The sequence below is a fragment of the Klebsiella sp. EMBS2024 genome (assembly GCF_036233805.1).
Lineage (GTDB): Bacteria > Pseudomonadota > Gammaproteobacteria > Enterobacterales > Enterobacteriaceae > Klebsiella > Klebsiella pneumoniae.
Window position 1 is genome coordinate 2,349,043 of sequence record NZ_JAZARW010000001.1, and the last position, 42,579, is coordinate 2,391,621.

The following is a 42,579-nucleotide window of genomic DNA, read 5'->3' on the forward strand; positions in this document are numbered from 1 at the left end:
CCATCGCCAGGTAAAAGCGCGGCGCGCCCTGGCCGATATAGCTGGTGACAATCTTCGCCTCCGGCTGCCGCTGCAGCCAGTGCTCAATTTTCGCCGCCGCGGCGCTGGTCTGGCTAATCGACGACCCGTAAGGCAGCTGCACTTCAACCAGCACTTCCGGACGATCGGAGGTGGGGAAAAACTGCTTTTTCACCACGCTCATGCCCAGGATCGCCACGATAAACAGCGCCACCACCCCGGCGGCCACGCGCCATTTGTGAGCAATAACCCGGGTCAGCAGACGACGGAAGCGCTGATAGCGCGGGGTGTCATACAGCGCGGCGTGGCCGGCCGCCGCGGGCTTTCTGTCCGGCAACAGGTGCACCCCCAGCCAGGGGGTAAAAATCACCGCCACAATCCAGGAGGCAATCAGCGCGACACCGACGATCCAGAACACATTGCTGGCGTACTCCCCGGCGGTGGACTGCGCAAATCCATTGGGCATAAAGCCCACGGCCGTCACCAGGGTACCGGCCAGCATGGGCGCGGCGGTATGGCTCCAGGCATAGGCCGAGGCTTTGAGGCGGTCATACCCCTCTTCCATTTTGACCACCATCATTTCGATGGCAATGATGGCATCATCCACCAGCAGCCCCAGGGCGAGGATCAGCGAGCCGAGAGTGATGCGGTCGAAGTTTTTGCCGGTCGCCTCCATCACCACAAACACCACGGCGAGGGTTAAAGGCACCGCCGCCGCGACCACCACGCCCACGCGTCACCCCATGCTGACAAAGCACACCGCCATCACCACCAGCAGGGCGACAAAGAATTTGATCATGAACTCATCGACCGCGGCGCTGATATTCACCGACTGATCGGTCACCTTGGTCAACGACATGCCGAGCGGCAGGCTCTGATTGATGCTGGCCGTTTCGGCATCCAGCGCTTTTCCCAGCGCCAGACCATTCCAGCCCTCACGCATCACNACCCCCAGCAGCAGCGCCGGTTCGCCCTGATGGCGGATCAGGAAGGTGGCGGGATCTTCATATCCCCGCTCAACCGTGGCGACATCGGCCAGTTTCAGCGTTCTGCCCCCGGCAATAATCGGCGTGTCGCGGATCTGCTGCAGGCGGTCAAACGCCCCATCGAGGCGGATAAAGATCTGCCCGCCCCGGGTCTCGATAGCCCCGGCGGCGGTCAGTACATTCTGGCTGTTCAGCGCGGCAAAAATCGCCTCCGGCGAGAGACCCAGGGTGGCGAGACGGTCATGAGAAAACGAGAGATAAATGCGCTCCGCCTGTTCGCCGAGGATATTCACTTTTTTCACCCCGGGTACATGCAGCAGCTGCTGGCGCAGGGCTTCGGCGTCACGCACCAGCTGCCGCGGCGGCTCTCCCCGCGCCTTCAGGGCAAAGAGCGCAAAGGTGACGTCGGCGAATTCGTCATTCATCATCGGGCCGGAGACGCCGGCAGGCAGATTTTTCGCCTCATCGCCGAGCTTCTTGCGCGCCTGATAAAACTGCTCCGGCACCTCGGAAGGCGGGGTCTGATCCTGCAGCGACAGGGTTATCAACGCCATGCCCGGGCGGGTATAGGTCTCCGTGCGATCGTACCACTTTAGCTCCTGGAGCCGTTTTTCCAGCGGCTCGGCGACCTGATCCTGCATCTCCTGCGCGGTGGCGCCGGGCCAGACGGTAATGACCGTCATTTGCTTGACCGTAAAGGGCGGATCTTCCGCTCGCCCGAGTCCGAAGAACGCCACCAGCCCGGCGACGGAGATTAGGATAATCAAAAACAGGGTCACCGACCGCTCGCGGACGGCCAGCGCGGAGAGATTAAAACGCCCGGCGCTCATGGCTGGCTCCCGGCGGCATTATGCTCACGTCGTTCCGCCAGCCGCACCGCCTCGCCCTGGTGCAGAAGATGGGCGCCCAGGGCGACGATCGGCTCGCCGGACTTCAGCGGGCCGGTCACCTGCGCGGTTTCATCATTCAGGCCGAGCACGGTCACCGGTTGCCAGGAGACGGTGGCCGGACGAGAGGCAATGCGCCAGACGCCAGGGCCGTTACCCGGATCGTAGACCGACGCCAGGGGCACCTCCAGCACCTGGCCTGGCGCCTGGTCGTTGCCGATGCGCAGGGTCACGGTAGACCCCAGCGGGGCATTCGCCAGCGCGCCGTTCAGCACATAGCGCGCTTCAAAGGTGCGGGTGGTGGCGTCAGCCGCGTCCGAAAGCAGGCGCAGGGTCGCCGTGACCGGCTGAGATTCGCTGCCATAGCGTGTCGCCAGCGCCTCGCTGCCGACCGCCGGGCGCAGCGTCTCCGGCAGTTGCACCCGCGCCTCGCGCTGCCCCGCCCGCGCCAGGCGGATCACCACCTGCCCGGCGCTGACCACCTGCCCCGGCTCAGCGAGGGTTTCCACCACCACGCCGTCAGCATCCGCCAGCAGTCCGGCATAGCCGGTGGCGTTTTGCGCCACATTGGCCTGCGCCTGGGCCGCGCTGAGGTCGGCTCTCGCCGCCTCTGCTGCCGCGTTAATCTGGTCGAATTCCGCGGCAGAGATGACGCCGCTCGCCACCAGGCCGCGATAGCGGGCCAGATCGTTGGCCGCCTTTTTGGCTCGCGCCCGCGCGGCATCTACGGCCCGCTGTTGGGACTGCGCCTGCAAGGCTAGATCAGCCGGATCCAGGCGCAGCAGCAGCTGACCGCGCTTGACGCTCTGCCCGGTTTCCACCCGCCGTTCAAGCACTTTTCCCGCCACCCTGAAGCCGAGGTCGCTTTGGGTTCGGGCCACTACCACGCCGGTAAAGGCCCGCGAGCCAGCCTCCGCGCGCTCGACGGTCGCCACCCGGACCAGCGGCGGCCGGATGCGGGGGTCGTCATGATCGGCAGGTTCGCCGCAGCCCGCGAGGGCCAGCGGCAGGAGGCAGACGGCAAGATGGACGGCGTTGAGCCTGAGCATGGGTCACCTTAATGAAAAGACCGGATGGTGACCGCATTCTCAGACTAGTGACCAATAAAGTCAATAGTCACTAATCAGGGGGAGAGACTTCTCAGGATCAGGGAGGCAAGCAGCACCGCCGCGGTGGGCGCGGTGTCGAGATTGTATTGCAACTGCACCGGGTTGATGAAAGGACACATCACCATATAGACCGCCAGGGTCGCTTCATCCAGCGGGGTTTTGCGCTCGAACTCGCCCGCCTGGCGGCCTTCGACAAGGATTTGACCAATCAGCTGCTGCAGATGACCGGCATACTGTTCCGTTGAAGGCCATTTATCGCGCGCCGCGACGGCGGCGATGTCGTACAGTTTGCGATCCTCGAAAAACAGTTCACTGCCGGCCTCGGTCAGCGCCCGGAACAGGCGGCGCAGTTTCTCGCTGGCGGACGGCGCATCGGCGATGGCCGCGCTGACGGCCACCATGATCTTCTCCAGCCGGCTGGCGCAAATCGCCTCGCCAATCGCCTGCTTGGAGTCAAAGAATTTATAGATATAGGCTTTGGAAAAGCCTATCGCTTTGGCGAGATCGGTGACCGTCGTTTTCTCATAGCCATAGCGACTAAAGTGCGCCATGGCCGCGTCAAGAATCTGGTCCCGAACGCTGTGGTCATGGGGACCACGGCTTGCAGGGGTGGGGGTATTTTTCGTCATCCGTTTAGCTTAATGCGATCGCTATCGTTTGACAACGAGTGACGTTATTATGATTTGGTCACAATAACACCCCGCTCTGTGATCCTCTTGCCGCGTTACGCCTCACCCGCCTCTTGGTTTATCGCGCCGGCGGGCAGACAACCCAGGCCTTGCAGCGTCTGATACACCGCGCTGTCGAGCGGGGTATGCGGTTCCGCGCCTAAAAAATCAACCAGTTTATCGTTGCGCAGGCGTACCGGCAGACGCCAGAGATAGTGCATCTCGACCATTTCGCGCAGGGTGGCATTGAAGGGCGCCGCCAGCTTCACCAGCCACCAGGGAAAAGACTTCACTGCCGCTCGGCCGCCATAGCGGGCGACCACCCGCTGGATCGCCTGACTCATTTCGCTGCCGTCCGGGTCCCAGTGGCCCTGCATATGAAAGCGGGCGAACGGCTCAAGCTCATGCCTGCGGGCCAGCAGCGCGGCGATGGTGGCGGCCACGTCGGGCAGCCAGGCCCACTGATGCCCCACGCCGATCGCCCCCGGGTAGCTAATGATGCGGGGAAGCTGACCAGGCTTGACCAGCCCCTGCGAAAACCAGTTATTTCCGGCGCGTGGACCAAAAAAATCGCCCGCCCGAACAATCAACGCCCGGCCGCCGCGCTGCACGTAATCCTTCAGCGCCAGCTCCATCGCCACCCGGATGGCGCCTTTGCGGGTCACCGGCTGTTGTGCGGCCTCTTCAGCAATCAGCGGAAAGGCATCCGGTCCATAGTTGTAGACCGTGCCGGGCAGGACTACAAGCGCCCGCTGCCGTTCGGCGGCCTGCAGGGTGTTGTGCAGCATAGGCAGTACCTGTTGCCGCCAGTGCCGGTAGCCCGGCGGATTCACCGCATGGACGATGACGTCGCAACCGGCAGCCGCCGCCGCGACCTGGCCGCCATCCAGCGCGTCGCCGGCTATCCACTGTATGCCATCTTCGGGATCACGCATCTGGGCGCCGCGCTTCAGCGCCCGAACCTGCCAGTTGTCTGCCACCAGCCGGCGCGCCACTTCCCCGCCGATGCCCCCGCTTGCTCCCAGAATAAGTACCTTGCCGCTGCTGTTCATCCTCTTTCCCCGTTCGCTAATGGATGCTTGACAGCCTACCTGCGGCTCATATCAAATGAAATTGCATACCATCGTCGAACGGCTATACATATTTGTATGAATACCTCTATTCCCTGGGAGTGGTACCGAACCTTTCTCGCCGTCCTGCAGGAAGGCTCTTTATCGGGCGCATCGCGCACCCTGAACATCACTCAGCCGACGGCGGGGCGCCATATTGCCGGGCTGGAAACCGCCCTCGGCCAGGCCTTATTTACCCGCTCGCAAACCGGCCTGCTGGCGACCGACGCGGCGCTGGCGCTGCGGATGCACGCCGAGGCGATGGACAACACCGCCCGGGCGCTGGAACGCACGGCGGCCAACTTTAGTCGCGACAGAGCCGATCTGCGTGGCGTGGTGCGGGTGGCCGCCAGCGAGGTGGTCGGCGCGGAGGTGCTGCCGCCGCTGGTTGCCCGGCTCAGGCAAGCGTGCCCGAATATCGTCATCGAACTGATGCTCTCCAATCGATTTCAGGATCTGCTTCACCGGGAGGCGGATATCGCGGTGCGGATGGTCGCCCCGCAGCAGGAGCAGCTTATCGCCCGCCGTCTCGGCAGGATCGAGCTTGGGTTACATGCCACCGCCACCTACCTGACGCGCCAGGGCCTGCCCACGACCCTCGACGATCTGGCCAGCCACGCGCTGATTGGTTTCGATAGCGCCACCCCACTTGTTCGCCGGGCGCTGCAGGCTTACCCTCGTTTTCAGCGTGAGGCCTTCGCGATGCGGACCGATAGCGACCTCGCCCAGTTGAGCCTGATTCGCGCCGGAGCGGGGATCGGCATCTGCCAGGTGCCCCTTGCGGATGGCATTATTCCCCTGCAGCGAGTGCTGGCGGCCGACTTTTCTCTGTATCTTGATACCTGGCTGGTAATGCATGAGGATCTGCGCCACAGCCCTGCCTGTAAGCGGGTATTTGATTTTCTCGCCCAGGGGTTGCAGGCGTATATTCGTGGCCCACTGGCGAGCTGACCCACCCCATCGCGCGGGCATTTCATTGCCTGCGGAAATAGTCACTCATTGACACTGTAAATATGGCATTGTATAAAACCCCGCCCCAATAATGAGTTTCATTTGCATTACTCCCATTTGCTGGTCATCCACTCGCCTGTTTACAAGGATAGCGTTTAATGAAGAAGGTCCTTTGCGCGTTAGGCTTGATGTTCACCGCCGTCAGTTCCGCGCTGGCAACAACCTACCCCCTGACGATTGAAAACTGCGGCTATCAGGAGACCTTCACCCGGCCGCCGGAGCGCGTGGTCGCGCTGGGGCAAAATACGGTCGAAATTTTGCTGCTGCTCGGGCTGCAAAAGCAGGTGGTCGCCAGCGCCTTCTGGCCGACCAGCGTTTTACCGCAGCTGGCTGAGCAAAACGCGAAGATTAAAACCTTGACGGTGGAAATTCCGAGCCTGGAATCGGTGCTGGCGCAAAATCCTGATTTCGTTCCCGCCCAGTTGCCGCTGCTGCTGGGGCCGGAAAGCAAAGTCGCCAGGCGTGAAGATCTCGCCACCGTCGGCGTGAACAGCTACGTTTCACCGGGGATGTGCGCCACTAAAAAGGCCACCGGCGATATGTACGGCAGCCGGCAAAAGCTGTGGGATATGACCTGGCTGTATCAGGAGATTAGCGATTTCGCCCGCATTTTCAACGTCGAAGATCGTGGTCAGGCGCTAATTGCCGATTTCAAAAAACGTGAAGCCGACCTGCGCCAGGAGTTTGGTAAAAGCAAAAAAGATCTCTCCTTCGTCTTCTGGTTCTCCAGCGCCTCGCCTTCGGCCGATGCCTATGTCGGCGGTAAAAACAGCGCCTCCGGCTTTATCGCCAGCGTGCTGGGCGGTCATAATGCGATAACCTCCGAGACCGAGTGGCCCACGGTGAGCTGGGAGAGCATTATTGCCGCCAACCCGGATGTGATCGTGGTCGCCAGTCTGGACCGTAACCGCTGGGCGCTGGATAAGGCCGAGGAGAAGATCAAATTCCTCAAAAGCGATCCCGCCGTCAGCCAGCTGGAGGCGGTGAAAAAAGGCCATATCGTGGTCATGGACGGTCAGGCGATGAATCCAACCATTCGCACGCTTTACGGCGCGGAACAGGTGGGCGAGCAGCTGAGAAAAATGGGGCTGAACTGATGAGCGTCGCCGCGATTGAGACGCGCCGCAGCATACTGCTCACCGGCTGGTGTGTACTGGCAGCGATCGTGCTGGCGCTGGTGATCGCTGTGGGCGTCAGTGTTGGCGAGCTGGCCATCCCGCTGCAGAATGTCTTTTACGCTATCAGCAACAGAACCGGCTTAACCGCTGAGCCTCTCAACCGTATCTATGAGAGCGTAATCTGGGATTTCCGCCTCAGCCGCGCGCTGGTCGCCGCCTGCTGCGGCGCAGGCCTCGCTATCTGCGGCGTCGTGCTGCAAAGCCTGCTGAAGAATGCCCTCGCGGAACCCTACGTCCTCGGCGTCTCCGCCGGGGCCTCCACCGGCGCGGTATCGATCGTGGTGCTGGGCCTTGGCGCTGGCGCAATTTCCCTCTCGGCCGGGGCCTTTGCCGGGGCCTTCGCCGCCTTCGCCTTTGTCGCCTTGCTGACTAACGGTGCGCGCGGCGGTAATGAGCGAACCATTCTGGCGGGCGTCGCCGCCTCGCAGTTATTTAACGCCATCACGGCCTATACCATCAGCACCTCCGCCAGCGCGCAGCAGGCCCGCGATGTGATGTTCTGGCTGCTGGGCAGCTTCAGCGGCGTTCGCTGGCCCGAATTCCAGTTGGTCATCGTGGTGGTGCTCGCGGGTCTGGCGGTCTGCCTGTGGTATGCCCGGGCGCTGGACGCGTTCACCTTCGGCGACGATGCCGCCGCCTCGCTGGGGATTGCTGTGCCGCGCGTGCGCCTGATCCTCTTCACCACTGCGGCGCTGATCACCGCCACCATCGTCAGCATGGCCGGCTCAATCGGCTTTGTTGGCCTGGTGGTGCCGCACGTGATGCGTTTCTTCTTTGGCCCGCTGCACCGAACGTTGCTGATCGCCAGCGCGCTGGCAGGGGCGATATTGATGGTACTGGCGGACATCGCGTCGCGCCTGCTGATTGCCCCGCAAAGTCTGCCCGTTGGGGTAGTAACCGCCCTGGTTGGGGTGCCTTTCTTTGCCGTGATTATCTACCGCTCAAGGAATAAGTGATGAGTATTTGCGCTGAAAATATCACCTGGAAGGCAGGCAAAAAGGTCATCGTCAATAATGTCTCGCTGCGGGTGCCGCGAGGCGAAACGGTCGGACTGCTGGGACCCAACGGCTGCGGCAAATCCTCGCTGCTGCGCGTTCTGGCGGGCCTGCGCCGCCCGGATGCAGGTCGCGTCACCCTCGACGGCCAGGATATCGCCCGGATGGCGAAAAAGCAGCTCGCCCGCCGCGTGGCTTTCGTCGAGCAACACGGCATGACCGAGGCCAATATGCGGGTGCGCGACGTCGTGCGCCTGGGACGCATTCCCCACCACTCTCCGTTCTCAAACTGGAGCGCTCAGGATGACGAGGCGATTGCCGCCGCGCTGCAGCGGGTAGCGATGCTGGAGAAAAGCGAACAGGGATGGTTAAGCCTCTCCGGCGGCGAGCGGCAGCGGGTGCATATCGCCCGCGCGCTGGCGCAGAGCCCGAGCGAAATCCTGCTGGATGAGCCGACCAACCATCTGGATATACATCATCAGATGCAGTTAATGCAGTTGATCAGCGAGCTGCCGGTAACCAGCATTGTGGCCATTCACGATCTTAACCATGCCGCGATGTTCTGCGATTCGCTGATCGTGATGCAGCAGGGGCAGATCCTCGCCAGCGGGACGCCGGAGGAGATTTTGTCCGAAGCGCTGCTGTGGGACGTTTTCCGGGTGAAAACCAAAATCGAGATCTCCCCTTACCACGGCAAAAAGCACATTCATTTCATCGTTTAGGTTGGGCGGATATGCCTCTTTTCTCCCTGCGCCCTGCGGCAACCCTCTGGCCTCCGGTGTTACTGGGAAGCCAGTTCGTTTTTAATATTGGCTTTTACGCGGTCGTTCCTTTCCTCGCCCTCTTCCTGCGCGACGACATGCTGCTCTCAGGCGGACTTATCGGCCTGATCCTCGGGCTGCGTACTTTCTCCCAACAGGGCATGTTTATCCTCGGCGGGACGCTGGCCGACCGCTATGGCGCTAAGACGATCATTCTCGCCGGCTGCGTCGTTCGCGTCGCCGGTTTTCTCCTGCTGGCGTGCGGGGCGTCGCTGTGGCCCATTATCCTCGGCGCCTGCCTGACCGGCGTCGGCGGCGCCCTGTTCTCCCCGTCGATAGAGGCCCTGCTGGCGCGGGCCGGCACCCTCAGCCAGGCCAACGGGAAACGCAGTCGCGCCGAGTGGTTTGCGCTGTTTGCGGTATGCGGTGAACTGGGAGCGGTGATCGGCCCGGTGGCCGGAGGCGTGCTGAGCGGGATCGGCTTTCGGCATATCGCCCTCGCCGGCGCGGGAATATTTCTTCTGGCGCTGGCGGTGCTCTTTTTCTGTCTGCCCGCCGACGGGCACACGACAACAACGCGCAGACGAGTCCCATGGTGGACGCCTTTGCGCCAGCCGCGCTTTGTCGCGTTTATTCTCGCCTACAGCTCATGGCTGTTGAGCTACAACCAACTGTACCTCGCCCTGCCGGTGGAGATCCAACGTTCCGGCGGCCGCGAGCAGGATCTGGCGCCGCTCTTTATGCTGGCCTCGCTGTTGATTATCACCCTCCAGCTCCCTCTCGCCCGCTTCGCCCGGCGAATGGGCGCCGTGCGCATCCTGCCGGTGGGCTTTCTGCTGCTGTCGGCTTCCTTTGCCAGCGTGGCGTTATTCGCCGCCGCCCCACACGCCGAAGGTTGGCTGCGGTTAATGCCGGCGGCTGGTTTTGTCACGCTGCTCACCCTCGGCCAGATGCTGTTAGTGCCCGCAGCCAAGGATCTGATCCCGCTGTTCGCCGAGGAGTCGACGCTGGGCGCCCACTACGGAGCGCTCGCCACCGCAGGAGGGTGCGCGGTGTTAGCCGGGAATTTACTGCTCGGTCATTTGCTTGACCTGGCGCTCATTCCGTCGCCGCAGGCGGTTTATCCCTGGCTTTTGCTGGCGCTGTTTCCGCTGTGCAGCGCCGTCGCCCTGCGGGCAATCTGTCGCCCGCTGGCGGCAACATGACGCAGAGCGGGCGACAGCCCGCTCTGGAAGTGAACCGACGATAAAGTACACCGCCTGGGGAAGATAACGGGCGCGCCCCGCCTTACTTTGCCGCCAGCTCGCGACGAATAATCTCGGCGCCGGCGCTCAGGGCGTGCAGTTTGCCGGTCGCGACATGGCGCGGCAGCGGCGCCATACCGCAGTTGGTGGACGGGTAGAGTTTGTCGGCATCGACGAACGCCAGCGCCTTGCGCAGGGTTCCAGCCACCTCTTCCGGGGTTTCGATAGCATGGCTGGCGACATCGATCGCCCCGACCATCACCTTTTTACCGCGGATCAACTCCAGCAGATCCATCGGCACGCGCGAGTTGTGGCACTCGAGAGAGATAATATCAAGGGACGATTTCTGCAGCTGCGGGAAAGCCTCTTCATACTGTCGCCACTCGGAGCCCAGCGTCTTTTTCCAGTCGGTATTGGCCTTGATGCCATAGCCGTAGCAGATATGCACCGCTGTCTCACACTTCAGCCCTTCGGTGGCTCGTTCTAAGGCGGCGATCCCCCAGTCGTTGACCTCATCGAAGAAGACGTTAAAGGCCGGCTCATCGAACTGAATAATATCAACCCCCGCAGCCTCTAACTCTTTCGCTTCCTGATTGAGGATTTTGGCAAATTCCCAGGCCAGCTTTTCCCGGCTTTTATAGTGGTTGTCATACAGCGTGTCGATCATGGTCATCGGGCCCGGAAGCGCCCATTTGATCGGCTGACTGGTGAGCTGCCGCAGATAGCGAGCGTCCTCCACGAAGACCGGTTTCTGGCGCTCCACGGCGCCCACCACCGTTGGAACACTGGCCTCATAGCGGTTACGAATTTTCACGATCTCGCGTTTGGCAAAATCCACCCCGCTGAGGTGCTCGATGAAGGTGGTGACAAAGTGCTGCCGCGTTTGCTCGCCGTCGCTGACAATATCGATCCCGGCCCGCAGCTGGTCGTCGAGGGATAACCGCAAGGCGTCGCGCTTGCCGGCCAGTAATTCTTCGCTGGACAGTTTCCAGGGCGACCACAGAGTCTCTGGCTGCGCCAGCCAGGAAGGTTTCGGTAAACTGCCGGCGGTCGATGTCGGAAGCCATGTTTTCATAGTCATTAGCCTTTTATATGGGTTTAGCAAAGCGCGAAATTAGCAGACCATTGCTCAAGCAACGTCTTGTGCGGGTTGATAAAATGTTGTTGTGTAAATTTCCCCTGCTCAATCGCCAACAGGCTGCGCTCTTCCCGGTCATAGACGATTTTTGTTAATGAATGATCCAGGTGGCTGAGATTGGGCTGATAGTATTGCCCCGCCGGGGAGTTGGCATTGTAGATCTCCGGGCGATATATTTTCTGAAACGTCTCCATCGTGCTGATGGTGGCGATCAGTTCCAGGCTGGTGTAATCGCTGAGCAGATCGCCGGTAAAATAAAAGGCCAACGGCGCGACGCTGTTTTTTGGCATAAAATAGCGTACCTGCAGCCCCATTTTGCTGAAATAGCGCTCGGTCAGCGAGACGCCTTCCTGAGCATATTCAATGCCGAGGACCGGATGTTCGTTACCGGTGCGATGGTAAACATCTTTACTGGAGACGCTCAGGCAAATCACCGGCGCCTTGCTGAAGTTGGCGCGCCAGGCGCTGGATTGCACAAAATCCTTAAAGATATTGCCGTGCAGCTCGCCAAAGTTTTCCGGTACGCTGAAGTGACTCTGGTCCTTATTATGTTCCAGAAGCAGTACGCTAAAATCGTAATCCCGCACATAGGAGGAGAAGTTATTGCCGACGATACCGGCATGACGCTCCCCGCTCTTTTTATCGACAATATGCGTTTGCAGGATCTCAATCACCGGGAAGCTGGCGCTATCCTGAGCAATATTCATCTCGACAGAAATAATATCCAGTTCCACCGCATAGCGATCGTTATGGGGATTATCCCAGTGGGCCAGGCTATTAAAACGGTTATTCATCATGATTAACGTATTGCGCAGATTTTCCTCACGGTTCACCCCTCTGGCTAAATTAGCGAAGTTGGTGGTAATACGCGTATTTTCCGCAGGGTTATAATTTTCATCAAACCGGGTGCGCTTAATCGTATAGGTAAATTTATTATTCATGGCGATTGTCCATCCTGATGGCGGGCATAAAGCGAACCCGGCGGAATACTCTCCACCAGCCTGGCGACGCGGAGTCAGGCCGGGCGCGCTTCAACCGGTAAATGTTGTTGATTCGTTAATGAACCTATTTTTGCCAGAGTCAGCGCTGGAGGGAAAGCGACTTAAATTCAATGCAACATGAGCCATCCTCATGTTGCTCCAGGCGGTGGCCGATGGCCGACGCAGGCCGACAATATTAGTCAATAAACGTTTGTTCAATGGATGTCGGCAGGGTACACTCTTTAACCACTATAAGATGGGCNNACCTGCCCGCCGTACCCGTTTAGCTGGAGCTTTTGTCGTACAGAATGATTGTTGATATCAGTATTATGTCGATGTGCATGGCCGTACTGCTGATTATGAGCGTACTGCTGAATTAAGAGGCTCCCGAACGCAATGACACTCGCTCTCATCTGACCTCCACATTCGCGAGGAAAAAAGAAGATTCAGAGGATTCGCGCCGCCTGGGATTGTTCCGCCTGCCGGCACCCTCTACTCTTTTGGGACTTGCTTATTGAGGAATCCCGGATGAAAAAAGCTCTGCTTGCCCTGTTCGCTATCGCCACCGTTACCGCCGCCAGCGCCTTTGCGGCTGATAAAACCGACGTCCCGGCGCCTGTCGTCGATAACGGAGTCCGCCCGCCGATGGAGAGGGATCGTGGCCCCCTGCCGCCGTTCCCGCCGCAGCTTCCGCCGCACAGACCGGTGCTGTTTTCAGCCACGGTAGCAACCGATACGCCAGCGGAAACCATTAACAAACTGACCGCGCTGATCCCCGCCGGCCAGGCGAAACACTACGAAGTGCACGTTGAGGTGGTGCCGGTTGGCGAGGGAACCGACAGACAATAGCCCAGGGGAGATCTACGCTGTCATCTGTCAGCAATAAAAAAACTGCCGCATATCGCGGCAGCTTTTATGTACTTATTTACAGCTGAGCAGCTGAAAATTAGCTACGCACTTTCCGGTAGATAAACAGTACCACCAGCGCACCGATAACCGCTACCACGAAGCTGCCGAAATTAAACCCATCGACCTTGCCAAAACCAAACAGGGTACTGATCCAGCCGCCGACCACGGCGCCGATGATCCCCAAAATAACGGTCACGATAAATCCGCCGCCATCTTTTCCCGGCATAATCCACTTGGCTAAAATACCGGCAATAAGTCCAAAAATGATCCAGGAAAGAATACCCATGGTTAACCGTCCTCTTGTTACCTTTAAGCATTTAGTATTGAAAAGAGTAGCATAAATAACGAGAGTGGATCGGTAATAATATAAATATTAGATAATTCCCTGCCGACGCCCGGCTGATCTTGTGACAACCTCTCTGGCTCTGGCAGGCCGGCTCTCGCTTATTACCTTAAAAAAAGGGAGGCTATTCGCCTCCCGCCATGCGGCTTATATTACCGCGGTGGTTAGTCGTGATGAACAACATAACCGCGACTGTTCGTCGAAGATTTCAATTTGCCAGACCTGATGGCGCGTCCCGACGTGCAGCGCTTTGCAGACGCCGCGCACCCGGCCCCCGCGCGCCGAACGGATGTGGTTGGCGTTAACCTCCAGCCCCACCACCTTTTGTTCGCCTTCGCTGCACAGATAGCCTGCCACCGACCCCAGGGTCTCCGCCAGCACCACCGACGCTCCGCCGTGCAGCAGGCCAAACGGCTGCTGTGTGCGGCTATCGACCGGCATAGTGGCCTCCAGCGTATCGTCGGTAACGGTCTCAAAGCGAATATCGAGCAGCCCTACCATGTTCCCCTCACCGAGCCGGTTGAGCTGCTCCAGCGTGGCCTGACGTTTCCAAATCATCCGATTATCTCCAGTAACGCCTGCAGCGGGTGGCGAACGCCGCTGCCTTCAATACGCTTCACCTGACTGCGGCAGGAGTAGCCCGTCACCAGACAGCGGTTTCGCGGCAGCCGCTGCATCGCCTGCTGCCAGGAGAGCGCGTAAATGGCCAACGAGTTGGCGTGGTTTTTCACTTCATGACCATAGGTGCCAGCCATCCCGCAACACCCAACGCTGACGTTTTCCAGCTTCGCGCCGAAGTGGGCAAAAATATCTGCCCACTGCTTTGTCGCCGCCGGTAGCGCGGTCACTTCGGTACAGTGACCGAACAGGTACCAGGGCTCACCGCCCAGATCGGGACGGGCGTCGCTGGTTAGGGCCTTCGGCAACCACTCATGGACTAACAGCACCTGGAAATCGCCGCGCTTGTCGCCGAGCGTCTGCTTGTACTCATCGCGGTAGCAGAGCACCAGCGCCGGATCGACGCCCACCAGCGGCATGCCCAGCTGCGCCACGCGGTTGAGGAAGTCCGCCGTCTTCTGCGCGGTGCGCGCGAAGCGGGTGAGGAAGCCTTTGATATGCTGCGCCTTGCCGTTCGGCGAGAACGGCAGGAGCACCGGCTGATAGCCTAAGGCCTCGACCAGACGGATAAAGTCGGCCACCACCTGGGCGTCGTAGTAGCTGGTGAAGGGATCCTGCACCACCAGCACCATCTTCGCTTTCTGCTCGGCGCTCAGCGCTTCGAGCTGCTCAAGGGTCATATTGGCGGAGCGGTGGCCGGCCATCTGCTGCTTCAGCGACGGCGCCGAGAGCAGCGGCAGATCGACCATCCCGATATGCTTCTCCGACAGCTTTTTCAGCCACGGCTGGTTAATAAAAAAGTTAAAGGTCTTCGGCGCCTGCGCCATCAGCGGCGCATAAGATTCGACCGAGGCCACCAGATGATCGCGCACCGGCCGCAGATAGCGGCTGTGGTACAGCTGCAGGAAGCGCGAGCGGAACTCGGGAACATCGATTTTGATCGGGCACTGGGTCGAACAGGCTTTACAGGCCAGACAGCCGGACATCGCCTCTTTGACCTCATGCGAGAAGTCATATTCGCCTTTGCGCGCATGCCAGCTGTTGCGCGTGCGCGCCACCAGCGAGCGCAGGCTGACGCCCTGCTCCGGCAGCGCCTTCTCCAGCTGGTTGGGATCGACGCCGCGGTCGGCCAGCAGGCGCAGCCATTCCCGCACCAGCGTCGCCCGCCCTTTCGGCGAGTGGATGCGCTGGTTGCTGACTTTCATCGACGGACACATCGGGCTCTTGACGTCAAAGTTGAAGCACAGCCCGTTGCCATTACACTCCATCGCCCCACGCCAGCTGCTGCGCACCGCGATGGGGATCTGCCGATCCCAGGTGCCGCGCTTCGCCGCATCGACTTTCATCATCGGCGCGTCGATACCTTCCGGAGGACAGATTTTCCCCGGATTCAGGCGGTTATCGGGATCGAAGACCGCTTTGATCTTGCGCAGCTCGGCATACAGCGTCTCGCCAAAGAAGGCCGGGCTGTACTCCGCGCGGAACCCTTTGCCATGTTCGCCCCACAGCAGGCCGCCATACTTCGCCGTCAGCGCTACCACCTCGTCGGAGATCTGCTTCATCAGCACCTCCTGCTGCGGATCGCACATGTCCAGCGCCGGGCGCACGTGCAGCACCCCGGCATCAACGTGGCCAAACATGCCGTAGCTTAGGCCGTGGCTGTCGAGCAGCGCGCGGAACTCGACGATGTAATCCGCCAGATGTTCGGGCGGTACGCAGGTGTCCTCGGCGAAAGGAATAGGCTTGGCGGCGCCTTTGGCATTACCCAACAGGCCGACGGCCTTCTTGCGCATGGCATAGATGCGCTCCACGCCTTCAAGATCGTGACAGACCTGCCAGCCAATGACGCCCGCCTCGCTGGCGGCCATCAGCTCGTCCAGCCGCTGGCACAGGGTAGTAACCTGCTGGTCAATCAGCGCCGCGTCATCGCCGGCGAATTCGACGATATTGAGCCCGAGCATCTCTTTATCCGGCACGTCGGTGATCAGTTCGCTTACCGAGTGCCAGACGATATCCTCGCGCGCCAGATTGAGAACTTTAGAATCGACGGTCTCCACCGACAGGGCTTTCGCTTCGACCATAAAGGGCGCATTGCGCAGCGCAGAGTCGAAGGAGTCATATTTGACGTTGACCAGACGGCGCACCTTCGGCAGGCGGGTGATATCCAGCCGCGCTTCGGTAATAAACGCCAGCGTCCCTTCCGAACCGGTTAAAATACGGGTCAGGTCGAACTCGCTCATCTCATCGTTAAAGACGTGACGCAGATCGTATCCGGTGAGGAAGCGGTTGAGTTTGGGAAACTTATCAATGATCAGGTCACGCTGCGCCTTGCAGCGCTGGTAGACCGTGTTGTAGATCCGGCCAACCGTCGAGGGGGTATTGCCCAGCGTCTCCGCCAGCGCCACCGGCACCGCCTGGGTATCGAGGATATCCCCGCCCATCAGCACCGCCCGCAGGCCGAGCACGTGATCCGACGTTTTGCCGTACACCAGCGATCCCTGGCCGGACGCGTCGGTGTTAATCATCCCCCCCAGCGTGGCGCGGTTGCTGGTGGATAGCTCAGGCGCAAAAAAGTAACCATAGGGTTTAAGAAACTGGTTCAGCTGATCTTTGATGACCCCGGCTTCAACGCGCACCCAGCCCTCTTCGGGGTTAATCTCGATGATGCGATTCATATAGCGGGACATATCAACGATAATCCCGCCGTTCAGCGCCTGGCCGTTAGTGCCGGTGCCGCCGCCACGCGGGGTGAAAATCAGCGATTTAAAACGCGGTTCGGCGGCAACGCGCGCCAGCAGCGCCACGTCCGCCGTGGATCGTGGAAAAATGACCGCATCCGGCAGCAGCTGATAGACGCTGTTGTCGGTGGCCATCGTTAGCCTGTCGGCATAGCTGGTGGCGGTATCGCCGGTAAAACCCTGTTGCTCCAGTACCTGCAAAAAATTCAGCACCAGTTGAACTACCCCTGGCGCCTGAGAAATTTGTGGGATCATCACGCTTGACCCTGCCTGACTATGTTGTGTTTGAAAATATTGTGTTGGTGCTAACTAAACGTTTGCGTAGCGCATTCAACTTTTTATCACATTTTTTTCATATGCGCCCACGTGTTTTCTGTGCAAAATCAGCCCGGCAAAATTATTGATATTATTATCAGTATATGGATTTACGCGGCGCCAGCTGTTTGGCGCGACTGGAAAGGTAAAATTTCTCTATGATTAATCCCCATCAGCCTCGGGACATTCCGCAAATACTGCTGTCGGTGCTGTTCCTGGCCCTGATTATCATATCCTGCCTGTGGGTTGTGCAGCCGTTTATTCTGTCCTTCGCCTGGGCCGGTACGGTGGTGATCGCCACCTGGCCGGTGCTGCTGCGTCTGCAGCGTGTGCTGTTCGGCAAACGACTGCTGGCGGTGCTGGCGATGACCCTGTTGCTGTTTCTGCTATTCGTTATTCCTATCGCTCTGCTGGTCAACAGCCTGGTGGATAACAGCGTTCCGCTGATCAAACTCATCAGCAGCGGAAATGTGACGCTGCCGGATTTCGCCTGGCTCAACAGCGTACCGCTGGTCGGCGATAAACTGTACTCCGCCTGGCACGGTCTGCTGGATATGGGCGGCTCGGCGATTATGGCCAAGGTTCGTCCCTATATTGGCACCACCACCAGCTGGTTTGTCGGTCAGGCGGCGCACATCGGCAAGCTGCTGGTCTACTGCGGTTTGATGCTGCTGTTCAGCGCGCTGCTCTACTGGCGCGGCGAGCAGGTGGCCTATGGTTTCCGCTACTTCGCCACGCGCCTCGCGGCCAAACGCGGCGACGCCGCGGTGCTGCTGGCCGGCCAGGCCGTGCGCGCCGTGGCGCTGGGCGTGGTGGTCACTGCCCTCACTCAGGCGGTACTGGGCGGGATTGGCCTTGCCGTCTCCGGCGTGCCCTACGCCGCTCTGCTGACCGTGGTGATGATCTTTACCTGTCTGGTTCAGCTCGGCCCTTTACTGGTTTTGGTGCCGTCGATTATCTGGCTTTACTGGAGCGGGGACACCACCTGGGGCACCGTGCTGCTGGTGTGGAGCTGCGTAGTCGGCACCATGGACAACGTTATTCGTCCGGTGCTCATCCGCATGGGCGCCGACCTGCCAATGATCCTTATCCTCACCGGCGTCATTGGCGGCCTGATCGCCTTCGGCATGATCGGCCTGTTTATCGGTCCGGTGCTGCTCGCCGTCTCCTGGCGACTGTATGACGCCTGGGTGCATGAGGTGCCGCCGCCGCCGAAAGACCCTGACGTCGTCCTTGAAGAGCTCAGTGAGCTGGACGCCGGTCGCAAGTAATGCCTGGCAGGCGGGGAGACCCGCCTGTTTCTTTGCCCGCATATTGTTAAGCAAAATTTATTGATCGCCGGCAATGCGCTGGCCCCGCGCGCCCTTCACCTCGCTTTCCTCCCCCGGTCCTTCACAACAATTTAACTATTGAGAGGAATCTGATCGACGGCAAAGGCCCCGCTGCCTACTATTAGCTCACGGTTATAAATCAACACCTTGATTTATAAGCATGGAAATCCCCTGAGTGAAACAACGAATTGCTGTGTGTAGTCTTTGCCCATCTCCCACGATGGGCTTTTTTTTGCCCTGCGCATCACGACACCAGATAGCCTGACACCGGTAAAAAAAATCCCCGGCATCGCTGCCGGGGATCGGTCCTGTCAGGGCGAACTTATTTTTTCAGTTCCGCCAGACCTAACCAGGTTTGTACCACGGTATCCGGGTTCAGGGACAAGCTATCAATCCCCTCTTCCATCAGCCAGGCGGCGAAATCCTCATGGTCAGACGGCCCCTGGCCGCAGATGCCGACGTATTTACCCTGTTTCTTCGCCGCGCGGATGGCCATCGACAGCAGGGCTTTCACCGCGTCATTGCGTTCATCAAACAGCTCAGAAACCACACCGGAATCGCGGTCCAGACCGAGCGCCAGCTGGGTCATGTCGTTCGAACCGATGGAGAAGCCGTCGAAGTACTCGAGGAACTGCTCCGCCAGCAAGGCGTTCGACGGGATCTCGCACATCATAATGATCTTCAGCCCGTTCTCGCCGCGCTTCAGCCCCTGACGCTCCAGCTCTTCGACCACCGCTTTCGCCTGGGCGACGGTACGGACGAACGGGACCATCACTTCAACGTTGGTCAGTCCCATATCGTTACGCACGCNCTTCATCGCTTCGCACTCAAGGGCGAAGCAGTCGCGGAAGCTTTCGGAAACGTAGCGTCCGGCGCCGCGGAAGCCGAGCATCGGGTTCTCTTCTTCCGGCTCATAGCGCTCGCCGCCCACCAGGTTGGCGTATTCGTTCGATTTGAAGTCCGACAGACGCACGATCACCCGTTTCGGATAGAAAGCGGCGCCGAGGGTGGCGATCCCTTCGGTCAGGCGGCCAACGTAGAACTCTCTCGGCGAATCGTAGCCTTTCATCAGCTCGCGGATTTCGTTCTGCAGGCCCGGCTCCTGGTCGTCAAACTCCAGCAGCGCGCGCGGATGAACGCCAATCATACGGTTGATGATAAATTCCAGCCGCGCCAGACCGACGCCTTCGTTCGGCAGGCAGGCGAAGTCGAACGCGCGATCCGGGTTGCCGACGTTCATCATCACCTTCAGCGGCAGATCCGGCATGTCGCCGACGCTGGAGCTCTTGACGCTGAAGTCGAGCAGCTCGGCGTAGACATAGCCGGTGTCGCCTTCGGCGCAGGAGACGGTGACATTCTGATTTTCCTGAATGCGATCGGTAGCATCGCCGCAGCCGACCACCGCCGGGATCCCCAGCTCACGGGCGATAATCGCCGCGTGACAGGTACGCCCGCCGCGGTTGGTGACAATCGCCGAGGCTTTTTTCATGATCGGTTCCCAGTCCGGGTCGGTCATGTCGGTAACCAGTACGTCGCCTGGCTCAATGCGATTCATCTCGCTGATATCATGGATCACCTTGACCGGACCGGCGCCAATGCGGTGGCCGATGGCGCGCCCTTCGGCGATGATCTGCCCCTGAGCGTGGAGGGTATAACGCTCCATCACCTGGCCGCGGGAACGCACGGTTTCAGGACGCGCCTGGACGATAAACAGCTTACCGGTGTGGCCATCTTTCGCCCACTCGATATCCATCGGACGGCCGTAGTGCTTCTCGATCTGCACCGCCTGCTTCGCCAGCTCCTGCACTTCCTCGTTGCTTAACGAGAAAATATCGCGCTGCGCCTGCGGCACATCTTCGATACGCACCTGTTTACCGTGCTCCTGGGTCGGCGCGTAAACCATACGGATCTTTTTCGACCCCATGGTGCGGCGCACGATCGCCGGACGGCCAGCGGCCAGCGTCGGTTTGTGGACGTAGAATTCGTCCGGGTTCACCGCGCCCTGCACCACCATCTCGCCCAAACCCCACGCCGAGGTGATAAACACCACCTGGTCAAAGCCGGATTCGGTATCGATGGAGAACATGACGCCGGAGGAGGCCAGATCGGAGCGGACCATCCTCTGCACCCCGGCGGAGAGCGCCACGCCGCGGTGATCGTAACCCTGATGCACGCGATAGGAGATTGCGCGATCGTTAAACAGCGAAGCAAACACGTGCTTCACGGCAACGAGCACGGCGTCAAAGCCCTGCACGTTGAGGAATGTCTCTTGCTGTCCGGCGAAGGAGGCGTCCGGCATATCTTCCGCGGTGGCGGAAGAGCGCACGGCGAATGAGGCCTCGGCGTCATCGGCGGACAGCAGGTCATAAGCATCGCGAATCGCGTTTTCCAGTTCGCTCTGGAAGGGGGTATCGATGATCCACTGTCGGATCTGCGCGCCCGCTTTCGCTAATGCGGAAACGTCGTCAATGTCGGTTTCATCCAGCAGCGCATAGATGCGCTGGTTAACACCGCTTTGGTCCAGGAACTGATTGAAAGCATCAGCGGTGGTGGCAAACCCGTTAGGTACGGAAACACCCATACCGGACAGATTCGTAATCATTTCACCAAGGGAGGCATTTTTGCCCCCAACTCTGTCTACATCATTCATGCCGAGTTGGTTATACCAAAGCACCAGCGGTGACGAGCCATTGTTGGACATCGAGACAATCCTTTTGTGATTTAATACCAGTGAAAAAAATTTCACGATCGACTGCAGGATTATCCTGACATATTTATGNAGCTGAAAAAAACGGTGAATCGTTCAAGCAAATTATTTTTTCATTTTTCGGACTGTTCCCCCGATATTGCTAACTTGATGATTTTTAGGAATTCTGATGAAAAACACTGGAAATAACGGCGACAAAAAGAAAATGAACCACCCTTTTCATAAAAAACAAAAATAGCGTTTCAATTTTAACAAGAGACAAATCAAACAGGGATATGCTTAAATTTAATATCCGCTTTCAGGCAATTAAACTCATTATACCGGATGGTCAAAATGGAAAGTGCTGTAGATCGCCACGTATTTTATATTTCTGACGGTACCGCCATCACGGCGGAGGTGCTGGGGCATGCCGTGATGTCGCAATTCCCGGTCGCCATCAGCAGCGTAACCCTGCCGTTTGTGGAAAATATCAGCCGCGCGCGGGCGGTAAAGGAGCAGATCGACGCCATTTATCAGCAAACGGGTATTCGCCCGCTGGTGTTCTACTCCATCGTCATCCCGGAAATACGCGACATTATTCTGCAAAGCGAAGGCTTTTGTCAGGATATCGTGCAGGCGCTGGTGGCCCCGCTGCAGCAGGAGCTCAACCTCGACCCGACGCCGGTGGCCCACCGTACCCACGGCCTCAACCCCGGCAACCTGATTAAATACGATGCGCGTATCGCCGCTATCGATTATACCCTTGCCCATGACGATGGCATCTCGCTGCGCAACCTTGACCAGGCGCAGGTGATCCTCCTCGGCGTCTCGCGCTGCGGCAAAACACCCACCAGTCTGTATCTCGCCATGCAGTACGGTATTCGCGCCGCCAACTATCCGTTTATCGCCGACGATATGGACAATCTGGTGCTGCCGGCCTCGCTGAAACCCCTGCAGCATAAGATGTTCGGCCTGACCATCAATCCGGAGCGTCTGGCGGCGATCCGCGAGGAGCGCCGGGAGAACAGCCGCTACGCCTCGCTGCGCCAGTGTCGGATGGAAGTGACCGAAGTGGAGGCCCTGTATCGCAAGAATAAAATCCCCTGCCTGAACAGCACCAACTATTCTGTTGAGGAAATTGCGACAAAAATCATGGACATCATGGGGCTGAATCGCAGGATGTACTAATACACTAGTACATTATTAAAAATTTGTTTATGCTATCACCCGTGGCCTATACAGGATCATGCCCTGCTCTTGCAATAAGCAGGGATTGGTTTATCGTGATGCGCATCACTTCCCGGCATTTTCGCCGCGGAAGAAACAGATTTTTGAGACCCCAATGAATAAAACAGACGAATTGCGTACCGCGCGCATTGAGAGCCTGGTAACGCCCGCGGAGCTGGCCCAGCGCCATCCCGTGACGGCCGACGTGGCTGCCCACGTCTCGGCCTCCCGCCGCCGAATTGAAAAAATCCTCAACGGCGAAGACCGCCGACTGCTGGTGATTATCGGCCCCTGCTCCATTCACGACACCGACGCGGCGCTGGAGTATGCCCGCCGCCTGCAGGGCATGCGCGAGCGCTACCAGCCGCAGCTGGAGATCGTGATGCGCACCTACTTTGAAAAACCGCGTACCGTGGTGGGCTGGAAAGGCTTAATCTCCGATCCCGACCTCAACGGCAGCTACCGGGTCAACCACGGAATTGAGCTGGCGCGGCGCCTGCTGCTGCAGGTTAATGAGCTGGGGGTACCGACGGCCACCGAGTTTCTCGATATGGTGACCGGTCAGTTTATCGCCGATCTCATCAGCTGGGGGGCCATCGGGGCGCGCACCACTGAAAGCCAGATCCACCGTGAAATGGCCTCAGCGCTCTCCTGCCCGGTTGGATTTAAAAACGGCACCGACGGCAATACGCGCATCGCGGTGGACGCCATCCGCGCCTCCCGCGCCAGCCATATGTTCCTCTCTCCGGACAAGCAGGGGCAGATGACGATTTACCAGACCAGCGGCAATCCGTATGGGCATATTATTATGCGCGGCGGCAAACGGCCAAACTATCACGCCGAGGATATCGCCGCCGCCGGCGAGGCGCTGCGTGAATTCGATCTGCCGGAACAGCTGGTCGTTGATTTCAGCCATGGCAACTGCCAGAAGCAGCACCGCCGTCAGCTGGAGGTGTGCGCCGATATCTGTCAGCAAATTCGCGCGGGCTCCACCGCCATCGCCGGGATTATGGCCGAAAGCTTCCTGCAGGAAGGCACTCAGAAAGTGGTCCCCGGCCAGCCGTTGACCTGGGGCCAGTCGATCACCGACCCCTGCCTGAGCTGGGAAGATAGCGAAAGATTATTGAGCGAGCTGGCTGCGGCCACCGCCACCCGCCTGTAACCGCTCCGCCCGCCGCGCCTGCGGCGGGCAATTCTCTTCGCTGACTCCCCTACCAAATCCGGTAACACGATAAATAACGCTTGCCGTCAAAAACAACATTATTGATAATGATTATCATTGTTGCCTTGATTTTTATTCTGAGAGCTATGACGCGTATNGATAACACTGCCACAGCTGAAAAACCAAAAGACAATGCCCCTTATCCCGTGGCGACGGACAGAGAGATCAGCAGTCGGGTTCTGTTAGGCAGCGAAGGACGAGTAGTGATTGAGCATGGCGGCCAGCGCTATCTGCTGCGCCAGACCCACGCCGGGAAGTTAATTCTGACCAAGTAAGCGCCCCGCTGAACGCGGGGCGAAGCAAGTTAGCTCGAGCAGCTGACTTCCAGACGTTTCCCCCAGTCCGGCGGGCGGCGGACGTAGTCGTCCTCGCGATCGGTAAAGGGGTCTGCCAGCGCGGCATGCAAGCGCTCCAGCTCGCCCATATCGCCCGCCTCAGCCTGCTCGATCGCCCGCTGCGCCAGCCAGTTACGTAACACCAGCGCCGGATTCACGCCCTGCATCCTCTGCTGGCGCTGCGCGTCGTCCACCTGTTCATCACGCAGCCGCGCACGATACCCGGCAAACCAGCTGTCAAAGGCCGCGCGGTCGATAAACTCATCGCGCAGCGGCGATGCGGCGCTGAGCTGTTCGCTGTGGCTCAGCAGGCGGAACGTCCGGGTATAGTCGCTCTTCTCGCGGATCATCAGGGCAAACAGCCCGTCCAGCAGGTCGTTATCCCCTTTCTGCTGGCTGAACAGGCCGAGTTTATCGCGCATCCGCTGGCCATAAGCGGTCAGCAAGGCGTGCTGATACTCATCCAGCGCCGCGTTTAACGCTTCAGCGCTGATAAACGGCGACAGCGATTGGGCGAGACGCTGCAGATTCCACAGCCCCACCGCCGGCTGGTTTTCAAAACTGTAGCGCCCCTGATAATCGGAGTGGTTGCAGATGAAGTCCGGTTGGAAATCGTCAAGGAAGCCATACGGGCCGTAGTCGATGGTCAGACCGAGAATCGACATGTTGTCGGTATTCATCACCCCATGGGCAAAGCCCACGGTTTGCCAGCTGGCGATAGTCTGCGCGGTACGCATGACAATGTCACGGAACCATAACAGGTACTTATCCGCCTCATCCTGCAGCTGCGGCCAGTGGTGGCGAATAACATAGTCGGCCAGTTGCTGGACCTTCTGCGGCTCACGGCGATAGTAAAAATGTTCGAAATGGCCGAAGCGGACATGGCTCTCGGCCACCCGCATCAGCATCGCGCCGGGCTCCACGCGCTCGCGGTAGACCGGGGTATCGCTGGTCACCATCGCCAGGGCGCGCGTCGTCGGGATCCCCAGAGCGTGCATCGCCTCCGACGCCAGACTTTCCCGGATCGTCGAGCGCAGCACGGCGCGGCCGTCCCCCATCCGCGAATAAGGAGTCAGGCCGGCGCCTTTCAGATGCCAGTCGTAACGGCGGCCATCCGCCAGCTGCTGCTCGCCGAGCAGGATCCCGCGTCCGTCGCCCAGCTGGCCGGCCCAGGCGCCAAACTGATGGCCGCTGTATACCTGCGCCAGCGGCGACATGCCCGGAAGCAGCGCTTCGCCGCCCCAGACACCGGCCCCGCTTTCAGGCGCAAACAGGGCGTCGGGCACCCCCAGCTGTTGCGCCAGCGGGGCGTTGCGCCAGATGAGTCGGGCGTTATCCAACGGCGTTGGTGACAGGGAAGTGTAAAAGTCCGGCAGTTCATCCCGCCAGTGGGTGGTAAAAGAAAGGGTCATGGTTCCTCCTCTCTCCAGTGTAGTGCCTGGAACAGCGGATTAACACGGGCGGAGTGCAGGGTTATCGGCATAAAAAAGGGAAGCGTTCGCTTCCCTCTTGCTTCTGAATGACGTCAGATTCGCCGCGCCTGCCAGAACTTTTTGTTCCAGTAGACGTTATCCAGCGAGGAACGGGTGACGCCCTGGCTGGTGGAGGCGTGAATAAACTGGTTGTCGGTATCGTAGATGCCAACGTGCAGGCCACTCTCCCCTGAGCCGGTTTTGAAGAACACCAGATCGCCGGGCAGCAGATCGCGCTTATCGATGCGGGTGCCGATCTCCGCCTGCTCGCGGGTTTCACGCGGCAGCTGGAGGGCAAATTTATCGCGAAACGTGCGCACCACGAAGCCGGAGCAGTCAACGCCGCGCGGCGTCATGCCGCCGTAGCGATACGGCGCGCCGCGCCAGCTGCGCAGCTGCTCGTTCAGATTCGCCACCACCGTAATGGAGTCTGCCAGCCGAGGATTCGGCGGCGGTGCCCGATGGCTGCTGCAGCCGGCTAAAATTAACGCCGCCGCCAACATGAACCAGAAGCGCATTTCAGATGATCCCTCTGTCCCTAGTCTCNATCGCAATAATTTAGCTTGTTTATCAATATAGTGACAAGATAACTGCGTGCTACTGTGACGCGATGAGCATAATATGACCGGCCACCTCAACGCGCTGGAACGGGATCGCATAGGCAGCGGTTAAATTTTCCTCATTCAGCACCTCGGCGGTCTCCCCGCAGGCGATGGCTTCCCCCTGGCAGAGCAGCCAGCTCTGACCGGCGTGGCGCAGGGTATGGTTGAGATCGTGGCTGCTCATCACCACCGCAATCCCCGCCGCGCTCAGCTCGTGTAACAGCCGATCCAGCGCCGCCTGCTGAGCCACATCCAGACTGTTCATCGGCTCATCCAGCAGCAGCAGCTGACCCGCGGAATTACTCAAGGGATCGATCTGCAGGATCACTGCCGCCAGCCGCACGCGCTGCCACTCGCCGCCCGACAGCTGATTGACCGGACGGCCCAGCTTATTGTCCAGACCAAGCCTGGCCGCGATATCGCTCAGACGGGCGCTATCACCCTGCTGCTGCATATGCAGCGCCAGGTAGTGCCATACCGGCATGGCGAACGGCGGGGTCTGGTGTTGACTCAGATATCCGCGACGGCGCGCCAGCTCCCTCGCCGGCCACTCGTCAAGCAGCCGGCCGTTAAAATGAACCGTGCCGGGGCCGTCGGACAGCCCCGCCATGCGGGTCAGCAGCGTGCTCTTCCCTGCGCCGTTCGGCCCCACCAGATGGACAATCTCCCCGGCGCGAAAGGCCGCAGAAAACGGGGCCAGGCGCCCCGCCGCTTCTACATCCTGTAGCTGCATCAGAAACGACATTATTGCGCCAGCGCTCCTTTAATCGCCGCCACCAGCTGCGGATCGTCCGGCGTCATATCCGGAGAGAAGCGCTGAATGACGTTGCCCTGGCGATCGATGAGGAATTTTTCGAAGTTCCACAGAATGTCGTCCACATACAGCGGCGCCCGGCCTTTGCTGGCCATCCGCTCATAAAAACCGCTGCCTTCCGGGGCCACCGCTTTCGGCGCGGCGGCAATCAGTTTTTGATAGAGCGGCGCGCGATGTTCACCGTTGACGTCAATTTTGCTAAACAGCGGGAAGGTGACGCCGTAGGTAGTGCTGCAGAAGGTCTTAATCTCCTCTTCACTGCCCGGCTCCTGGCCGAGGAACTGGTTGCAGGGGAACCCCAGCACGCTGAAGCCCTCGGCGGCAAACTGCTTTTGCAGATCCTCGAGTTGCTCATACTGCGGCGTCAGGCCGCATTTCGAGGCTACATTGACGATCAGTAGCACCTTGCCGGCAAAGGATGCCAGGGTGGTTTTCTCGCCATCAATGGTCGTCACTTCGGTATTCAGAATGTCATGTTGCATAGCCTGTCCTCAATGGATAAACCGGTTTCCGGTGAAGGTGATCCCTTTCTACTGTAGCGGATTCAGCGCCCGCCATTCTACTGCCATTCCCCCCGAGTTGTCGCATGATGTAACAGCGCTTCGCTGGCCGCCGGCAACATGAAATCCTCTCAATTGGGCCGTCGACCATTTCCGTGTACAGTGTTCCATGAATGTAATATGGTTTCGTTACTTGTTAATTTAAGAGAGTTTTAGTGATGAAGAAGTTGTTTAGCCTGGCGTTAATCGCCACCTCTGTCGCCCTGCTGAGCGCCTGCTCCCCGGATGAAGATAATAAAGTAAAAGTCGCTATCAATACCGGGCCGGACGAAGCCATCTGGAAAGTGGTGGAGCAGGTGGCGAAGGATAAATACCACCTCGACGTCGAAGTGGTCTCCTTCAATGATTATGTGCTGCCCAACGAAGCGCTGAACAACAAAGATGTCGATGCCAACGCCTTCCAGACCCTGCCGTACCTTGAGGCGCAGTCGAAAGAACGCGGCTATAAATTTGCGGTGGTCGGTAAAACCTTTGTCTTCCCTATCGCCGCCTATTCTCACCGGATCAAAAATATCAGCGAACTGCCCGAAGGGGCGACGGTGACCATCTCTAATGAAACCACCACCCTGGGCCGCAGCCTGCTGCTGCTTCAGGCGCAGGGGTTACTCAAGCTGAAACCGGGCGTCGGCTATTTACCCACCACGCTGGATATCATCGACAATCCGAAACAGCTGAAAATTGTTGAAGTGGATACCCCGCAGCTGACCCGTACCCTTGACGATCCGAACGTCAGCCTGTCAATCATTAACACCAACTTCTCCGCCCAGGCGGGCCTGTCGGCCGCCCGCGACGGTCTGTTTATGGAGGGGCCGGATTCCCCATATGTGAATGCGATAGTCGCCCGCGAGGATAATAAGGACAGCAAGAAAATTCAGGAATTAAAAGCCGCCTTCCAGACCAGCGAAGTCGCGGAAAAAGCGAAGGAAGTCTACAAAGGCGACGCGATCAAAGGCTGGTAAGCCTGAACTGGCGCCGTCCCTGCCGACGGCGCCGCGCTACCCCCGCCCCCGCGAACGCAGCAGCAACCAGATAAAGACCGGCGCGCCCAGGGTCGCCGTCACCACGCCAATCGGCAGCTCTGCGGCGGAAAGCGCCAGCCGGGCAATGATATCCGCCCCCAGCAAGGCGCTTGCCCCGGCCAGCATACAGGCCGGGAGCAACACCCGGTGATCGCTCAAGCCGCATAGCCGCAGAATATGCGGGATCACCAGACCGATAAAGCCAATCGCCCCCGCCAGCGCCACGCTAACGCCGACCATCCAGCCGGTCGCCACCACCAGTAATTTGCGCCACAGCCACAGCGGCAGCCCAAGCTGACGAGCGGAGACTTCGCCCAGCGCCAGTAAATTCAGGGGTTGCGACTGCAGACAGACCCAGCAGAGCACCGGCAGGAGGGCTATCATCAGCCACAGCTGTTGCCAGTCGACGCCGCCAAACCCGCCCATCATCCAGTACATTAGCTGACGCAGGTCAAAAGAGGTGGAGAAGTAGACTGCCCAGGTCATCAGGGCGCTGCAGATGATCCCCAGCGCCACCCCCGCCAGCAGCAGACGGCTGGTAGACAGATAGCGGCGGGCGAAACGCAGCAGAATAAAAGTGATCAGCAGCGCGCCAAAGATGGCACACAGGCCGAGCGCCCAGCCGGGCAAGACTCCTTTGCCCAGCAGGACGGCGGCAATCAGCCCGACGCCTGCGCCGTTGGAGACCCCCAGCAGCCCCGGCTCCGCCAGAGGATTTTCAAACAACGCCTGCATAATCGCCCCGGAGAGCGCCAGCGCCGCCCCCACCAGCAGCACCGCCAGGGTTCGCGGCAGGCGGATCTGCCAGATAAACAGCTGGCCTTTGGCGCTGAGCCACTCGCCGGGCGGGATCCATTGCTCCCCCGCGCACAGACTGATCAGCAGGGTGACCAGCAGCAACAGCGTTAATCCGAAGAGCCAACGCCGGCTGCGGCGCTGTTGAAGATGGGCGAGAGTCAGCATAGATTCCATTACGCAGGGGGAACAAGAGGCTGATTTTACGGTGGCTGTCGCGGTGAGAAAAGGAAAACCTCACGACCAAACGTCGACGCGAAGGAAAATCTCCTCCGCGTCTGCGGTCGTTCGTCACACCAGAAGCTGAAACAGCAGCGCAAAGAGAATGATGTTCGCCACCACGATTGCCCAGCCGTTATAGAGCATATATTTCAGATGAGTAGACTGCGCCAGCCCCATCTGGCCGAACATATCTGATGAGGGAAACGGCCCGAACCAGTCCACCTGGGATGAGGCCAGCAGCACGGCGGTGGTCCCCTGGGGCGGCACGCCGGCGGCCATCAGCATCGGGCCAAAGATTTTATGAGTAAAGGTCATCTGGGCCACCGCCGCACCGGGCACATGGCCGATAATATTGAACGCGAAGATGCTAAAGCACAGCCAGGCCGGGGAGATCCCCTCCAGCAGCGGTTGGGTATACTCCAGCAGCCCCTGATAGGCGTGCAGGCCATCCATCAGCTCAAGGATCGGGTTGTACAGCCAGTAGAGAATAAACATCCACACCAGACGGCCGCAGCCGTGATACAGGGCCTGAAGGATCTGCGTCGGTCGCAGGCCGCCTACCAGGCCGGTCATCAGGGCCACCAGCAGCATCACGATTATCGCGAAGCTGAAGCCGGCTTTAATCACCACGCCAACGATCGCCATCACGATGATGGTCGCCGCGAAGGCCAGCGCGCTTAATTTACGCCGACGCTGCTGCGCGGCGCTGAGATCCTCTTGCGGCTTTTCCGCGAGATCGACGTCATAGCGCAGTTTGCCTTCGGTCATCTTCTGGATCCGTCCCGCCATTACCCAGCCGGCCAGCAGCGTGACCGCGCTCATCGGCAGACCAACGTACAGCAGATAATCCGGGTAGCTCAACCCACCGAGGCTGAGGATCGTCACGGTACTGGGGGTGAAAGGCCCGGTAAACAGCCCAACGGAACCGGCGGTCATCATCAGCGCGGCGACCGTTGGCGGCGTCAAGCGTACCGCTGCCGCCACCGGAATGATTACTGCCACGATAATGGCATTGCCACCGGCCATAGTGCCCAGCGAACCGCAAATTAAAATCGATGACGCCACAATGCCGAATTTCACCCGCGTCTGACTCGACAACCCGATGCGATGGACGACAAATTTTACCAGCTCAACCGCTGCGCCGGTGCGGGTGGCCACTTCCCCCACGCCGGCGCCGAGCATAATGATAAGCCCAACGGTGGCAATAAATGACCCGGTGGATTTCGCCAGCATCGTGCCCATTTCCGGCAGGCCGGTCGAGGTCATTATCATGGCGATAATAATCGAGGAGATGACCGCCAGCACAATATCAACGCCGATCAGCGATAATATCGCTAGCGCCACCAGCGGCGTAAATCCCAGCAGACCAAGCTCGCTGCCTGGTCGACCGTGGCACCACAGCGCGATCAACACGAACAGCAGCAATAACAGACCAATAATAACGTTTTTCCGCGTGATATTTTGTCTNACAGGCGCATTGCCTGTGAGCGTTGAGTCACTCATAACACTCCTTAATGCCAATCAATCCGACCATGATGGTCAGGTGGTGTATGGGGGCCTGCTCAGAAAATATCCTCCCTCTTTTTCATTATTGATTGGCCGCGGCCTGAGGGTTTGTTTGGGTACAAAGGAAACGATTCTGAGAGCGTAATATGCCGCCATTGGGCGGGGTCTACAGCACAAGATGTAACCAATGCGCTGATTGGTGATTAAATCTATGTTAACTTAGTGTTAGTAGAAAATGACTTTTTATCGGTAGGCTATAACCCTGAGTTAACTGTTCATGAAACTGCGTCATCTGGAAATCTTCTATGCCGTCATGACCTGCGGCTCTTTATCGCGGGCGGCGGAAGCGCTCAATATCTCCCAGCCCGCGGCCAGCAAAGCGTTAAAAAGCGCCGAAATGAAGCTGGGTTTTACCCTGTTTCAGCGGGTGCGCGGCAAGCTGCTGCCGACCAGCGAGGCGATCACACTTTTCGAAAAAGCGCAGAGCATTTATCAGGACCTGGACAACCTGCGCCTGCTGGCCGACAACCTGGCTCGCGATCCGCGCGCCAAGATCACTTTAGGCTGTCTGCCAAGCCTGGGGTTAAGCCTGGTGCCGGAGCTGGTGACCGACTTTTATCAGCAAAACAGCAACCTGGTGATGACGCTCACTACCGAGCACACCGAGACGCTGGTCAAAAAACTGGATTTGCGCGAGATAGATTTGGCGCTGACGCTACAGCCGGTGCAGCAGGGGGAGATCCTGACCACCCTGATTGCCGAAGTACCGCTGGTGTACATCGACCGTCATTATCGTCAGGGGGCGGTGGAGATCGATCAGATCGACCAGCAGCGCTGGATCTCGCCGGGACCGCACTCGCTCTCTGCCGCCATCGCCACCCGTCGCGACTTTTCCACCACCCGGCTAAACGTCCAGACCTACTATATGGCCACCGAGTTCGTGAAGCGCGGCATGGGCTGCAGCATCACTGATATCTTCTCCGCCCAGCACAACCTGGCCCCGGAGATGATTCATCCCATTACGCCGCCGATGGCGATTAACCTCTGTCTGTTACGCCGGGCCGACGTTTCCCTGAGCCCGATGGCGCAAAAGTTCGTCGATTTTCTCTGCCAGCGTCTGCGCCAGCAGCTCAAGGAGATTAACCTGCGGTTATACCCTGACCATAAAAAGTCAATTGCGCCGCTGGGGTAAATGCTTTGACATAACCCGATAAATTTATCAGCGGTGGATATATCGGGTTATGAACAAACGCATTGTCATTATCGGCGGCGGCGTGGTCGGTCTGGCCACGGCCTGGGAACTGATCAAGCGCGGCCATCAGGTGCAATTACTGGAGCGCAATGCCGAACCGGGCAGCGCCACCAGTTTTGCCAACGGCGGACAATTAAGTTACCGCTACGTCGCCCCCCTTGCCGACAGCGGCGTTCCCCTGCAGGGAATGAAATGGATGGGCAAAGCCGATTCGCCGCTGAATATGCGTCTCAGGATGTCTCTCCAGCAGTGGCGCTGGCTGCTGCAGTTTCTGCGCGCCTGTAATAACCAGACCAATAAAATGAATGGCGACCATATTTTACGCCTGTCGCTGCTCAGCCGTCAGGTCATGCAGGCGTGGCGGGATGAGGATAATCTTGCCGATTTCCACTGGCGGCGCAGCGGAAAATTAATTATCCATCGTCGCGAATATGATTTTAATAAAGCAGCAAAAGGGATTGATCCTCAGTATCAGCAGGCGCTGAATGCTGAAGCCTGCCTGCAGCTGGAGCCGGCGCTCAAACATATTAGTCCTTCTCTGCAGGGCGGAATCTATTCGCCAGGCGATGAAACGGCAGATTGTCATCAGTTCTGCCTTGCCCTGCTCGACAAGCTCAATGCCAGCAGCGACTTTAGCCTGCTGACCCAGTGTGAGGTGCGGCGACTCCATAAGCGCGGGGGACGCATCAGCAGCCTGGAGACCAGTCAGGGGCCCCTCACCGGCGATGAGTATGTCGTCGCCGCCGGTAACGGCAGTGGTTCTCTGCTTGGGCATCTGGGGGTTCGCGTGCCGCTGTGCGCCCTGAAGGGGTACAGCCTGACCCTGTCCTATCCTGAAAAAGCAGGTATTGCCCCTGACATCAGCGTCACCGACTACGGGCACAAAATCGTTTATGCCCGCCTTGGCCAACAGCTGCGCATCGCGGCGATGGTGGACATCGGCTACGACGGCGACGAACTGCGCGAATGCCGCATTCAGGCGCTGAAGAACATCGTCGCCCGCAGCTTTCCTGAACTGGAGGGGCTGGACGAGGCCGAAGTCTGGACCGGCATGCGCCCGTCAACGCCAGCCGGCCCGCCGATGCTGGGACGCGCCAGCTACCCCAACCTGTGGATGAACCTCGGCCAGGGTAGCCTCGGCTTTACTCTCGCCGCCGGCAGCGCGGTGGTGCTGGGCGCGTTAATCGATAATCAGATGCCAGACATTTCTTTAGAAGGTCTCACATGGAAACAAACCGCATGACAATTATTCGCAATAATCCACAACCTCGTCTTTCCGCCAGCGTTGCGTATGGCGATCTGCTGTTCCTCTCCGGGCAGACGCCAAAAAGCAATGAAGACGATATCGTTTTACAAACCCGTGAAGTACTGGAGAAGATCGACGCGCTGCTGGCCGCAGCCGGGAGCGATAAGCAGCACATTCTCTCCGCGCAGATCTGGTTGAAAAATATCGAGCGTGACTTTGCCGCATTCAATGAGGTGTGGGTGCAATGGATGCCGGAAGGCTATAGCCCGGCACGAGCGGCCGTGCAGGCGGAGATGGCGCGACCAGAAATCCTGGTGGAGATCATGCTCACCGCCGTCAAAGCGTAAAGATTGACAGAAAAGAAAAAGGCCGCAATGCGGCCTTTTTAATTAGTTCAGATTATTTGTCTTTCGGCGACGCGTTTTCGACACGGCTTTTCAGCTTCTGACCGGGTCTGAAGGTCACCACGCGCCGGGCTGTAATGGGAATATCCTCCCCCGTCTTCGGGTTACGTCCCGGGCGTTGGTTTTTATCCCGCAAATCGAAGTTGCCGAACCCGGAGAGTTTGACCTGTTCTCCGTTTTCCAGAGCACGACGGATCTCTTCGAAAAACAACTCGACCAGTTCTTTGGCATCCCGCTTGCTAAGCCCAAGCTTATCAAACAGATATTCTGACATTTCAGCTTTTGTAAGCGCCATAGGTTCAATCCCTCAATGATGCCTGGAATCGCTCTTTTAATGCCTCTACACATCTGGCAACGGTAGCGGCAATCTCCTCTTCTTCGAGTGTACGGCTGGTATCCTGCAGGATCAGGCTAATCGCAAGGCTCTTATACCCTTCCGCCACACTCTTACCACGGTACACGTCAAATAAGTTTACGCCAACTACCTGATTTACGCCAACTTTCTTACATTCGGCTAAAACATCGGCGGCAGCCACGTTTTCCGCGACCAGCACCGCGATGTCGCGACGGTTCGCCGGGAAGCGGGAAATATCGCGCGCCTGAGGCACCACGCGGTCTGCGAGCTTGTTCCACTCCAGTTCGAACACCAGAGTGCGACCGTTCAGATCCAGTTTACGTTCCAGCTCAGGATGAACAACCCCAATGAAACCAATGCGTTCACCTTTAAGATAAATCGCTGCGGATTGTCCCGGATGCAGCGCGGTGGTCGCTTCAGCACGGAATTCGATATCCGCCAATTTTCCGGTTAAATCCAGAACGGCTTCCAGATCGCCTTTCAGATCATAGAAATCGACCGTCTCTTTCGCCAGTGTCCAGTGCTCTTCGTAGCGGTTGCCGCAGATCGCCCCGGCCAGCATCACATCCTGACGAATGCCCAGCGGCGCATTGGTGTCCGGCACAAAGCGCAGGCCGCTCTCAAAGATGCGCACCCGGCTCTGCTGACGGTTCTGGTTGTAGACCACGGTGCCCAGCAGGCCGGTCCACAGCGACAGGCGCATCGCCGACATTTCGCTGGAGATCGGGCTTGGCAGGATCAGCGCCTCTTCCCCGGCGTGGATCAGCTGCTGGACTTTCGGGTCGACGAAGCTGTAGGTGATCACTTCCTGATAGCCTTTGTCGTTCAGCAGCGTTTTCACGCGCTTCAGCGACAGGTCCGCTTCGCGGTGGGTTCCCATGATCAGACCCGCCTGCACCGGCTCGTCAGGAATGTTGTTGTAGCCGTAAACGCGAGCCACTTCTTCAACCAGATCTTCTTCGATCTCCATGTCGAAACGCCAGCTCGGCGCAACCGCCTGCCATTCGCCCTCGCCAACCGTCACTTCGCAGCCGAGGCGCTGCAGAATGTCGGTGACCTGCGCGTCAGCGATATGGTGGCCAATCAGGCGATCCAGCTTGCTGCGACGCAGCGTAATGGTGGCGCGTGTTGGTAGATTCTCTTTGCTGGTAACGTCAATGACCGGGCCGGCTTCACCGCCGCAGAGGTCGATCAGCAGACGGGTTGCACGCTCCAGCGCTTTATACTGCAGGGCCGGATCGACGCCGCGCTCATAGCGGTGAGAGGCATCGGTGTGCAGGCCATGACGGCGCGCGCGGCCGGTAATGGACAGCGGGCTGAAGAACGCGCATTCCAGCAGCACGTTTTGGGTTTCGTCGTTAACGCCGGAGTGTTCCCCGCCGAAGATCCCCCCCATCGCCAGCGCTTTGTTATGGTCTGCAATGACCAGCGTGTCGCTGTCGAGCTTTGCTTCAGAGCCATCGAGCAGGACCAGGGTTTCCCCTTCTTTCGCCATGCGCACCACGATCCCGCCTTCAATACGGTCGCGGTCAAAGGCGTGCATCGGCTGGCCCAGCTCAAGCAGCACATAGTTGGTCACGTCAACCACCGCGTCGATGGAGCGGATCCCGCAGCGGCGCAGCTTCTCTTTCATCCACAGCGGCGTCGGCGCTTTGACGTTGATACCTTTCACCACGCGCCCCAGATAGCGCGGGCAAGCCTGCGGCGCGTCAACCTGAATCGGCAGCACGTCGTCAATCGTCGCGGCAACCGGCGTGATTTCCGGCGCGTTCAGCGGCGCTTTGTTCAGGACAGCGACATCGCGCGCCACGCCAATGATGCCCAGGCAGTCGGCGCGGTTTGGCGTGACGCTGATTTCGATGGTGTTATCGTCAAGCTTGAGGTATTCGCGAATATCGGTGCCGATGGACGCATCTGCCGGCAGCTCGATGATACCGCTATGGTCGTCGGAAATACCCAGCTCGGAGAAGGAGCACAGCATCCCCTCAGACGGCTCGCCGCGCAACTTCGCGGCCTTGATTTTGAAATCGCCCGGCAGCACGGCGCCGATGGTGGCTACCGCGACCTTTAGCCCCTGACGNCAGTTTGGCGCGCCGCAGACGATGTCCAGCAGGCGTTCGCCGCCGACGTTGACTTTGGTGACGCGCAGTTTGTCGGCGTTCGGGTGCTGACCGCACTCCACCACTTCCCCGACTACGACGCCGTTGAAGCTGCCGGCGACCGGCTCAACGCCATCTACTTCGAGGCCCGCCATGGTGATCTGATCGGAAAGCGCTTCGCTGTCGATCGCCGGGTTAACCCATTCGCGTAACCACAGTTCACTGAATTTCATTGTTCTGTCCTGCCCTTATTTAAACTGTTTGAGGAAACGCAGATCGTTTTCGAAGAACGCGCGCAGATCGGTGACGCCATAGCGCAGCATGGTCAGACGCTCCATGCCCATGCCGAAGGCGAAGCCGGAGTAGACTTCCGGATCGATACCCACGTTACGCAGCACGTTCGGGTGCACCATCCCGCAGCCCAGCACTTCCAGCCATTTGCCGTTTTTACCCATCACGTCAACTTCCGCAGACGGTTCGGTGAACGGGAAGTAGGACGGACGGAAGCGGACCTGCAGATCTTCTTCAAAGAAGTTGTTCAGGAAGTCGTGCAGCGTCCCTTTCAGGTTGGTGAAGCTGATATTTTTATCAACGATCAGACCTTCCATCTGATGGAACATCGGGGTATGGGTCTGATCGTAGTCGTTACGATAGACGCGGCCCGGCGCGATAATACGGATAGGCGGCTGCTGGTTTTCCATGGTGCGGATCTGCACGCCGGAGGTCTGCGTACGCAGCAGGCGAGTGGCATCGAACCAGAAAGTGTCGTGGTCAGCGCGCGCCGGATGGTGACCCGGAATATTCAGCGCATCGAAGTTGTGGTAATCGTCTTCGATTTCCGGGCCCGTCGCCACGGTAAAGCCGAGCTCACCGAAGAAACTTTCAATACGGTCGATGGTGCGAGTAACCGGATGCAGGCCGCCGTTTTCAATGCGGCGACCCGGCAGCGAGACGTCAATGGTCTCTGCGGCCAGACGCGCATTCAGCGCTGCGCCTTCCAGTTCAGCTTTACGCGCGTTCAGCGCCTGCTGCACCTGCTCTTTCGCCTCGTTGATGACCGCACCGGCTGCCGGACGCTCTTCCGCCGGCAGCTCACGCAGGGTGGTCATTTGCAGGGTCAGATGCCCTTTTTTACCCAGGTATTCCACGCGGACGTTGTCCAGCGCAGCAACATCTGATGCCTCGTTAATGGCTGCCTTGGCACTGGCAACCAGCTCTGCGAGATGTGACATGGTTTTCCTCATTATGTCGGTGCAGACACCGGTTATAGTGAAATTAATATTCCGAATTCATATACGAAAAAAGCCTCCACAGGGGAGGCTTTCTGGCGCTGTTTTCCGTTTCTTCTTTCACGCGCAAGCCCCCTGAGTTCAGGTGCTAAAGTAAAAAAAGAAGCGGAAAATAGCAGCATTCATGCTTGCATTACCTTGTCTGGTAAGAAACGTCAGAGCTGTATTGAAAAGCCTGCGCCGATAAAAGTCAATGTATTGATGGTGTTGAAACGAAAAGAGGGAGACAAGCTCCCTCTTTCAACTGGCTTATGCCAGAGCTGCTTTCGCTTTTTCGACCAGAGCGGTGAACGCTACTTTGTCGAATACAGCGATGTCAGCCAGGATCTTACGGTCGATTTCAACAGAGGCTTTTTTCAGGCCATTGATGAATTTGCTGTAAGAAATACCGTTCTGACGTGCTGCTGCGTTGATACGTGCAATCCACAGTTGACGGAACTGACGTTTACGTTGACGACGGTCACGGTAAGCGTACTGACCAGCTTTGATAACAGCCTGGAAGGCAACGCGGTATACGCGAGAACGCGCACCGTAGTAGCCTTTAGCTTGTTTCAAAATTTTCTTGTGACGTGCACGTGCAATTACACCACGTTTTACGCGAGCCATGTGTGCTCTCCTGTATCTATTCTAAGTTAAAAAAGTTAAACGTTAACGACTTATGCGTACGGCAGGCACGCGATAACCAGGCCCAGATCGCCTTTGGAAACCATGGCTTTCGGACGCAGGTGACGTTTACGCTTGGTAGCTTTTTTAGTCAGAATGTGACGCAGGTTAGCGTGCTTGTGCTTAAAACCACCTTTACCGGTTTTTTTGAAGCGCTTAGCAGCACCGCGTACGGTCTTAATTTTTGGCATTTTAATAACTTCCACTTCGCATTGTTAATAAACGAAACAAAGGCGAACAAAACCAGTGAGCCGAAGCCCACCGGAAATGTTTCTTGATGGCCTTACTGTTTCTTCTTAGGAGCGAGCACCATGATCATCTGGCGGCCTTCGATCTTCGTTGGGAAGGATTCGACTACTGCCAGTTCAACCAGATCGTCTTTCACGCGGTTAAGCACTTCCATACCGATCTGCTGGTGGGCCATCTCACGACCGCGGAAACGCAGCGTGATCTTGGCCTTATCGCCATCTTCGAGAAAGCGAATCAGGCTGCGGAGTTTTACCTGATAGTCACCTTCATCAGTACCAGGGCGGAATTTAATTTCCTTAACCTGGATAACTTTCTGCTTCTTCTTCTGTTCCTTAGAAGACTTACTCTTTTCATAAAGGAACTTGCCGTAGTCCATGATACGACAAACTGGCGGCTCGGCGTTAGGGCTGATTTCAACTAAATCTACTCCAGCCTCTTCAGCCTTTTCGATAGCTTCTCTCAGACTCACAATTCCCAGCTGCTCACCTTCCAGACCTGTTAAGCGAACTTCCTGGGCGCGAATCTCGCCATTAATACGATTCGGACGTGCCGTTTGAACTCGTTTTCCGCCTTTAATACCTTATTCCTCCAGTTGTTGAAGACTGCGGCTGCGAATCTCTTGTTGCAGCTTCTCGATCACTTCATTTACGTCCATGCTGCCGAGGTCTTTACCGCGACGGGTGCGCACGGCCACTTTGCCGGCTTCGACTTCTTTGTCGCCACAGACCAACATATACGGGACACGACGTAAAGTGTGCTCGCGGATTTTAAAGCCAATCTTCTCATTTCTCAAGTCTGCTTTTACACGAATGCCCGCATTTTGTAGTTTACGCGTCAATTCGTTAACGTATTCAGCCTGAGAATCGGTAATATTCATGACCACTACCTGCACTGGTGCAATCCAGGTTGGGAAGAAGCCTGCGAACTCTTCGGTCAGGATGCCAATGAAGCGCTCCAGAGAACCGAGAATCGCACGGTGAATCATGACCGGCACCTGACGCTCGTTGTTTTCGCCCACATAGGAGGCGCTTAAACGCTGCGGCAGAGAAAAGTCCAGCTGTACGGTACCGCACTGCCATGCACGATCGAGGCAGTCATACAGGGTAAATTCAATTTTCGGGCCGTAGAACGCCCCTTCACCCAGTTGATATTCAAATGGGATGTTATTTTCTTCCAGCGCCACCGCCAGATCCGCTTCCGCGCGATCCCAGGTCTCGTCGCTACCGATACGTTTTTCCGGGCGAGTCGACAGTTTGACGACGATCTTCTCGAAGCCAAAGGTGCTATACATATCGTAGACCATACGAATACAGGCGTTCACTTCATCGCGAACCTGATCTTCAGTACAGAAGATATGCGCATCATCCTGGGTAAAGCCGCGCACGCGCATCAGACCATGCAGCGCGCCAGACGGTTCGTTACGGTGGCAGCTACCGAATTCCGCCATACGCAGCGGCAGGTCGCGGTAGGATTTCAGCCCCTGGTTGAAGATCTGCACGTGACCCGGGCAGTTCATCGGCTTGATACAGTATTCACGGTTCTCAGAAGAGGTGGTGAACATCGCATCTTTGTAGTTGTCCCAGTGGCCGGTTTTTTCCCACAGCACACGGTCCATCATGAACGGACCTTTTACTTCCTGATACTGGTACTCTTTCAGTTTAGAACGAACAAACGTTTCCAGTTCACGGAAGATGGTCCAGCCGTCATTGTGCCAGAACACCATCCCCGGCGCCTCTTCCTGCATGTGATACAGGTCGAGCTGCTTACCGATTTTACGGTGGTCACGCTTGGCGGCTTCTTCCAGACGCTGCAGGTAGGCATTCAGCGCTTTTTTATCTGCCCACGCGGTGCCGTAGATACGCTGCAACATTTTATTGTTGCTGTCGCCGCGCCAGTAGGCGCCGGCGGTTTTCATCAGCTTAAAGTGATGGCAGAAGCGCATGTTCGGTACGTGCGGACCGCGGCACATATCGATATATTCTTCATGATGATACAGGCCAGGCTTGTCATCATGGGCAATGTTTTCATCAAGAATAGAAACTTTATAGCTTTCGCCGCGTTTCACGAAGGTTTCACGCGCTTCATGCCAGCTCACTTTCTTCTTGATAACGTCGTAGTTTTTCTCGGCGAGCTCATGCATACGTTTTTCGAGCGCGTCGATATCTTCCTGGGTCAGGGTATGGTCGAGGTCTACGTCATAGTAGAAACCATTATCGACAACCGGACCGATAGCCATTTTGGTGTTGGGCCACAGCTGTTTGATGGCATGGCCTAACAGGTGCGCGCAGGAGTGACGAATGATCTCCAGCCCTTCTTCATCTTTCGCGGTGATGATAGAGAGAGTGGAATCGGATTCGATCGGGTCACAGGCGTCTACCAGTTCACCGTTTACCCGCCCGGCAATGGTGGCTTTCGCCAGGCCTGGACCGATATCCAGCGCGACATCCATCGGACTAACTGCGTGGTCAAAATGGCGTTGGCTGCCATCAGGAAGCGTAATTACAGGCATTTTATGTCCTTATTTGCAGTGGTGCCCCGCACGAAAGAGCACATACAAAACTATATAATCATAATTATCATCAGGTTAAGGCGCAGTTCCCGCTTCACTCTGCGAAAATAGGAGCACGACCGGAACGATCGCTCCCCCCTGCAACCGCCTGCTGATAACACCGGGGAGTAGTTTACACATCATTGGTACGTGATTAAAGCCGCGACAGCATAAATGATGGCGGAATGCGGAGAAAACAAGAGGGCCACGGATAAAAAAGCAGAATATAAGCGATGTGGCGCGGTAATATTGGCCAATGGCGCCGGACGATATTATTCGGACATGATAAAAGAGACGTGGAGATATTGCCTGCTGAATGTATACCGCGGGCCATTAAACCGGTACCACTTAACCCGGCTTATTAGACCGCTCGCGAAACGATAGCCTGCAATATTAAGACCACTCGCCGGCCACCAGCGTATGCACATTAAAGGCGTCGTTCATGGATTTTCCGGTGGTAGGGGCGCCGGGCGCAATATTCGAACCAGCCTCAACGTCAGAGGCTTTGGCGATACCTACCTGGGTATGATCCTGATGACCCGATGGCGGAACNGGCGTGGCGGCTGATGCGCCAAAAGAAAGCACGCACAGCGCCAGGGCTGCGATGGTATATCGATTGTTTTTCATGATGTTAATTCTCTTATTACGGAAAACAGACCGGGCAATGTCGCCCTCCGGTCAGTGGTTGTTAGTATAGATCCAGATCACATATTTGTCCGTCGAATATTTAGCTATTTGTGTCAAATAGAATGAATATTTGTCAGGCGCCCGTGAATAATGGAGAAAAAATGGAGGGCTATTTCCTTTTTACAAAAAGTAAAACGAACGGCCAGAAAAAATAATATCACTAATTGCTAAAACCAAAACGAACAGGCCGGGGAAAACCCGGCCTGAAATATTACATCTTATACCCGAGGGAGAGCGAGGTCCGGCGATCGGTATGCTCCGGCGCGGACGCAGGCGGCTCAGAGTTCCAGGTCACGTTGTAGGCGACCTTCAGGGCGAAATGGGCGTTAATCGCCACGTTTAACGCGCTCTCTGAGTTGACCGTGGTATCCTCGGCGCCGAACACCGATACCCCTTGCGAAAATTTGGCGTTATCGGTCATCTGCCAGGCCCAGGTACCCGAAGCATAACCCAGCGGCTGGGTATCAGTATCCCCGTCGGTATATTCGTCATAGCGAACGCCAGGACCGAATTCAAACCGCAGACTGTGCACCGGCCCGTTGAGGATCTGACGACCATAGCCCGCCGTCACAACATCGCGCTGTTGATAGCCGTTGTAGCGGTCAGTTAGCCAGCTACCCTGACCAAAGACATAGTTCATATCGGTCAGGTTGTAGCGGCTACGTCCGCCGACAGCATATTTTTCTGAGGATCGCTCATCATTGGACGATGTGTTGCTGGCGTTGCCCCACAGCGACCAGGCGGTGGTATTACCATACCAGGTCAGGGTGGAATCCGCCGTCATCGAAGAGCTCTTGGTGTTGCCGGACTGCGCCAGGTAGCCTGCGTTAACCACCCCTTCGAACGGTTTTTTGGCAGCGGAAGGGTCATCCATGACGGTAAATACAGAATCATCGGCCATTGCGCCAACAGACGCAAAAAGCCCCCCCGCCAGCATAACCGCTGCGGGTACTGTCTTTAAAAGCTTCATTATAACTCTCTAAAATACA

Annotated in this window: 40 protein-coding genes, 1 other RNA gene, 1 pseudogene and 1 other annotated feature; of the genes and pseudogenes, 16 read left to right on the forward strand and 26 right to left on the reverse strand. The window is 58.0% G+C overall.

Annotated features, from left to right (window positions below):
- The 4 genes and pseudogenes from VZP09_RS10825 to VZP09_RS10840 form a co-directional block, all read right to left on the reverse strand.
- Positions 1–1,834 (reverse strand): annotated as a pseudogene (locus VZP09_RS10825) (efflux RND transporter permease subunit); the annotation flags it as partial.
- Positions 1,831–2,940 (reverse strand): efflux RND transporter periplasmic adaptor subunit, encoded by a 1,110-nt coding sequence (locus VZP09_RS10830; protein ID WP_328795131.1) that lies wholly within the window; start codon positions 2,938–2,940, stop codon positions 1,831–1,833. The pseudogene VZP09_RS10825 and the gene VZP09_RS10830, both read right to left, overlap by 4 nt.
- 74 nt (positions 2,941–3,014) lie before the next feature.
- Positions 3,015–3,629 (reverse strand): TetR/AcrR family transcriptional regulator, encoded by a 615-nt coding sequence (locus VZP09_RS10835; RefSeq protein ID WP_004143215.1) that lies wholly within the window; start codon positions 3,627–3,629, stop codon positions 3,015–3,017.
- 95 nt (positions 3,630–3,724) lie between these two features.
- Positions 3,725–4,720 (reverse strand): NAD-dependent epimerase/dehydratase family protein, encoded by a 996-nt coding sequence (locus tag VZP09_RS10840; RefSeq protein ID WP_328795132.1) that lies wholly within the window; start codon positions 4,718–4,720, stop codon positions 3,725–3,727.
- A 96-nt stretch (positions 4,721–4,816) separates the two neighbouring features.
- Between VZP09_RS10840 and VZP09_RS10845 the strand changes: the two genes are divergently transcribed.
- From VZP09_RS10845 to VZP09_RS10865, 5 genes are all read left to right on the forward strand, one after another.
- Entirely contained in the window at positions 4,817–5,728 is a 912-nt protein-coding gene (locus VZP09_RS10845) for a LysR family transcriptional regulator (RefSeq protein WP_083565268.1), read from the forward strand.
- 158 nt (positions 5,729–5,886) lie between these two features.
- Complete coding sequence (locus VZP09_RS10850; protein WP_004200258.1) at positions 5,887–6,885, forward strand: ABC transporter substrate-binding protein; 999 nt, start codon at positions 5,887–5,889, stop codon at positions 6,883–6,885.
- Positions 6,885–7,922: a FecCD family ABC transporter permease gene (locus VZP09_RS10855; protein WP_001545318.1), complete on the forward strand. Its 1,038-nt coding sequence runs from the start codon at positions 6,885–6,887 to the stop codon at positions 7,920–7,922. Before VZP09_RS10850 ends, VZP09_RS10855 begins: the two co-directional genes overlap by 1 nt.
- Positions 7,922–8,683, forward strand: coding sequence for an ABC transporter ATP-binding protein (locus VZP09_RS10860; protein ID WP_004212506.1), 762 nt, complete (start codon positions 7,922–7,924; stop codon positions 8,681–8,683). Before VZP09_RS10855 ends, VZP09_RS10860 begins: the two co-directional genes overlap by 1 nt.
- Before the next feature lie 56 nt (positions 8,684–8,739).
- Positions 8,740–9,927 (forward strand): MFS transporter, encoded by a 1,188-nt coding sequence (locus tag VZP09_RS10865; RefSeq protein ID WP_167877372.1) that lies wholly within the window; start codon positions 8,740–8,742, stop codon positions 9,925–9,927.
- Between the two features lie 82 nt (positions 9,928–10,009).
- Here the strand turns inward: VZP09_RS10865 and VZP09_RS10870 are convergent, their stop codons facing one another.
- Both VZP09_RS10870 and VZP09_RS10875 read right to left on the reverse strand, forming a co-directional pair.
- Entirely contained in the window at positions 10,010–11,041 is a 1,032-nt protein-coding gene (locus tag VZP09_RS10870; RefSeq protein ID WP_002909005.1) for a methionine synthase, read from the reverse strand.
- A 23-nt stretch (positions 11,042–11,064) separates the two neighbouring features.
- The gene (locus VZP09_RS10875; protein ID WP_023325267.1) at positions 11,065–12,045 is read right to left on the reverse strand and encodes a DUF1852 domain-containing protein; all 981 of its coding nucleotides are present in this window, start codon (positions 12,043–12,045) and stop codon (positions 11,065–11,067) included.
- 567 nt (positions 12,046–12,612) lie between these two features.
- On the opposite strand from VZP09_RS10875, the gene VZP09_RS10880 reads away from it, so the two are divergent.
- Positions 12,613–12,933, forward strand: coding sequence for a hypothetical protein (locus tag VZP09_RS10880; protein ID WP_004184563.1), 321 nt, complete (start codon positions 12,613–12,615; stop codon positions 12,931–12,933).
- A gap of 97 nt (positions 12,934–13,030) precedes the next feature.
- On the opposite strand, the gene VZP09_RS10885 is transcribed toward VZP09_RS10880, so the two are convergent.
- The 3 genes from VZP09_RS10885 to ydiJ all read right to left on the reverse strand — a co-directional run bounded on the left by VZP09_RS10885 (position 13,031) and on the right by ydiJ (position 16,947).
- A complete protein-coding gene (locus VZP09_RS10885) occupies positions 13,031–13,279 on the reverse strand; it encodes a GlsB/YeaQ/YmgE family stress response membrane protein (RefSeq protein WP_002909014.1) in 249 nt (82 codons plus the stop codon).
- A gap of 204 nt (positions 13,280–13,483) precedes the next feature.
- On the reverse strand, positions 13,484–13,894 hold the full coding sequence (menI, locus tag VZP09_RS10890) for a 1,4-dihydroxy-2-naphthoyl-CoA hydrolase (RefSeq protein WP_002909015.1): 411 nt from the start codon (positions 13,892–13,894) through the stop codon (positions 13,484–13,486).
- Positions 13,891–16,947, reverse strand: coding sequence for a D-2-hydroxyglutarate dehydrogenase YdiJ (ydiJ, locus tag VZP09_RS10895; protein WP_004175614.1), 3,057 nt, complete (start codon positions 16,945–16,947; stop codon positions 13,891–13,893). The genes menI and ydiJ overlap by 4 nt, the downstream gene beginning before the upstream one ends.
- Before the next feature lie 218 nt (positions 16,948–17,165).
- Between ydiJ and ydiK the strand changes: the two genes are divergently transcribed.
- A complete protein-coding gene (gene ydiK, locus VZP09_RS10900) occupies positions 17,166–18,278 on the forward strand; it encodes an AI-2E family transporter YdiK (RefSeq protein ID WP_020805190.1) in 1,113 nt (370 codons plus the stop codon).
- 188 nt (positions 18,279–18,466) lie between these two features.
- Positions 18,467–18,574, forward strand: an RNA gene (gene rprA / locus VZP09_RS10905) — antisense sRNA RprA.
- An 86-nt stretch (positions 18,575–18,660) separates the two neighbouring features.
- On the opposite strand, the gene ppsA is transcribed toward rprA, so the two are convergent.
- Positions 18,661–21,039 (reverse strand): phosphoenolpyruvate synthase, encoded by a 2,379-nt coding sequence (ppsA, locus tag VZP09_RS10910; RefSeq protein ID WP_328795133.1) that lies wholly within the window; start codon positions 21,037–21,039, stop codon positions 18,661–18,663.
- A 75-nt stretch (positions 21,040–21,114) separates the two neighbouring features.
- Here ppsA and VZP09_RS10915 point away from each other — a divergent pair, with 75 nt between their 5' ends.
- The 4 genes from VZP09_RS10915 (at position 21,115) to hemP (ending at position 23,748) form a co-directional block, all read left to right on the forward strand.
- The gene (locus tag VZP09_RS10915; RefSeq protein ID WP_328795134.1) at positions 21,115–21,234 is read left to right on the forward strand and encodes a hypothetical protein; all 120 of its coding nucleotides are present in this window, start codon (positions 21,115–21,117) and stop codon (positions 21,232–21,234) included.
- A gap of 144 nt (positions 21,235–21,378) precedes the next feature.
- Positions 21,379–22,212 (forward strand): posphoenolpyruvate synthetase regulatory kinase/phosphorylase PpsR, encoded by an 834-nt coding sequence (gene ppsR / locus VZP09_RS10920; protein ID WP_002909061.1) that lies wholly within the window; start codon positions 21,379–21,381, stop codon positions 22,210–22,212.
- Positions 22,213–22,366: 154 nt separating this feature from the next.
- Positions 22,367–23,413: a 3-deoxy-7-phosphoheptulonate synthase AroH gene (aroH, locus tag VZP09_RS10925; RefSeq protein ID WP_004180369.1), complete on the forward strand. Its 1,047-nt coding sequence runs from the start codon at positions 22,367–22,369 to the stop codon at positions 23,411–23,413.
- A 155-nt stretch (positions 23,414–23,568) separates the two neighbouring features.
- A complete protein-coding gene (gene hemP, locus VZP09_RS10930) occupies positions 23,569–23,748 on the forward strand; it encodes a hemin uptake protein HemP (protein WP_014343179.1) in 180 nt (59 codons plus the stop codon).
- A gap of 29 nt (positions 23,749–23,777) precedes the next feature.
- Here the strand turns inward: hemP and selO are convergent, their stop codons facing one another.
- From selO to VZP09_RS10950, 4 genes are all read right to left on the reverse strand, one after another.
- Entirely contained in the window at positions 23,778–25,220 is a 1,443-nt protein-coding gene (gene selO, locus VZP09_RS10935) for a protein adenylyltransferase SelO (RefSeq protein WP_004184566.1), read from the reverse strand.
- 113 nt (positions 25,221–25,333) lie between these two features.
- Complete coding sequence (locus VZP09_RS10940) at positions 25,334–25,798, reverse strand: NlpC/P60 family protein (RefSeq protein ID WP_002909082.1); 465 nt, start codon at positions 25,796–25,798, stop codon at positions 25,334–25,336.
- Between the two features lie 79 nt (positions 25,799–25,877).
- Positions 25,878–26,627 carry a vitamin B12 ABC transporter ATP-binding protein BtuD gene (gene btuD / locus VZP09_RS10945; RefSeq protein ID WP_002909083.1) on the reverse strand — a complete coding sequence of 250 codons (750 nt, stop codon included), beginning with the start codon at positions 26,625–26,627 and terminating at the stop codon, positions 25,878–25,880.
- Positions 26,627–27,178 (reverse strand): glutathione peroxidase, encoded by a 552-nt coding sequence (locus tag VZP09_RS10950; protein ID WP_004180371.1) that lies wholly within the window; start codon positions 27,176–27,178, stop codon positions 26,627–26,629. Before VZP09_RS10950 ends, btuD begins: the two co-directional genes overlap by 1 nt.
- Positions 27,179–27,414: 236 nt before the next feature.
- Between VZP09_RS10950 and VZP09_RS10955 the strand changes: the two genes are divergently transcribed.
- Positions 27,415–28,215 (forward strand): MetQ/NlpA family ABC transporter substrate-binding protein, encoded by an 801-nt coding sequence (locus VZP09_RS10955; RefSeq protein WP_002909085.1) that lies wholly within the window; start codon positions 27,415–27,417, stop codon positions 28,213–28,215.
- 36 nt (positions 28,216–28,251) lie between these two features.
- On the opposite strand, the gene btuC is transcribed toward VZP09_RS10955, so the two are convergent.
- Both btuC and VZP09_RS10965 read right to left on the reverse strand, forming a co-directional pair.
- Positions 28,252–29,238, reverse strand: coding sequence for a vitamin B12 ABC transporter permease BtuC (gene btuC / locus VZP09_RS10960; RefSeq protein ID WP_232550768.1), 987 nt, complete (start codon positions 29,236–29,238; stop codon positions 28,252–28,254).
- Between the two features lie 123 nt (positions 29,239–29,361).
- Positions 29,362–30,795, reverse strand: coding sequence for a gluconate:proton symporter (locus VZP09_RS10965; protein WP_004180372.1), 1,434 nt, complete (start codon positions 30,793–30,795; stop codon positions 29,362–29,364).
- Between the two features lie 280 nt (positions 30,796–31,075).
- Here VZP09_RS10965 and VZP09_RS10970 point away from each other — a divergent pair, with 280 nt between their 5' ends.
- From VZP09_RS10970 to VZP09_RS10980, 3 genes are read left to right on the forward strand one after another with little or no spacing between them, the layout of a single operon-like run.
- A complete protein-coding gene (locus VZP09_RS10970; RefSeq protein WP_002909089.1) occupies positions 31,076–31,990 on the forward strand; it encodes a LysR family transcriptional regulator in 915 nt (304 codons plus the stop codon).
- A 37-nt stretch (positions 31,991–32,027) separates the two neighbouring features.
- The gene (locus VZP09_RS10975) at positions 32,028–33,293 is read left to right on the forward strand and encodes a D-amino acid dehydrogenase (protein WP_328795483.1); all 1,266 of its coding nucleotides are present in this window, start codon (positions 32,028–32,030) and stop codon (positions 33,291–33,293) included.
- Positions 33,290–33,643: a RidA family protein gene (locus VZP09_RS10980; protein ID WP_021440321.1), complete on the forward strand. Its 354-nt coding sequence runs from the start codon at positions 33,290–33,292 to the stop codon at positions 33,641–33,643. The genes VZP09_RS10975 and VZP09_RS10980 overlap by 4 nt, the downstream gene beginning before the upstream one ends.
- 52 nt (positions 33,644–33,695) lie before the next feature.
- Here the strand turns inward: VZP09_RS10980 and ihfA are convergent, their stop codons facing one another.
- The 10 genes from ihfA to VZP09_RS11030 form a co-directional block, all read right to left on the reverse strand.
- Positions 33,696–33,995, reverse strand: a complete 300-nt coding sequence (gene ihfA / locus VZP09_RS10985; protein WP_002909098.1) for an integration host factor subunit alpha — start codon at positions 33,993–33,995, stop codon at positions 33,696–33,698.
- Between the two features lie 4 nt (positions 33,996–33,999).
- Positions 34,000–36,387, reverse strand: coding sequence for a phenylalanine--tRNA ligase subunit beta (pheT, locus tag VZP09_RS10990; RefSeq protein WP_328795135.1), 2,388 nt, complete (start codon positions 36,385–36,387; stop codon positions 34,000–34,002).
- 15 nt (positions 36,388–36,402) lie between these two features.
- The gene (gene pheS, locus VZP09_RS10995) at positions 36,403–37,386 is read right to left on the reverse strand and encodes a phenylalanine--tRNA ligase subunit alpha (protein WP_020802654.1); all 984 of its coding nucleotides are present in this window, start codon (positions 37,384–37,386) and stop codon (positions 36,403–36,405) included.
- 63 nt (positions 37,387–37,449) lie between these two features.
- Positions 37,450–37,574, reverse strand: a sequence feature (Phe leader region).
- On the reverse strand, positions 37,525–37,569 hold the full coding sequence (gene pheM, locus VZP09_RS11000) for a pheST operon leader peptide PheM (RefSeq protein ID WP_001386830.1): 45 nt from the start codon (positions 37,567–37,569) through the stop codon (positions 37,525–37,527). It overlaps the preceding feature by 45 nt.
- A gap of 118 nt (positions 37,575–37,692) precedes the next feature.
- Complete coding sequence (gene rplT / locus VZP09_RS11005; RefSeq protein WP_000124850.1) at positions 37,693–38,049, reverse strand: 50S ribosomal protein L20; 357 nt, start codon at positions 38,047–38,049, stop codon at positions 37,693–37,695.
- Positions 38,050–38,099: 50 nt separating this feature from the next.
- Positions 38,100–38,297 (reverse strand): 50S ribosomal protein L35, encoded by a 198-nt coding sequence (gene rpmI / locus VZP09_RS11010; RefSeq protein ID WP_001124225.1) that lies wholly within the window; start codon positions 38,295–38,297, stop codon positions 38,100–38,102.
- A gap of 92 nt (positions 38,298–38,389) precedes the next feature.
- Complete coding sequence (gene infC, locus VZP09_RS11015; protein WP_004189469.1) at positions 38,390–38,932, reverse strand: translation initiation factor IF-3; 543 nt, start codon at positions 38,930–38,932, stop codon at positions 38,390–38,392.
- Positions 38,933–38,935: 3 nt separating this feature from the next.
- Positions 38,936–40,864, reverse strand: a complete 1,929-nt coding sequence (gene thrS, locus VZP09_RS11020) for a threonine--tRNA ligase (RefSeq protein ID WP_002910026.1) — start codon at positions 40,862–40,864, stop codon at positions 38,936–38,938.
- 432 nt (positions 40,865–41,296) lie between these two features.
- Complete coding sequence (locus tag VZP09_RS11025) at positions 41,297–41,530, reverse strand: hypothetical protein (protein WP_002910028.1); 234 nt, start codon at positions 41,528–41,530, stop codon at positions 41,297–41,299.
- Positions 41,531–41,801: 271 nt separating this feature from the next.
- A complete protein-coding gene (locus VZP09_RS11030; RefSeq protein ID WP_002910030.1) occupies positions 41,802–42,560 on the reverse strand; it encodes a DUF481 domain-containing protein in 759 nt (252 codons plus the stop codon).
- Positions 42,561–42,579 lie beyond the last annotated feature (19 nt).

What these genes read in the sequence shown, in the direction of transcription:
- VZP09_RS10830 (WP_328795131.1), bottom strand. Translation starts at nt 2,940, where the DNA reads ATGCTCAGGCTCAACGCCGTCCATCTTGCCGTCTGCCTCCTGCCGCTG.
- VZP09_RS10835 (WP_004143215.1), bottom strand. Translation starts at nt 3,629, where the DNA reads ATGACGAAAAATACCCCCACCCCTGCAAGCCGTGGTCCCCATGACCAC.
- VZP09_RS10840 (WP_328795132.1), bottom strand. Translation starts at nt 4,720, where the DNA reads ATGAACAGCAGCGGCAAGGTACTTATTCTGGGAGCAAGCGGGGGCATC.
- VZP09_RS10845 (WP_083565268.1), top strand. Translation starts at nt 4,817, where the DNA reads ATGAATACCTCTATTCCCTGGGAGTGGTACCGAACCTTTCTCGCCGTC.
- VZP09_RS10850 (WP_004200258.1), top strand. Translation starts at nt 5,887, where the DNA reads ATGAAGAAGGTCCTTTGCGCGTTAGGCTTGATGTTCACCGCCGTCAGT.
- VZP09_RS10855 (WP_001545318.1), top strand. Translation starts at nt 6,885, where the DNA reads ATGAGCGTCGCCGCGATTGAGACGCGCCGCAGCATACTGCTCACCGGC.
- VZP09_RS10860 (WP_004212506.1), top strand. Translation starts at nt 7,922, where the DNA reads ATGAGTATTTGCGCTGAAAATATCACCTGGAAGGCAGGCAAAAAGGTC.
- VZP09_RS10870 (WP_002909005.1), bottom strand. Translation starts at nt 11,041, where the DNA reads ATGAAAACATGGCTTCCGACATCGACCGCCGGCAGTTTACCGAAACCT.
- VZP09_RS10875 (WP_023325267.1), bottom strand. Translation starts at nt 12,045, where the DNA reads ATGAATAATAAATTTACCTATACGATTAAGCGCACCCGGTTTGATGAA.
- VZP09_RS10880 (WP_004184563.1), top strand. Translation starts at nt 12,613, where the DNA reads ATGAAAAAAGCTCTGCTTGCCCTGTTCGCTATCGCCACCGTTACCGCC.
- VZP09_RS10885 (WP_002909014.1), bottom strand. Translation starts at nt 13,279, where the DNA reads ATGGGTATTCTTTCCTGGATCATTTTTGGACTTATTGCCGGTATTTTA.
- menI (WP_002909015.1), bottom strand. Translation starts at nt 13,894, where the DNA reads ATGATTTGGAAACGTCAGGCCACGCTGGAGCAGCTCAACCGGCTCGGT.
- ydiJ (WP_004175614.1), bottom strand. Translation starts at nt 16,947, where the DNA reads ATGATCCCACAAATTTCTCAGGCGCCAGGGGTAGTTCAACTGGTGCTG.
- ydiK (WP_020805190.1), top strand. Translation starts at nt 17,166, where the DNA reads ATGATTAATCCCCATCAGCCTCGGGACATTCCGCAAATACTGCTGTCG.
- ppsR (WP_002909061.1), top strand. Translation starts at nt 21,379, where the DNA reads ATGGAAAGTGCTGTAGATCGCCACGTATTTTATATTTCTGACGGTACC.
- aroH (WP_004180369.1), top strand. Translation starts at nt 22,367, where the DNA reads ATGAATAAAACAGACGAATTGCGTACCGCGCGCATTGAGAGCCTGGTA.
- selO (WP_004184566.1), bottom strand. Translation starts at nt 25,220, where the DNA reads ATGACCCTTTCTTTTACCACCCACTGGCGGGATGAACTGCCGGACTTT.
- VZP09_RS10940 (WP_002909082.1), bottom strand. Translation starts at nt 25,798, where the DNA reads ATGCGCTTCTGGTTCATGTTGGCGGCGGCGTTAATTTTAGCCGGCTGC.
- btuD (WP_002909083.1), bottom strand. Translation starts at nt 26,627, where the DNA reads ATGTCGTTTCTGATGCAGCTACAGGATGTAGAAGCGGCGGGGCGCCTG.
- VZP09_RS10950 (WP_004180371.1), bottom strand. Translation starts at nt 27,178, where the DNA reads ATGCAACATGACATTCTGAATACCGAAGTGACGACCATTGATGGCGAG.
- VZP09_RS10955 (WP_002909085.1), top strand. Translation starts at nt 27,415, where the DNA reads ATGAAGAAGTTGTTTAGCCTGGCGTTAATCGCCACCTCTGTCGCCCTG.
- btuC (WP_232550768.1), bottom strand. Translation starts at nt 29,238, where the DNA reads ATGCTGACTCTCGCCCATCTTCAACAGCGCCGCAGCCGGCGTTGGCTC.
- VZP09_RS10970 (WP_002909089.1), top strand. Translation starts at nt 31,076, where the DNA reads ATGAAACTGCGTCATCTGGAAATCTTCTATGCCGTCATGACCTGCGGC.
- VZP09_RS10980 (WP_021440321.1), top strand. Translation starts at nt 33,290, where the DNA reads ATGACAATTATTCGCAATAATCCACAACCTCGTCTTTCCGCCAGCGTT.
- ihfA (WP_002909098.1), bottom strand. Translation starts at nt 33,995, where the DNA reads ATGGCGCTTACAAAAGCTGAAATGTCAGAATATCTGTTTGATAAGCTT.
- pheS (WP_020802654.1), bottom strand. Translation starts at nt 37,386, where the DNA reads ATGTCACATCTCGCAGAGCTGGTTGCCAGTGCCAAGGCAGCCATTAAC.
- rplT (WP_000124850.1), bottom strand. Translation starts at nt 38,049, where the DNA reads ATGGCTCGCGTAAAACGTGGTGTAATTGCACGTGCACGTCACAAGAAA.
- rpmI (WP_001124225.1), bottom strand. Translation starts at nt 38,297, where the DNA reads ATGCCAAAAATTAAGACCGTACGCGGTGCTGCTAAGCGCTTCAAAAAA.
- thrS (WP_002910026.1), bottom strand. Translation starts at nt 40,864, where the DNA reads ATGCCTGTAATTACGCTTCCTGATGGCAGCCAACGCCATTTTGACCAC.
- VZP09_RS11030 (WP_002910030.1), bottom strand. Translation starts at nt 42,560, where the DNA reads ATGAAGCTTTTAAAGACAGTACCCGCAGCGGTTATGCTGGCGGGGGGG.